The sequence below is a fragment of the Halodesulfovibrio spirochaetisodalis genome, assembly GCF_001672295.1.
Lineage (GTDB): Bacteria > Desulfobacterota > Desulfovibrionia > Desulfovibrionales > Desulfovibrionaceae > Halodesulfovibrio > Halodesulfovibrio spirochaetisodalis.
Genome location: NZ_JXMS01000007.1, coordinates 1 through 57,671, shown reverse-complemented (window position 1 = coordinate 57,671; position 57,671 = coordinate 1). Strand labels below are relative to the sequence as shown.

Below are 57,671 nucleotides of genomic sequence, written 5' to 3'. Positions count from 1 at the left end.
AAGAATCGTTGGTTCAAAGTGCTTAAGCTTGTGAATTAGGTCGGTTATCATGTCTTAAATATCAGACAGCTATAACATCGTTGCTCCTTCTACAACAAAATGAGTACACAAACAATGGTTCTTTGCCGAAAGTTAACGGTTATTTTGTTCGTTTTATCAATCTTGTTTTATAAGGTGATATTATACTTTTTGAGCAGCGCATACAGGTGGGAGCGCGATAGCCCCGAAGTTTCCAGCATTTCTTGGATGTTGGAACCATGATGTTCGATGAGCTGCAAAAGATACTTTTTTTCCATATCAGATTTAAATTGGCGCAGCGTCGGAAGTTTATCAAAGGAAAATGAAATCGGCGCTGCAGTGCCGGTGTCTGATTTTTCAGACGGCAATGGGTTGCCTGCTGAAACTGTCTGATTTTCCGCACCGCGTTGAAGGTTTGCCTGCGCAATCTTGATGCGAATATCCGACGGAAGGTGGCGTGCGTACAGAATAGATTCTGAACCGGATGCCACGAGTGCCTGTTCAAGTGCGTTGAACAACTCTCTCACGTTCCCCGGCCAGTTGTATTTCTCCAGCATCTGGAAAAAATCTGCTGAGAAATGTTTGACCGGTATTCCGTACTGCTTACAGAGTTTTTCTATTTTAAACTTCGCGAGTAGCTGAATGTCATCTCTGCGCAGGCGAAGGGCAGGCAGTTCGATATGGACTGTTTTAAGTCTGAAAAGCAGGTCGCGGCGAAATTCACCCTTTTCGACCATTTTTTCTAAATTTCTGTTCGTTGCTGAAATGAGGCGGAAGTTACTTTTCTCTTCCACAGTGCCGCCCACAGGACGAAAGACTCGTTCTTGCAGGAAGCGCAGAAAGGCTTTTTGAATGGTAAGCGGCATTTCTCCCACTTCGTCCAGAAACAATGTACCAGTGTCTGCGAGTTTAACCAGTCCGTCTTTATCGTTCTGTGCGCCGGTAAAGGCACCTTTTTTATGACCGAACAAGGTGGACTCGAGCAGCGTTTCCGTTAATGCGGCGCAGTCCACCACAACAAACTCGCCCTCAGTGCGTTTGCTGTTTGCGTGGATGGTACGGGCGGTGAGTTCCTTACCTGTACCGGTTTCACCGGTGATGAGAACATTGGCGTCTGTGGAAGCTGCTTGCGCCATCAGGCTGAAACAGTTTTTGATAACAGAGCTGGAGCCTACCATGTGCGCTATTTCCAGCGGCTTGGCATCACTGCTTTTATCCAGTTTTTCCTGACGGTATTTCAGAACACGCTTCAGCGTCTGGGTGATCTCTTTAATGGAGGCAGGCTTGACTAAATAGTCCCATACGCCTCGTTGGATAGCAGTTTCAGCTCCGGCAGGATCGCCGTCACCAGTGAGAATGATGACTTCCGGCGGGTTGTCAAAGTGCGCTATGTCCGAAAGGTAGTCCAGCCCGTTTCCGTCAGGCAGGCGGACATCAAGGAAGAGCACGTCAAATTCATGTTCACGCAGCAGATCAAAGCCCTGTGCAATAGTCTGCGCGGTAGCGCAGTCATATTGAAGGCGCGAAAGGAGACTTTCAAAAGTCTCACAGATTGTTTTGTCATCATCTATAATAAGAATATTGGGCATGCTCATTTTTCCGCAACGTTGAAATGTCAACGCCCCCCCGGGGCGGTATTGATGTCTATTGCACCGGATGAAGAACAGACGTAATTGCTTTTGCTATGATGGAACTGTTGTACGGCTTGCTGATAAGTGTTTTGACAGAAGGAATTTCTTCTGCACCTTTGGCAGCTATATTACGTCCAGAGACCATGATGACCGGAAGCTCCGGTGCGGAATCGCTTATGTGCTGCGCCAGCTCAAGGCCGTTCAGCTCTGGCATGTCAAAATCTGTGATGACAAGATCCCACGTATCAGGTCGTTCGCTGACCATATCTGCTGCTAACGCAGCATCCCCTATAGGGTCAACCTCATATCCTAAGTTTCTGAGAACTCTGGGGATTGTTGCAAGCTGGTCAAGATCGTCCTCTACAAAAAGAATGCGTCCTTCACCCTGCAGAATATGGTCATGGTGTTGCTCTTCAACCATCTCTGCCGGACGGTCAATGTGCGGGAGATAGATTGTGAAAGCAGTCCGCACAAACGGAATACTGCTTACCTCAACGCCGCCGCCATGACCTTTAATAATACCAAGCACAACAGAAAGTCCCAGTCCGGTACCTTCTGTCTTACCTTTGGTCGTGAAGAACGGGTCAAAGATCTTGTCCTGAATTTCAGACGTGATTCCCGGGCCGTTATCCTCAATAACCAGTTTGAAGTAGTCACCCTCAGGAATGTTGAACTGGCTTGCTTTTTCTTTGCTCAAGTATTCCTGATCCACTTCCAACCGCAAGGTGCCGCCGTGCTGGCGCAATGCCTGGAATGAGTTGGTGCACATGTTCATGATGACCTGATTCATCTGTGTCGGGTCACCGAACGTATGTGCATGGTCAACATGGTATTCCGTTTCAATTGTAATGTTTCGTGGAAGAGATGCTGAAACAAGTCCCACGGATTCGTTCATTACCTCTAAAATATCTGTTGCCCTGAAACCTGCCACGGACGGTTTGCTGAACGTGAGGATCTTTTTGACCAGACTGCTGCCGTGCTGGGCAGCACGAAGCGCTCGTGCAAGGTCGTTGCAGGTAAGGGTTTCTTCATCAACATCAATAAGTGCAAGCTCAATTGAGTTGATGATCGACGTAAGAATATTGTTGAAGTCGTGTGCAATGCCACCGGCTAGTGTACCGATAGCTTCCATTTTCTGAGACTGAAGCAACTGGCGCTCAAGGTTGATGCGCTGTGTAATATCCTCAGCAGTAGTTAGCATACCGACAATTTCGCCTTTGTCCCCATGCAGAGGCAGGCGGTTGATCTCAAGCCAGACAAGATTACCGTCTTTGTCTGTAATACGTTCTTTGGACTTCAACTGCGGAATATTATGGGTAAGCACCATATGTTCTGCATGCTGCATGGTAGCCGCATCCTGCTTGTTGAACAAGAATTCGGAGTCAGTTTTACCGATAAGGTCGCGAGCGTGTTCCACACCGAAGAACTTGTCAAAGGAACGGTTGCTACCCATGTACCGGAAGCTGTTACTCTTCCATGATACGAGCTGTGGAATGTTATCCATGACAGACTGCAACATGCGTTCGGAATTACGCAATGCTTTTTCCGCCCGTTTACGGGTGGTGATGTTTTCCGAGAAGCCTTCGAGCAATTCAATGTTGTTCAACCTGTCACGCACAACGCGAACAGAGAGGTTGGCTGCAATGGTTGTATTATCCGGACGCAGCAGGGTGCGTTCAAATGTCAAAATTTCGTTAGCGCGTGCTTTATGGAAGTCAACATCCTTCAGGAGATCTGTTAACGCATCATCTTCATGCGCCATGAATTCTTCAGGAGTACTGTATCCGTTCATGCGCGCAAAGGCAGGGTTAACATCAACAAACTCGCCGGTAGGGCGGACACGGAAAATTCCAAGCGGTGAATTTTCAAAGATGGAGCGGTATTTTTCTTCCGCAAAACGCAGGCTGTCTTCAGCTTTTTTGCGGTCGGTGAAGTCAAAAATAACACCCACCATGCCTGCAATTTCACCACGGGCATTCACGTTGGTTGCCTTATGCAGCAGAATATTATGCACGCTGCCTTCGCGGGATGAAATGGTCTGTTCGTAGACAGACTCACCCTGCTTGTTCAGCAGCTGATGGTCAACAGGATGCTGCAATTGTGAGAGGCCAAATTCCTGAAGTTCCCATTCATTGCAATTCAAAATGTCGTCGCGCTCAATGCCGAAGAATTTTTCAAAGGCAGTGTTGCATTGCTGATAACGCCCATACTTATCTTTAGAATAGATAGGGATGGGAATGGTATCCATAAGCAATCGCAGGAAGGAGAGCTGGTCTTTAATTCGTTGTTCAACGGATTTTTTTTCTAGAATATTCATGACCAGCAGCACCAGTGTAATGGTGAGCAGAATAAGGCTGACAATAATTGTCCAGAAAACCTGCTTGTTCAGTTCATAGAATCTGCTCGGAGCGTTAATCATATCTGCCGGTTCCGGCAGGGCGCGCTCGCTGAGGTGCAGGCGTTTAAGCTCATTGTAATCAAAGGCCCACGGAGAGACGCTTTGAGAGATGACCGGAATATCACTGGCTGGTGTGCCGCTGAGGATTTTCAGCCCTAAATCTGCAGCCTGTTTGCCATCGGTAATACCAGAAATGAGTCTGCCACCAAGAATACCGTGCCCTAGAAGGAAGCGCCAGTTGGAGTAGAGCGGTGCAGGGGTGTTGTCATGCACCTTCTTGAGTAGTTCCTGCGCGGAGTAAAATTGTCCGTCAATTTCACGGTACATCGGGATGAAGTAGAAAAAGGTGTCACGCGGAACTTGCTTAACTCGGCGGATAATCTCTTTGTGGGGCAGGTCAGTCCAGAATTGAACTTTCAACCCCTTGTCGATATGCGGCAAGCCTTCAATAACCTGCTTGCGGATAGCTTTACCCGTGACAGATTCGTCACCGATAACAATCAATTGCTTGAGGTTGGGGTGCATTTCTAATGCAAGACGGATGTTTGAAGCAACGTCAAATGTTTCAGTTACCCCCGTTATTTGCTTACCAGCAATCTGGGAGGGCTTAAAGTCGTTTACACCCACAAAGACAACCGGAACTCCGGGGAACAGTTCGTCCCCGTATTGGATGATAAAGTTAAAGGCGTCGTTGTCGGAAACGGTAATCAGGTCAAACTTGGTGTCTTCAAATTTGCGGCGGAACAAATCCATTACGTGATGGACAGCCTGATTGTAGGGAAATTTTTTAGAGTCAAGGTACTCAACCTGCAACATGATAGAGTACGGGCTTTCTTCAATTCGCTCTTTAAAACCTTCGAGCAGATTGTCAGACCACTCGTATCCGTTGTGGTATGAGTTCAGGTAAAGAATGTTTTTGCGTTCTTTCTGAGCAGCGGCAGGTGCGGCAAAAGCGCTTGAAGCTGTCAAGGTAACAGTCAAAAGCGTTAGAAATATGAAGTGAAAAAAGCGTGCACTCATAAAAAATGTTCCCCGCAGCGGTTGGTTGGAGGCTGAACCAATTATATTTTGCAGCACTCCTCTTGTCCCCCTGTACCGTTTATTCGCTCAATTGTCATCTCTATGTCAGTGGCGATTTTTTGACGAGCAAGTGTGAAAAGTATGTAAAAACAGTGTGATGCAAAAATGGCAAGCTCCTTGCTATATGTCTTCGCAAAGACAATTACGTGGCGTTCCACATAGATAGGGTGCCAATTCAGGAGGACTACAATGTTATTTTTGCTTGGTGGAAATGATAAAAAGCCGACACAGGCTGAACAGGCTCGTACCGAGAACATGGAACGTGTGAAGGATTTATTTCTTGCCGGTCGATTCCCTGTAGTGACTACTGAGGCACTTGAGGGACGTGACATCGGTAAAGTACTCGGGCTGGTTGCCTGTCGCGGGTATGACTCTGATGATGCATTTTTTGGTATGACAGCACGTGCAGTCAACAAAGGTGCTCAAGCCATTATCGGATATCAGGAAAATGTCGCTTTCCATCCGGATGGCAGCAAATATTTCTCTTGTTACGGTACTGCTGTGCAGTTTGACCGTTCCAAACGTGCGTAAATAGCGTGCGCTTCCAGCTGGTTGCTTCACTGCTGGCAGCGTCGTTTACCCTTGCGGCTTGTTGTGTATTCTTCCCCCTCCGAGAACTAGCCTAGGTTCTATGCAGCAGGCCGTAAGGTAATATTTTGGTAATGACAGGCAACAGATTGCCTCGTCGTTATGAAAAAAGTCAGACAAGATATCTTGTTTGACTTTTTTTGTGTGTTTCACAGACTGACGCATGTACATAAAAAAAACAGCCCGATCTGTATACGCAGATCGGGCTGTTTTGATGGTATTGGTACTACTCGGAATCTTCTTCAAGACTGCGTGTGTAGCGACATGTTTTTTCAGGACATGCAATGTGCTTTCCGCGAGCCTTTGTAGTTTTGATGGTGAGCAGCTTAGACTCACACTGTGGGCATTCTTCTTCTACAGGGTAGTTCCACAATGCATAGTCACACTGAGGGTATCTGCTGCATGAGTAGAAAATTTTACCGGAGCGGGAGGATTTTTCTACAATCTCGCCTTCATTACAACGAGGGCATTTGATTCCGGTAGAGAACGGTTTTGCATGCTTACACTCAGGGTAGCCGGTGCAGGCAATAAATCGACCGCCTGTACGGGTACGCTTGAGTACAAGATCCTTGCCGCAATCAGGGCATTCACCCATTTTCTGTAATTCTTCTTTCGGGCGCTCTACAAGTACCACTTTTCCGTTTTCATCACGGGTAAAGTTCGAAGTATTCTTACAGTCAGGGTAGCCTGAACAGGCAAGGAAGGTTCCGGCTTTACCGAATTTGATCATCATCGGCTTGCCACATTCTGAACAGGTAAGGTCTGTTTCAAGGCCTTGTTTTACGGACTCCATTTCCTCAGCAGCTTTCTCAAGTGTAGGATTGAAGTCGTTCATGAAGTCAGTCATGAGCTGTGTCCAGTTCAGTGTACCTTCCGCAACGTTATCAAGCAGGGTTTCCATCTGAGCAGTAAAGCGTACATCCATTAATGTGGAGAAGTGCTTAACAAGCTGCTGACAGACAACACGCCCAAGGTCGGTCGGCACAAAGTTCTTTTCTTCAAGCTGTGCGTAGCCGCGGTCGAGCAGTGTCGAAATAATGGCTGCATATGTGGAAGGACGGCCGATGCCGAGTTCTTCCATCTCGCGTACAAGAGACGCCTCTGAGAATCGTGCCGGAGGCTGGGTAAATTTCTGTTCTTTATCAAGCTTCAGCAGGCGGATATCCTGACCGGCTTCCAGCTTTGGCAGTTCAACAGAATCTTCCTTGGTTTTTTGCGGAGAAACTGCAAGGAAGCCCGGGAAGAGCATGCGCTCGCCTTTTACGCGCCATGTGCTTGCAAGTGAGTCCGCGTCCTTGATGGTAGCGGCACTTGGGTTGGCGGCAATGGTGACGGTAGTGTCATGGAATTGAGCAGCTGCCATCTGGGAAGCCATAAAGCGTGACCAGATAAGGCTGTATAGAGCGTGCTGTTCACGCGGCAGTAAATTTTTGACAGAATCCGGTGTAATGGAAGCGTCAACAGGGCGGATTGCTTCGTGAGCGTCCTGAGCACTGGATTTTGTTTTAAAAAAGCGCGGCTTGGCAGGAACGTATTCTTCCCCATACATGGAAAGGATGAGTTCTTTGGCTGCATCGCGTGCATCATCAGCAATGCGTACAGAGTCAGTACGCATATATGTGATAAGCGCTGTGGTACCTTTATCTCCAAGCTCTACACCTTCGTAGAGGCGCTGTGCAATGGACATGGTACGTTTTGCTGAATAGCCATGGCGCTGACTTGCTGCCTGCTGGAGAGTAGACGTGATAAACGGCGGCAGCGGCTGGCGGCTGCGTTTTTTCTCTTCTACTTTTTCTACCTGCAGTTTGGAGGCAAGGACTGCTTCCTGAAGCGCAATAGCTGCTTCTTCATTAGGAACAACAGCTTTTTTACCGGCAATCTGGTGAAGAGTCGCTTTGAACGGTGGCGGTAATTCGCCTTCCATTTCTGCTTTGAACAACCAGTATTCTTCCGGTGTAAATGCGTAGCGCTCTTCTTCACGCTCTACAATAAGGCGCAGTGCAACAGACTGAACACGTCCGGCAGAGATACCGCGTTTCACTTTATTCCAGAGCAGGGGAGAAAGTTTGTAGCCTACAAGACGGTCGAGAATTCTTCGAGCCTGCTGGGCATCAAAGAGGTTTTCGTTCAATTCTTTCGGGTGCTCGAGTGCCTCACGAACAGCACGGGCTGTAATTTCGTTGAACTGGATACGCTTAGCATTCGGATTTTCTTTTTTGATAATCTCGGCAATATGCCATGCGATTGCTTCTCCCTCGCGATCGGGGTCGGGAGCAAGAAAGACATGGTCTGCTTTAGCAGCTGCCTCTTTCAGTGTGGAAACAACTTTCTGTTTACCCTGAATGATCTGATACTTTGGCTTGTAGTTTTTTTCTTCGTCCACGCCGAGATCTTTTTTGGGCAAATCTCGGACATGACCTACACTGGCGTGAACCATGTAGTTACGGCCAAGGAACTTTTTAATTGTTTTCACCTTTGCGGGTGATTCCACAATGATCAGGTCTTTTCCCATTGAATGTCCTGTTTCCGATGTTAGTTAGAGAGCAGCAACTGGCATCACTAAAAAACAATAGGTGCACCAGATGCTAAGCGTTTTCCGTTAGGGGAAGATACGGCAAATGCTGTCAGCGTCAAGTGCCGATTTTCTAAAATATGAATACGACAGTATATCTTCCTGAAGATCAATATAAAATTACAACAAAGCGTCTCTCTGTTTTTATCCTACAATAAGAACGTAACATGTGAATGATACAGGAGCAGTTTCATGGCTATTTGCGTGATACTGCATATATCAGGTTTCAAGTATCTTCAAATTACTGACAATTTTTTGAAATACAAAAGTGAGTGGTTACTCTAACTCTCTGCCAGCCCTTGCAATCTAACGAGTCTAACAAGTTGGCACTGTAATTGCTCAATAACGGGAGTACGTTGTTACGCTCGGGGGAGCTTTTAGGAGGAATACTATGTCTGTGACCCAAATCTCGATGACGCAAGTGCAGGGAGCCCTGCAGCAGTCAAAAAGACGCACTGGCGCAGCTAACACATACGGTAGTGCGCAAAATAACGGCGTAAGCCGCTTCGAAGCTTTGCTTAGAGAACCGCAGCAGATTGCAGAAGCAATGCAATCTACACAACCTTCACAGGTTGCTGCTTTGCCTACTCAGTACCCGTACTATGGGTTGCTCGGGGCAGAACAGTCTGCACGCTCAGGTATGAACCTGAGAAATGTCTCTTCTCTTGCGACATTAATCAATATTTCGACAGTTGAGCCAAATGTATTAGGCAATACGCTCAAAATGCTGACAGATGCTGCTGCCAAGAATCAGCTCGAAACTGCTGAGGCTTCCGGTGCTCCTGTAAACTTACAGGGCATGATGAGCCGTGAAATTGCTCTTGAAGCGGTTGAAGCAGGTGTTCAGTCTTCTGGTAACACCTTTGGCGGCAATGCAGATAAAGAAGAAGCAAAAGATATTGAATCTATTGTAAACAATGACGTTCGTGGATCATTGGCTACAATGTTTGAGTCTGGAGCAACCGGAAATATTGCTGCTATTGGGTACGATACCACCGGGGGAACTTCGTACGGTAAATATCAGTTCTCATCCGCTCGCGGAACTATGGACGATTTTTTGACGTATCTTGATACGCACGCTTCTGACATTTCCTTGCACCTGCGGGCAGCTGGTGAAGTGAATACAGGCTCCAAACTTGGCGAAATGCCGACAGCCTGGAAAGAAGTAGCTAATATTGATCCTGTTCGTTTTGAAAAAATGCAGGATGCGTTTATGCATTCCCGCTACTTCGCACCAGTAGCACGCGTTGTTCAGGATAAAATGAATATTGGTACTATGAGTTCTGCTATGGAAGAGGTATTACTTTCTACTTCCTTGCAGCACGGCCCGCGTGGCGCTGTAAAGATTTTTGCTAAAGCTTTCAGCGAGACAGGCGGTTTTTCACAGGAAATGCAAGAAGCATTTATTAAAAACGTATATGCACAGCGTCGTGACGAATTCACATCATCTGCTCCGGCTGTTCGTTCCGGTGTACATAACAGATTAGACGCTGAACTTAACGCTGCGTTATCAATGCTCGCTTAATATACTGTCAGGTGGTCGTGCTAACGCACCGGTACGAACCTTCTGGTTGTAAGCGATTTACAATCAAGCGTAACCTGTTCTTGTCAATAATCAGACGGAGGGTTGCTATGATTATAGCTAGCAAAAAGGACATCATTTTTGATGTCCTTTTTTTATTTATTTTCAGAATGTTAGTTGTGCAATTGGGACAATTTCGATTCTCTGCTTGACCGTGAGGAGCTTCTGTCTTACTTACGTATGAACACATATTCATACGTAATTTTAATTTTCAGAGGTAACTTATGGAAATTGCTATACAATACATTACAGAAGTATGGGAGATTCTGCTCGAAGCTGCTCCATACGTACTGTTCGGGTTCTTCGTTGCTGGACTTCTTAAGGGGTTTCTGCCGGAAGATTTCGTTGCTCGACATCTTGGTAGCGATAAAAAAGGTGCTGTGCTTAAGGCGTCCATGTTCGGCGTACCGTTGCCGCTCTGTTCTTGCGGGGTAATTCCTGCTGCTGCCGGTTTGCGACAGCAGGGTGCAAGTAAGGGAGCCACAACATCCTTTATGATTTCCACACCGGAAACAGGTGTGGACTCCATTGCTATTACATACGCGCTGCTTGACCCGATTATGACCATTGTCCGTCCTGTAGCAGCGTTTATTTCTGCTCTTACGGCTGGTACTCTAGTGGATATGTTCCCTGAGAAGCCTAAGCCGGGTAAGACAGAGTTTACACCATTAAACTTTGCCCCGACTACATTGAAGAAAGAAGAGGAATGTACCTCAGGCTGCTGTTCTTCTTCAGCAGGCAAACGCTTTAAAGACAAATTTATGACCGGTATGAAGTTTGCCTTTGGTGAACTTGTGGCGGATATCGGAAAGTGGCTGTTTATCGGCATTCTCATTGCGGCGGTGGTATCCACCTTCCTGCCGGTAACGTTCTTTCAGGATTACGTTGGGGACGGCTTGCTCAGTATGATTCTGATGGTGGTTATTGGTGTGCCAATGTACGTCTGTGCAACTGCGTCTACGCCGATTGCCGCAGCGCTTGCACTTAAAGGACTTTCTCCTGGTGGTGCTTTAGTTTTCCTGCTTGTAGGGCCGGCAACCAACGCTGCAACTATTACAGTTGTAGCCCAGACTCTTGGGAAGCGAGTAGCGTTCATTTACGTAAGTTCCATCGCCGTGACCTCAGTCATTCTTGGCCTTGCCGTAAACTGGCTGTATGCAAAACTCGGTCTGTCCGTTTTTGAATGGATTAATAATGTGGAGACACATCAACACGGCATTATTGCTTATGCATCCGCTATCGCCCTGATTATTCTTGTTGGGAAGCAATTTGTCGGCCGAGGTGGACAGAAGCATGGTGCATCTTGCGGATGTCATTAATCTGTCTGTCTTTATTGAAAGTAAAAAGTCACGCTTTTGGGCGTGGCTTTTTTTTTGGAGTTTGCGCTAGTTGTTTTTTATGCCTCCGGCGGGCGGGGCTCTGCCCCTGCACCCCGCAAGGGGGACGCCCCCTTGACCGCGAGGTTGGTTTGTCTGTTAACTATTATTGGCTAATAATATCGCTTGTTCTTTCACATAGTAACTTACATGCGTAGGCTTATTAAGTATCATGATTACTGATGGTTACTGATTAAAAATAATCCTAAATGGAGTAGAGAGGGATTCCCTCTCGCGGGGTGCAGGGGCAGAGCCCCGCCCGCCGGAGGCCTTATTTCTTTCATCCCAAAGACTTTTATTCACTAACTGCCGCAGCAAGTGCCGCATCAACATGCGCTTGTACGGTATCAATCAGCGGAAGAGTATAGTCGGTTGGTTTGACAAGCAGCGCTATCTCGGTGCAGCCGAGGATAATTGCTTCCGCTCCGTTGTTTTCAAGTTCCTGAATGATTTCGATGAAGGCTTGGCGAGTTGTATCCAGAAGCTTACCGCAGCACAGTTCGGTAAAAATGCTGGTGTGAATAAGTTTTCGGGATTGTTCATCTGGAATAATGACTTCGAGGTCGTATTTTTCAGAAAGCGGCTTGCTGATAAAATTGTGTTCCATGGTGAAGGCGGTTCCGAGCAGTCCTAGCTTACGTACGTTGAGTTCTTTTGCTTTGCTCGCCACGGCGTCAGCAATATGAATGAGAGGAATTTCAAGGGCGCTCTGGATGTTGTCTGCCACCATATGCATTGTGTTTGTGCCGATGAGGAGTATATCAGCTCCACCAGCTTCAGTGTTGAGTGCTGCTTGTGTCAGCTCGGTGCTGATTGTTTCCCAATCACCTTTTCTCATCATTTTTTCCAGCGGGGCAAAGTCTACACTTTCCATGAGGATTTTGCATGAGTGGAGACCGCCTAAGCGGGTACGAATACCTTCGTTGAGCAATCTGTAATATACGATGGAAGATTCCCAGCTCATTCCACCTATCAACCCTATCTTTTTCATGAAACATCCTTTGTTTTTTTATGTGCAGTGCCTGCTGCGCGGGATAGCGATTTTATGTGTATAAATTTAGTAGTTTTTTGCTAAATTTTGAATAAAATAGAGTCTATTTACGTAGCATACTATGTTTGTATCTTTGTTTTTTAGTGAGTTGAAGGTACAGAATATACGAAAAGTAATCAGTACAGAATGTTGGTGCGGTTGCTTGGGATGCCAGTTGCGGGCACTGGTGATCTGTAGGGCTTGACATAATTGTAAGAGCCTATCAAGCTTCCGGTATCTATATGTTTGGAGTGCAAAATATGAAAAAGGTAGTTGTATCATTTCTCGGCAAAGATGGTCCGGGAGTCGTACATGCGGTCTCCAGCCTACTTACAGGGTTGGAGTGCAACATTAATGAGGTAAGTCAAACTATTCTGCATAGTGAATTTGCTGCAATCGTTATTGCTGAAATGCCAGACGGTTGTACAATTGAAGCATTGCAAGAATCACTGGTGAAGGGACTTGCCGAACGACAGATTGATCTCAGTGTTACAGCACGCCTTTATGACGGTAGAAGCTGGTCTGCTGAAGATCCACAATCCTTTGTTGTCAGCGTTGATGGTCCTGATCAAAGAGGGCTTGTCGCTGCGATTTCAGGTATTCTTGGTGAGCACAATGTAAACATTGCTAACTTGAAAGCTATTGTTCCTGATGACCAGCCTGATGGTCATGCTCTTATTGTATTTGAGGTTATAGTTCCTGGTGCTGTAGAGCTTTCTGCTCTTCGCAACGCGCTGAATGCCAAGGCTGAAGAGCTTTCGGTACGGGTCAGTGTGCAGCACAGTGATATCTTCGAAGCGGTGCACAGGGTTCAACCCGTGTAGCTGCAATACGTGACAATCAGTTGAGGATTGTCATGTCTGCATACAATACGGTTTAGCAAATTATTTTATAAGGATAAAAGATGCTTTCAGATCGCGAAGTGCTCAGTACTTTAGCTATGCTCAGAAACGAGCATTTGGATGTTCGTACCGTTACACTTGGTGTCAGCCTCTTCGATTGCGCAAGTCACGACTTTGACGTGTTTGCTGATAGAGTCCGCACCAAAATTAGACATTATTCACAAAAACTTGTGTCTACTTGTAATGAGGTAGGCGACAAGTACGGCATTCCTATCGTGAACAAGCGCATCAGCGTTAGTCCGATGGGGGTTGTATGTGCCTCATATACGCCTGAGCAGATGGTGAAGGCGTGTAAGATTCTTGACGAAGCTGCTCAAGAAGCAGGTGTTGATTTCCTCGGCGGATTCGGTGCGTTGGTTGAAAAAGGAATGACTAAGGGCGATCGAGCTCTCATTGATTCTTTGCCAGAGGCTTTGGCAGTAACGCAGCGAGTATGTTCTTCTATTAACGTTGCATCATCCAGAAGCGGCATTAATATGGATGCGGTGGCTCTTATGGGGCAGCGTATTAAGGACATTGCTGCGCGTACAGCAGATAAAGATGGCCTGGGGTGCGCCAAGCTGGTTGTGTTTGCCAATATTCCTCAAGATGTACCGTTTATGGCGGGAGCGTATCTTGGAGTTGGTGAGCCTGAAGCTGTTATTAACGTAGGTGTTTCCGGCCCCGGAGTTGTGAAAAAAGCTATCGATAGGGCTGTACAGAGCGGAAGTGCCAAGAGTCTTGGTGATATTGCTGAGGTAATTAAGCGTACTGCGTTTAAAGTGACCCGTGTCGGTGAAATTATCGGTACAGAGGTTGCGGAACGCCTTGGTCTACCGTTTGGTGTGGCTGATCTGTCATTGGCACCGACACCGGAGGTAGGAGATTCCGTGGGTGAAATCTTTGAAGCCATTGGCCTTTCATCCATTGGTGCCCCAGGTTCAACAGCTGTTTTGGCTATGTTGAATGATGCTGTGAAAAAGGGTGGTGCATTTGCGTCGTCCCACGTTGGCGGATTATCCGGTGCATTTATTCCGGTATCAGAAGATTCAAGCATTGCAGCAGCCGCAGCGTCTGGCGCATTGACCATGGAAAAACTTGAGGCCATGACCAGTGTTTGTTCAGTAGGCCTTGATATGGTGGCTGTGCCTGGTGATACATCGGCTGCAACATTATCCGGCATCATTGCTGATGAAATGGCAATCGGTATGATCAATAGTAAGACAACAGCTGTACGTATTATTCCTGTTCCTGATAAGGGCGTGGGAGATACTGTTTCTTTTGGTGGTTTGCTTGGTGAAGCACAGATTATGGCCGTTCCTGGTGGTAATGCAGAATCCTTCATTAATCTTGGTGGACGTATTCCTGCACCGATTCATAGCTTAAAAAACTAGCCTTTTCTTTTCCCATAATGACAAAAGCCGTTCTGCTTACGCAGAACGGCTTTTCTTACTAATAAAGGGGCTGCAAACGGACTAGCTTCCGCAGCAGCAGTCAGTGAGCGCGCTAAGTGCGTATTCCTGACGTTGGCGATATTCTTCTTGTTTACCTTTGTTCCAGCGTTTTACTGGACGGTAGTAGCCAACTACACGGGTGTACACTTCTGCTTCGCTGCCACAAGTCGGACAATTGAAGTGTTCACCATTAATGTAGCCGTGCTCCTTACAAATGGAGAAGGTAGGGGTCACGGAAATGTAAGGAATTTTTGTGTTGCTCATTGCTTTGATGAGGAAGTTCTTTACGCTTTCCGGTTCCGGTACAGCTTCGCCGAGGAAGGAATGGAATACGGTACCGCCGTTGTACAAGGTCTGGAGTTCGTTCTGGTGCTCAAGAGCGTAGAATACGTCCCCTGTAAGACCTACTGGAAGCAGAGTCGAGTTGGTGTAGTACGGTACTTCATTACCAGCGGAAACGATGTCTGCGTAGAGGTCTTTGTCTGTTTTGGCAAGACGGTAGCAGGTACCTTCACCCGGAGTTGCTTCAAGGTTGTACAGGTTGCCAGTTTCTTCTTGGAAACGAACAGTAAGTGCGCGCAGGTGGTTGAGAACACGGCGCATAAGGCGCAGGCCGCTTTCAGTTTCAATACCTTTGCCGAGCAGGTTGAGGCATGCTTCATGGCCACCGATAAGACCGATGGTGGAGAAGTGACCTTTGTAGCCGTTTTTGAGGTAGCGGCGTGAGAACGGGAACATGCCCGCTTCAAGGTTCTGCTGGCAGAGCTTGCGCTTGAATTCCAGAGATTCTTTAGCCATTTCTGCGTATTCTTCAACAAGATCAAGGAAGTCTTCTTCGTTGTGAGCAAGGTACGCAAGTTTCGGCAAGTTCAGAGTTACAACGCCGATGGAACCAGTGAGGTCGCCAGCGCCGAACAGGCCACCGGTCTTTTTACGGATTTCGCGAAGATCCATCTGCAAACGGCAGCACATGGAACGAACATCTTCCGGATTAAGATCGGAGTTGATGAAGTTCTGGAAGTACGGAACACCATACTTGGCTGTAAGTTCCATTAAGAGCTGGGCTGGAACAGAATCCCAATCAAAATCTTTGGTAACGTTGTATGTCGGGATCGGGAAAGAGAAGATACGGCCATCAGCGTCGCCTTCGAGCATAACCTCGAGGAATGCGCGGTTAATCATATCCATTTCTTTCTGGTAATCACCGTAGGTTGTATCCTGGAATGCACCACCAATGATGATAGGTTCATTAGCAATGTGTGCCGGAACAACCATATCAAACGTAAAGTTGGTGAACGGGCTTTGGCCGCCCCAGCGGGAGGTAGTGTTCAGGTTGTATACAAGCTTCTGGATCTGCTGACGTACAGTCGGGTAGTCGAGATTATCGTTGCGGATAAACGGAGCAAGGTAGGTATCAACGTTGTTGAATGCCTGAGCGCCGGACCATTCGTTCTGCAGTGTTCCAAGGAAGTTTACAATCTGTCCGCATGCGGAATCAAAATGTTTTGCAGGTGCAGAGCAGCAACGGCCTTCGAGGTTGAAACCTTCAAGCAGGAGATCGCGAAGGCTCCAGCCTGAGCAGTAGCCTGCAAGACCGAAAGAAAGATCGTGAACATGGAAGTAACCGTGAGTGTGAGCCTGACGGATTTCTTCTGGATATTTTTCAAGCACGTAACGAGCCTGAACAGAGCCTGCCATATGCAGAATGAGACCCTGAAAAGAATGACCCATGTTGGAGTTTTCATTTACACGCCAGTCACTGCGGTCAAGGTAGCTTTCGATCATGCTGGATACGTCAAAGTAAGCCTGATCCTGTGTACGCATTTCACGACGTTTTTCACGGTAGATAATGTAACGTTCAGCAACGGCGTACAAGCGGGCTTCCATCAGTACCTGCTGTACTGTGTCTTGTACTTGCTCTTGCTCAGGTGCTTCAACATTTGCAAGTTTTTCTTCTACCTTACGAGCAAGGCGTTTGGAAAGAAGTGGGTCTTTGATGCCACTGCTTTTGAGTGCTTTGAGGATAGCTTGGGCAATTCGTTCGAGGGACCAAGTTTCGATGCAACCGTCTCGCTTGAGAATCTGTTTGGGCATTATAACTCCGGACGTCATAGAAAGTGCATGGCAAAAGAAGAGCACACGTAAAGAACGCATGCATCGCGCGATAGCAATTCGACATCTTGCAGCCTGGGATGTGTATATTGCGGCAGAACCCCAATATACGCAGGCACAGGTTATGGATTATTTGGATATATACCGGCAGTACGCTCTGTGCCGGTTGACTTCAGGAAGGGGCTGGCTTTCTTGCCGGTATACCGTGTGGGCGGTAGCTTGTGGGAAAGCAGGCAAGATTACAGCGGCAGGACCGCACCGGATTTTCGACCGGATTTCCTTTGCGCCTTTCGGCTCCTGAAGGGAGTCTTCTTTGGGTGGGAAAGAGCTAACAAAAAGCATGTTATGCATCAAGTAGGTTGATGCTTTTTGTGGATAGATTAACACGTAATCCACAGTGTAATTATCCGAATTAGCTGATGTATTTTTTTTACGCACAATTTGGATGTACCGTTTTTGCACTTGTGCGAATTAGCACGCTTGGTTACTCAAAAATAGGCTTCTCCTACGCATAAAAAAAATGTTAAAAGTACTGCAAACTGTGACTTGAGTTACGAAAAGTTGCGCGGAAATCGGTTATACTTAAGTGATGTATTATTCTAAATAATTGCAAAGATACTTCCAAATAATGAGTGTTCAGCGTAGAAAGTGTTGTTATCACTTTTGAGTGCAAGGCGAGCGGAAGAGTTTGTGTCATGTTGTTACCGCAAACCGTGCCCGAAAAGGTGTGCACAGCATACAATCATAATAAAAAGGAAGAGAAAATGAGAGCACTTGTACTGGCTCTGGGACTGATGCTTATTGCGCAGGTTGCAGTAGCGGCTCCTGAAGGAATGAAAGAAGCTCCTCTTACCGGTAACTACAAGAACAAAATCCAGTGTGGATATCTTGCTCTTGAGATGCGTAAAAATGAGATTGCCAAGCAATACTTCACTGAAGGTGAGAAAATATTCAAAGAGCAAAACCCGAAGGCTACAGAAATGGATTTAGCCAAGGTTTTCTCATACGAACGTGGTTTTCTACATGGATATCTTGCCGGGCAGATGAGAGGAATGTCTTCCATGGAAGATGTGAATAACGTTTTTTCTCACGCATATGACAATATGTGTAAGAACTCATCTGACAAGCCGCAGCTGAAAGAGAAAGAATAGCACTATGCCCCGCAATAGCGGGGCTTCTTTTTATTGCAAGGCACAGGACTGTTGGGAACTACGAAGATGGGAGTAATGACTAACCGTGCTCTGCAGCCAGCATGTCTTGAAATTGTTGCACGTTTTGGGTGTCTAAACCGAGGCATGTAAAAATTGCGGCTGTAAAGCTAACAGGTGCGGTTCCAGTTGCGGTTATTACTCGATCACCAGTTATCGCTACGGGACTTTGCTGAAAATGATTGGCACCGGAGTAGTCTTGCGCGTTTTGCATCAGAAATTCAAGATCATTTGAAGTGTGAGGTGTGTTGTTCAAGAGTCCTGCTCGCGCTAGAGCTAATGTACCTCCGCAGATTCCTGCAACAATACCACCACGGTTATAGTGCATAGTCAGGACGACTGTAAGATCCGGTGCTGCGTCTGTTACCCATATGGAACCTCCGATGATGACGATTACATCGGGCTGCCATGCGGTGATTTCGTAAACTTCATTTGAAACTGATGCCGTAAGACCACCTTGTGATTGAATCTCGCCAGCCTCAGGTGAAAAAAACTGTATATCTTGCCCGTAAAAGGAGCCGCCTGTTCCTGCCAGCAGGGCATATTCCCAATCTGCAAACCCTTGGGTGAGCAGAATTGCCACTTTTCCCATCTACTTCTTCCTTTTTTACAATGTGTTGTCTTCAGGTTCAGGTACATGGCATGTCCCGAGAATAGGACGTGCATGTCTTTATTCTGCTTTCTTCCAACCTTTTCCCCTATGGCGTTCAGGGATATTTCGCATCCCTTGAATGACGGGGCACGGGGCAAGCCGCTGGTTTCTGAGCAGTCTGTTGTCCAGCACAACAACAAGCCCTGTATCAGTTTCACGTCTGATGAGCCTTCCGGTACCTTGCCTGAATTTTATTGCAGTTTCATAACGATATCGTTCCCAGAAAACTCCATCTGGTAAGAACCGTTTTCTGGCATCCATAAGAGGTGAGTTGGGTGCTGGAAATGGGAGTCGGGTGATGACAACCTGCGTAAGCGTATTTCCTGGGAAATCCACGCCGTGCCAGAATGTTTCCACGCCGAATAAAACACTTTCTCTCGTTGTTCGAAATTCTTCGATGAGTGCTGTGGCAGGCTCACCCTTTCTTTGGAACAGTAACGGATAGTTACCGTCGTAGGATGTTTCAAGATTTTTCCTCAGTGCTTCTAAATCTTCGTAGCTTGCACAGAGAACAAGAGTGGCTCCGTAATTATATTCAATAAGTTTGGGCAGTACGGTGAGTGTGTAGTCGAGCCAGTGTTTTTTATGTTCGTACAGGCCGCTTGGTGCGTCAGAAGGAACCACAAGAGAGTAATCCGGAGTAAACGGTGGTGCAATTTTAGCAACGAAGCATGGCTTGGGTGAGGCTTCCTCATCTAGAAATGTAACCATGTCAGCCTTACCAAGTCCCAATGAACGCCTGTAGGGCGTGAAGCTGGACTGATGAGTCAGTGTGGCTGAGGTGAATACAATGGTATCACGTTGTTTAATGATGGTTTCGCGGATAAAGGCTCCCATGTAGACTTGCCCTCCGCAGAGTAACCAGTTGCGAGGGAAGACATGCACAGAGTTCCACGTACCGTCTTCATGCAAGCCTTTATGGATTTGGGAAAGGCTGACGCAGGCATCTTGAAGCAGGGTGCGCATGGTTCGGCAGCGGGAAATTGCTTTATATCCTAATGGGAGATCACCTGCTTTTTTACCAGCAAAAAAGGCTGAAAGTTCGTGAATGCGAACCAGATGCTTCAGGAGAATTTTCAAGTCGTTAACAGCATCACCATCCGTGAATGCGAGGTGCACAGGCGTTACAGGAACAGCGCCGTATGCTGCTGCCTGATTCATCTGCTTGAACTGCTCCCGCATAGCATCCATCTTGGTAATTGTGTATGCGATTTCACTTACGACGGCTTCCGCCTGATTTTCCACGATTTCGGTTGTCGAGGGTGCCAAAATTAGTTTGCGGCATTGCTCTCGTAGGTAACGGCAATAAAATGCAATATCAGATGTAGAAAATTCAGGGCTCAGGGTTGTGCGGACTGCGTCCTCAAAGTGGTTTGCTTCGTCAATAATACAATGTTTGAAGAGATTACTCAGTTGTGAGTCACTCTCCATGAGCACCAGCTTATTGTGGTTGGTAATGACAAGTCGTGATTGCGCTGCTTCTGCAGTGACAATATTTCCCGGGCAGCGCTTGTGTGTGCTGAAACAGCTGCTTCCTGCTGAAACTTCTTGCGCAATATTACTCAGAGTTCTGCCTTCGTCGAAATAGGCACGTATGCGGGGTGTTACGTCATCTAAATCTGCAATGCGGTAACGGTAGCAGATGTTGGCAAAATACAGCCACGAGAGTAATTCTATGCCGTCTAGGAGAGGGGAGAGAATGTCGTTGAGTTTGTGTGCGCAAACGTAATTTGATTTGCCTTTAATGAGCGAAACAGGAATATCCTGATATTGGCCGAACAGCTCGCGGCAGGCATCAAGTTCGTTTCCGTACAGTTGTTTTTGCAGGCTCTTGGTATAGGTGGCAATAGCCACGCGCTGTGTGGGATTTCGTTTGAGAAATTCCATAACTGGCAGCAAGTAGCCAAGGGTTTTCCCTGTGCCAGTACCGGCTTCAATGCACGCGACCGCGTTACTGTTGATGGCGTGAGCAATATTGGTGGCGTAGTCTACTTGCGGCTGACGTACACTGTAGCCTTTGCGTTTGTGAGAGAGCTGTTCAAATAGCTGCTGGATGTCGTCCTCAGGTAATTCCTGATAGGCTTCGTGCTCTGTGGTTGTCTTTTCTTTTTTGGGAACAGTATCCAGAAATTGTTCCCAGTCTGCCGTTTCCGGCTTGGTTACCGGCGTGATGAGAGAATTGCCGAAATAGTCTCCAAAATGTTCCAGCATGTGACAACAGAAGGTTCCAAAGAGCGTGTTGCTTGCCCGCAGATAGTAGCGCAGTGCGCTGGCAGCAGGATATGTGGTATCGTTGAGAACTGTGCCGAAGAGGTGCTTCATAAAGTCAACGCAGAGTTCGGCACCTTCCAGCGGAGAAAAGCTGATTTTTTGTCGTTCCTGTTGGTGCAGGTACTCCCATAAAGATTTTGCTGTGGCAGCTCCAGTCCACGGCATAAAATAGTCTGCAAGCAATGCAGCATCAATAATACGCTCGTTATTGCAGAGTGGTTCAAGTGAAATGATATGCCCATTGGGCACGTATCCCACGATATGATCCACACCTTCTAGAAAATCTTGTAGGTGCCCTGACACCGTAATTTCGTCAGGTGCACTTTTTAGCTTTGCTTCGCTGACTTGCGAATGGGCATATTCTCGTGCCCGCAGCTTACCGGAGCGAATATTCGATGTGAATTCGCTGATAGTTGCATCTTGAGAAATACGTAGGGCAGCAACGGAGTAAATTCGTTTTTCACCGTTGCTGAGGCTGCGTTCATGCCCGAAGATAATAGCAATATCTTCAATGGGAGTAGTAAAGGGACGAAACATACCTTTTGGCATATCAAAAGGTATTGAGGCTGTCAGTCTCGAACAGACTGCAGTTTGTCATTTGACAATAATTTGTGCTGCTTGTTCAAAAAAATACTAAAAATAACAAAAAAAAGCCAAAAATATAAAAAAAGCGGAAATCTTACTTCCATAAGATTTCCGCTAAAGGTCGTGATTGTGAAAAGATTATTTGCGGACAATAAGAGGCTTTGCCAAACTTTTAAAATGCGTTCCATGTTCATCCGGCGGGTTACGCCACTGGTGCCCGCTGCGCAGGAGTAAATCGTCAGAAGCTTGTGGTCCCCATGAGCCCGCTTCGTATGAATGGAGTGGTGCTTTATCTGGATGATCTCGCCAGAAATTGAGGATCGGATCAACAATTGTCCACGCTGCCTCAACCCCTTTGCGGGACAGGAACAGGGTGCGGTCGCCGAGCATGCAGTCCAGAAGAAGTCGTTCATAGGCATCCGGCGGAGTGATGCCGAATACTTCTTCATACTTGAAGGACAGGGATAAGCTGGCCATGCATGTTTTAGGCCCCGGTTGTTTTGTGTGGATGGTTAAGTCCACTCCTTCGTTCGGTTGAATCTTCATAACCAGAATATTGGCCGGCATTTCATGCTGGGAAGCAAAGCCGAACATGGAGTGCGGAACTCGTTTGAACGTGACCGCAACTTCGGACTCACGCATATGCAGGCGCTTGCCTGAGCGCATATAGATGGGGACTCCCTGCCAGCGCCAATTATCGATGTACAGTTTCATGCCCACAAATGTTTCAGTTGCGGAGTCTTTCGCGATGTTTGCTTCATCATGGTACCCGACTGCTTTTTCATTATGGACGGTACCTGCTGCGTATTGTCCGCGGACAATGTTGTCCTTGAGGGTGCGTTCAGACCACGGTCGGATTGCCCGTAACAGCTTTACCCGTTCAGCCTGTACAAATTCGGCTTCAAAGCGTGTGGGGGGCTCCATTGTCACAAGTGAAAGCATTTGGAGCATATGGTTCTGGAACATGTCCCGCAAACATCCTGCCGACTCATAATATCCGCCCCTGTGCTCTACACCTACTGATTCTGCTACTGTAATCTGGATGTTATCAATATACCGTTGGCTCCACAGGGGTTCGAACATAATGTTTGCAAAGCGGAGCATCAGAATAGATTGCACAGTCTCTTTACCGAGATAATGGTCTATGCGGAAAATCTGTGAGGGATCGAGCATGGAGGACAGATGCTTGTCCAACTCCAGTGCGGAGTTAAGATCGTGTCCGAACGGCTTTTCAAACACCACACGCGCCCAGGGGCTGGCATTTTCGCCTTCCGCGGTAAGGCCACATTCGGATAGACGGCTGACCACAGAAGGGTGCAGTTGAGGAGGAAGAGCAAGATAGAAGAGTTTGTTTTCTTTTTCCGAAAAATCACAGTCACAGGTGGCGGCTTTTGTTTGCAACCGCTTGTAGGCTGCTGGGTCCTTATAGTCACCGGAAACATACATACATTTGGAAAGGAATTTGGTGACAGTCTCAGGGGCATCCGGCTCATGTGCATCCACAAGTGCTTCGCGTGCCCGTTCCCGAAATGCATCATCAGTCATATCTGTTCGAGCGAATCCAAGAATGTAGAATTTTTCCGGCATCAGATTTCGGGCATAGAGATGATACAGGGCAGGAAGGAGCTTTCTGTAAACAAGGTCACCGGAGGCACCGAAGATGATAATCCCGCATCCGTCCGGTCTGCGCTCTTCACATGAGCCGGAGGTAGGAGAAAGAGTTGCTTCTACATTAGGCATCATGAGTGCACCTATCCTTTTTTCACGGCATGGCCGCCAAACTCGTTACGCAGTGCTGCCAGCACCTTGTTGGAGTACACATCTTCCTGACGGGATTCAAAGCGTTTGAACAGTGATTGTGCAAGGACAGGAGCAGATACGCCGTATTCTACGCTGTTAAGCACAGTCCAGCGGCCTTCACCGGAATCATCCACGTAGCCTCTGATTGAGGAAAGATCAGGGTCGCGCTCGTAGGCAAGAACCAGCAGTTCAAGCAGCCAGCATCGAACTACGCTGCCCTGACCCCACAGGTCTGCAATGCCGCCAAGATCGAGGTGTTCGAACGGGCCGTTGCGCATGAGATCAAACCCTTCACCAATGGCTTCCATCATGGCGTATTCAATACCGTTATGAACCATTTTCACGAAATGGCCAGCTCCGACAGGACCCACATGTTTCCAACCGCGCGGTGGTGCAAGAGAATCAAAGATTGGTTTTGCGCGGCGTACATAGCGGTCTTTACCGCCAACCATGGTGCAGTAGCCTATCTTCAGCCCCCACACTCCACCGGAAACTCCGGCATCAATGTATCCGCACCCTTTTTCGACAAACGGTTTTGCATTTTCCTGATCGTCTTTCCAGTAGGAGTTGCCTCCCTCAATGACGAGATCGTCCGGTTCCAGTGCGTCGAGAATCTCTTTAAGCGCGTGTTTGGTGACATTACCCGCAGGTAGCATGCTCCAAATAACACGAGGGCCAGTGAGTTTGTGTACGGCTTCTTCAATAGATTGCGCGCCGATGGCTCCTTCTGAAACCATTGCAGCTACCTTGTCCGGCGAGCGGTTCCAAACAACCACTTCATGTCCGTCCTTAAGGAGCCTGCGTGCCATATTCATTCCCATGCGGCCAAGGCCGATCATTGCAACTTGCATACTATTACCTCGGAAAAAGTAATTTGGTTTTGTAGGGAGGATTCCAGTTCCAAGGTACGTGAGCTACGAGTTTAGTGCAATCCGCAGTGATGATATATGCCGGTGGGAGCTGTTTGCATGGAATGCGTTATAGGTAAGAAGAGTAAGCGATCAGGAAACTCTATTTTTGATTTGTGTTTTTTTAAAGAAGCTTACGGTTCCCCCAAAGGCAAATTTCTCTTGTAGTACTATTTCGAGAATTGAGAACAATCGTTCTTTGCTTAAAAAAGAAATATTTCGCTCTATTTTTTTAGACACTTAATGCAACACATCTTTCTGACGAAGATAGCGAGATAAGGTCTGAATGATTCGGTAGCTGAATTGTCTATAATACGATTCAGCTCTCCGATATCATAGTTGATGGCAAATATCCTAAGGTCTGTATGAATCTTGTCGATAACACATGAGCAGGTGCGAGCATTTTACAGGAGCTGTAACAGCTGGAGTAATACTTAGGCGAAGTAGTTATTGCATATGATTTGCTATTACTACGTCCTTTTTGAAGCATCCAGTGTTACGTCTAGTTATGCTTACATTATGAATTGTAGTACATATTATACTACGGTGCTTTATCGTAAAACTTAATGTTTAGGAGAGAAATATGTTTCGCAATGCTCTTGTTTCAGCAGTGCTACTTTTTGTTCTGGTTTTGTCTGTCTCAACAGCACATGCACAAAAAAAGAAGAACCTTGTTTTTGGTGCTATTGCTGTAGGTAAAGTTTCGAAAGTGAAAAAATCGCTTCAGCCTCTACTCACCTATCTTGAACAGAAAACTGGTACAACAATTACCTTTGAAACAGGTAAAGATTACGCGGATACTATTGAAAAATTCCAGAACGGTTACTTTGATTTTGGATTCATTGGACCAAGCCCGTACGTACTTGCCACATCCGGTGCGGAAGGCGCAGGTGTATTTAATATCCTTGGTGGGATAGAAACCAAAGGGAAGCCATTTTTCCATGCCGCTATCATTGCCGCCAAAGATAACTCCGCCATCAATTCTCTCGAGGATCTGAAAGGTAAAAAATTTGCCTTTGGTTCACGACAGTCAACACTTTCTTTTTATGTTCCTTGCAAAATGCTCATGGATAGTGGCGTATTTGGCACATTGGAGAAATACGACTTTCTTGGCAAACACGATAAGGTTGCTAAGTATGTTGCTATGGGTGGCTATGATGCTGGTGGTATTAAAGAAGCTGTTGCTAACAAGAATCTGGATTCCATCAAAATCATCGCTAAGTCCTTACCAATTTACGACTTCCTGTTTGTAGCTCACAAGGGCATGGACGCCGCTCAGACAAAGCAATTACGTACTGCTCTGCTTGGACTGAAGGATCGTGCCATCCTCGGCTCTATCAAAAAAGGCGTTACTGCTATTACTCCAACAAAAGACAGTAATTATGACAGTCTGCGCACTGTTATGAAAAAAGTTGAAGCAGACTTTAAATAGCAACCTGTTATACACAAGCAGCAGGGCATGACCACGTTATAGACCGTCAATGGGAGTATTTTATTATGAAAAATTTGAGTATCCGCGTTAAACTCATTGGCGGATTTTCCGTTATTGCCCTGCTGCTTTTGGTTGCTGGCTGTGTCGGTTGGGTTGGGGTTTCTAATATTACCACATCATTTCGGTATATTACTGATGTGCGATTGCCGTCTGTACAAACATTGATGCAGATACAAAATACAAGCGGCCGTATTATGAGCATCCAGCGCATTCTGCTGACACCGAGGCTGGAAGCGGAGACTGTAGAAGACTTCCACAGTACTTTGGATACACTGGAAAACCGTTTTAATACGCTGTGGACTCAGTACGATGCTCAGGAGCACTCCGGCAGAGAAAAGAAACTGTGGCAGTTGCTACAAGAAAACAGAAGGCAGCGTGATGCAATCAATAGTCAGTTTATGGCTCTTTCACGGCAGCTGCTGGCTACTGATATTCTGGCGCCTGTCCGGTTTAAACGAGATTTGGAGATGCTGCGTAGCGAGTACTACAAGCTTATTGGTGATGTAGGAAATATGCTCCAGTCTGAGATAGAGTTTAAAGGCGGTGATGACTATGCGAACAGTAAACTGGGAACATGGATAGCCAGCCACAGTACAAAAAACACCGCAATCCAGAAAATTTTGGATGATATGGAATCACCGCTGAAGGCATTTTATTCCGCGATTGCTGAGGCTAAACAAGCTATTCGTCGTGGCGATGCCGACGCTGCTTCGTTTCTTTATGAAGTAAAAATTATTAAAGCCTCTACAGCACTACGAAAACAGTTAGACCTACTTATAGCAGAAGCTGACAAGGCCGAAGCTCTCTACCAGAACATGGCAACGCTTATTATGGTGGATGATAAAGAGTTGAGTGCAAAGTCGTCGCAGATTATTGCCGAAATGCTGGCACTGAATTCTCAATCCGTGGCTAGTCAAACCGAAGATGCAGTTGAATATGCACAAGTTTTGAACTCTGTATCACTATACGGTACCGGCGGTGGTTTCTTGTTGGCCTTGCTTATAGGCATAACCCTTACCAGAAATATTACCAGTCCGTTATTTAAGGGAATAGAGTTTGCCCACTCCGTTGCAGGGGGGGATCTTTCCGCAACTCTGGACATACGGCAGAAGGACGAATCCGGTGTGTTGGCAGATTCTCTGCGCACGATGGTAACAACATTGAAGGGGAAAATTCAGGAATCGGAAGAGCGCAGTGCTGAGGCAAAAGAGGAAACTCTCAAAGCTGAACATGCATTGGTGGAAGCCGAGCAGGCTCGCTCAGAGACAGAGGATGCCTTGTATCAAGGCAAGGTGCAGGCGGCAGAAGTGATACAGGAAATTGTACAGCATATTTCCAGCAGTACAGAACAGTTCTCCGAGCAAATCGACAGTATCCGTCACGGTGCTACACTACAGCGTGACCGCAGCGCGCATGTGGCACAGTACGTACAGGATGCTCACAGTATGATTCAGACTGTGGCGGAAAATGCTCAGCATGTTTCTGACCAGAGTATCGCCGCAGGGGAACAGGTACAGAAAAGTACAGAGCAAGTAATGGAAACAGTTTCCTCCATTACTGTACAGCAGCATAAAATTTTAGAACTAAGTGACTCAATGAGGACTCTTGAGGAACGTACAGGCAATATTACCTCGGTACTTTCAATAGTGCTCGATATTGCAGACCAGATTAACCTGCTTGCGTTGAATGCTGCCATTGAAGCAGCCCGCGCTGGCGAGGCTGGAAAAGGATTTTCTGTAGTAGCGGACGAAGTACGTAAGCTGGCAGCTAAAACCCTTACCGCCACTCAAAGTGTGCAGGATACCATTGAAGGCATTCAGCAGCATGTACTTAGTAATGTGCAGGCCACCAGACAAGTGGCGGAAGGAATGACTGCAAGCTCGCGTCTGGCAGAACATTCCGGCCAGCGCATGGAAGAAATTCTCAAGCTGGTGGAAGAAAACACACATCAGGTACAGAATATTGCCCTGCTCAGTAAAGAACAGGCCGCCGGTTCCGAAACTATCCGGCAGGCCATGGATGAGGTTCACAGCATTGCTGTCAGTACCTCGGACGGCGTTTCTATCTGCGCTTCATCCATTTCCGGCCTTGTGGGAAATGCAGGCGAACTGAAGAATTTGGTCAAATCAATGCAGCAAAGATAATTAAAAAGGGTAAATGCACTCTACAAGCATGTACCCTTTCAAACTGTTCCAAACCTCAGATTCGAAATGAAGCTGGGGTGTTTTTATATATAAAATATCTTAAACTGGCATCTGACCCTATAACAAAAAAAGTTTAATCTAACTTTCTGATCTTAAATCAAAAATGTTGTTTTCAAGTTAAGTGATAAGGCCATGCTGTTCATTGCGAGACTCAAAAATGGCAGGGTAAAACCAGCCATTGCTCGAATGCTGCTGTCTTCGATTGTAGTACGTCTCGATGTAGTTAACTAGCTTCGTTCGCTTCCATTCCCCCAAACAAACTATCTATAGACAAAAAAAGTCTCAGGGCATCTGAGACTTTTTGCTATCAATCGATGAGCTATATAGACAACCTCTTAAGCTTTGGCTGCCCCTTGAGCTGCTTTCATCTTTTGTGCCATAGCGGACTGCAGTTGCCCATTAAGAAGAGTCAACTCTTCTGTCTTTGCACTCAGCATGCTTTGTTTTGCTTTCTCGTGCATATTAGACCCCTTAAGGCTCTGAATTTCTTGCTCTACGACTTTAATTTTCTTTTTCAATGTCTCTATCAGCTTATCAAGCGCGCTCTTATTGCCACCTGACTCGCTAGCTCTTTCTTTTTTGACCTGTTTCGCGTCTTTTTTCGCAGTTTTTCCCGCTTGTTCGTCACTTTCTTCTAGTGAAGTAATTTTCTTAGCTAACGCACGCCCTTTTTCAGAAATGGTAACCGCATCCCCTTTCAACTCATTTTCTACCGAAGAAGCGTTTTCTGAAAATTTGTTTTCAAGTTCTTTTTTAAGAAGTTTTTCCGAAGCAACTCCTAACCGGTTATTGCCTATAGAATCTAATGATAAGGACATGGTGTCTCCGATATGAATAATGTTTATGATTTTCTTTATATAATCTTCGGATGTTCAAAATAAATCTTTACATAAAATTAGCTAGTTAAACTTTCAAACAAAATGATCCTGAAAGTTTTTTGAGAAAAAAATACGTCAGAATAGATTGTTAAGACATAGCGCAGTTAGGTAGTAACTATTAAGGAATTAAGAGTTATTGAAAGGTAAAGAAGACGGACTCTCAGTAGTGAAAGATAGTTGCAAATCTTCTCATGTTAAATTCATCAGCTATATATGGTTAAGGAAGTTTCAAAAAAATCTGTGTAAAATGGTTGACGATGGCAACTAATGTGCTTACTTTTCATTCCACAGCGAAATGGAGCAGCAACATGAAGAACATACAGGCATCATCTACATTGGTTGAAAGTATATTGGAAATAGCATGGCACTTTAGTTCCAAAGGGATTAACGGCGCGTGCTGTGACAATTTGTCTTTGTCGGAGTTTCAGGCTCTTAAGACTACTGCCATGACGCCTGACTGTTCTGTGCAGGAAATAGGTAAGCTGCTTGGGTTTACCAAGAGCGGAGCAACACGAATAGTGACTCGGCTGGAAAAGCAGGATCTGGTGACAAAGCATCGTTCTGCTGCTGATGGCAGAGTTTGCTGTGTCTCGCCGACTGAAGCTGGGTATGCGCTGTTGCAGACCGCAATGGAATGTACAAGTGATAGACTTGAAAAGGCGTTGGCCAATATAGATGCATCAGACCGTGAAAATGTAGCGAATGCATTGAATGTACTGGCAAACGCTGTGTCGTTAGCAGGTAAATAAAAGGGGTATCCCCTTTTTTTGAAATAATAGTTGACGATGTCAACCTTAGGAGGAAGCCATGAATAACCTACAAAAGACCTTAGAATATTTTGCATTTATTAGTGTTGAACTGACTATTTTGTTTTTGGGAATCAGTACTGCTGTTGCTTTGGCGCTCATGTACATCCCGCAGGAACGGCTGAAGGGTTGGATTTCCCGTAAAGGAATATGGGGGAATATCTTAGGGGCACTGGTCGGTGGACTTACTCCGTTTTGTGCGTGTTCCACCATTCCTATGACATTGGGCTTACTTAATGCCGGAACCCCGTTCGGGCCTGTTATGTCATTTGTCATTGCATCCCCGATTCTGAACCCGATCATTTTAAGCATGATCGCTACGTTAATGGGGGCAAAGGCTGCACTCATTTATGGTGTCGTGACCTTTGCGGCTTCTATTCTCTTCGGTTTGTTGCTGGATATGTTTGGTTTCGGAAATTACGTGCGCAACGTACGCCTTCAGCAGAGTTGTTGCGCAGGGAACGAAGAAGCTGTGCCTGCAACATTCTGGGGCAAAAGCAAAGCAGCATTCAGTTCTGCGCTTGGTGATTTCAGACGCGTATTTGTCTACCTCTTTATCGGTGTAGCCATTGGTGCCGGTATTTACGGGTACATGCCGCAGGAACTCATTGTTGACTGGGCAGGGCCGACTAATCCGTTTGCAATCCCTGTTGCAGCGCTCGTGGGTATCCCATTGTACATCCGTGCGGAAACAGCAATTCCTATCGGTCTTGCACTTGCCGGAAAAGGTATGGGACTCGGGGCAGTAATTGCTTTGATTATCGGCGGTGCCGGTATGGCTATTCCTGAAATGAGTATGCTGGCGTCTATTTTCAAAAAACGTCTGGTGGCTGCAATTGTTGTTGTCATTTTCTCAACAGCTGTTGTTTCAGGGATCACCTTCACTATGATGATGTAACAACCATATGATGTAATAAAAGGAGATTGTTATGGATAAAACAGAGAAAAAAAGCCTGTGGGCACGGTTAACTGGTGCTGGTTCTGACTGTGGATGCTGTTGCGGAAGCGTCATTGAAGAAGTGCCGGAAACAAATGAGCAGGAAGCTGAAGCAGAACAGCAGGAAACAAAAGAAGAAACTCAGCAGGACAAGTAGCGGCTGCAGATTGTGGCAATTCTCATACTACCAAATACGAACAGGAACTTGTTATGGATACAATTTTGAGTGAAATGGATTTTGAGGCTCTTGCCTGCGGTGAGTTTACTACATCTCCGGAAGCTGTTCAGCGTGTAATCGGTAATGGCAACGTCTTACTGCTGGATGTTCGAACCAGACAGGAAGCTGACATGTGCAGTTACCCGTTTGCGAAGAACATTCCGCTGGAAGAGTTGCCGGATCGTGTGGATGAGCTGTCCAGAGATGCAATGATCATCACGATTGCTTCATCCTCGTTTGAATCTACTGTTGGATTTTCCTTCTTACGGCAGGCTGGATTTGAAATGGTAAAGACAATGGTTGGCGGGTCTGAGCAACTGGCAACACTCCTGAAGCCTGCTCCTTTGTATGCCGCAAAGAAAAATGCCTGATCGACTGTCACCAACTTGCGCTACTAATCTACTTGTACGGAGATACCTATGAATTTCAATATCAGCCCGCTGAAAGAATTAAGTTTTGAAAACCTGGCTAAAGGAACACACTGCGTTACCCAGACTGAGTTTCACAGTCTGCTTGCTTCAGATGATGCGATCTTTTTAGATGTGCGGACAGACGAAGAACAAGAGTATTCAGTGTACCCTTGGGCAAAACATATTCCGCTACACGCACTTCCTGAAAGAATTGGCGAATTGCCTGACCACAAATTGATAATTCCGTTTTGCTCCTCTGTTTTCAGAGCCTCCATGGTATGGTTCTACTTGAAGTCAAAAGGCTTCACACAAGTGCGGACGCTTACCTTAAGTACTGAACAGATCGCTACGTTGATTAAGCCTACGCCTCTCTTCAACCAGAGGTAGCAGGTATGCTTCTCATTGCGGCTGTAGCAACGTTATTTTTGAGCTTTTTGTTTGCTCTTGGTGGTGTGGGTTCTGCCGCAGTTCTTGTGCCAGTGCTGCATAGTCTGGGAATGGCACTGAGCGTTGCCCGTCCTTTGGGGTTGTTGATAAATACCCTTACGCTTTCCAGTGCTTCCTTTGTTAACATCAGAAGTGGAAAGATCCGTGTCAGAGAATGGTTGCCGCTTCTCGGTGCATCACTGTGCAGTGCACCGGCAGGGGCATATGCCTCCACTGTGGTGCCAGAGGGTGTGTTGTTATACTTCTTTGCAGTATTTCTGACTCTCGCGGGACTGGTGATGCTTATAGGCATAAAGAAGACCGGTACAAAGGAAGCAATGGGAACTGGTACGCAACTCTTTTGGGGAGGTGTGTCCGGTTTCATATCAGGCTTGCTTGGTATCGGTAGCGGTGGGATCGTTGTGCCGATTCTGGGGCTGATGAACTTTGCTCCAAAACGTATTGCAGCCATAACATCGTTGATTGTGCCGGTGGCCTCCTTTTCCGGTTTTATGGCATATCTACAAATGGGCGATGTCTCGCTCTTTCTGGCTGTTGTTTGCGGTGGGCTTGCGGTTATCGGTGGATACGCCGGAACCAGCATTATGCACAGGTTCCTTTCGCAAAACAGTATCCGAACGTTTCTTGCGTGTACGATGCTGTTGATGGCTTGTAAAATAGTATACGACATGCTTTGAAAACATAGCAGATCCCTTTTCGGTGACGGAGAGGGATCTGCTTTTGTATTGCAGGCTGCGTATGAAAAGCTGGTGCCTATGTAAGTTCAATGCGGGGCAATTTGTCAGCAAAATCACTTCCTGCTATGCTTCGGCAATGCGAATAGTAGTTCTGTCAGATATCCATGCGAATTATGAAGCACTTGTCAGTGTCCTGAGCGATATTGAAAGGGAATTCCCTGATGTATCCGAGATTATTTCTCTCGGGGATATTGTCGGGTACGGGCCTGACCCTGAATTATGCGTCAAAACAGTTCAGGAACATGGAATAATTTCTGTTGCCGGAAATCATGAACTCGGTGTGGGGCGAAGTAAGTACCGCTCCTGTTTTAACAAGCAATCCATTGAGGTTGTAGATAAAACAGCATTGATGCTCTCTGAAGAATCTTTGAACTACCTTCGTTCACTTCCCCTTGTTATTCAGCGGCATGGTGCACTGTTTGTGCACGGCTTACCGCCGCGTTCTGCTTTTCAATATATTTGGGAGCTGGATGACGAGCGGGTTCTCCTCAAATTTTCCCGTTTTACCGAGCAGGTTGCGTTCCTTGGTCATACCCATGAGCTGGGGCTGGTACGGGCAGCTGATGGGCATGTGGAGCGGTCTGGCCTGCCGGAAGGGACACACAATCTCGATTTTTCCAGCCGATATATGGTGAATGCAGGGGCAGTGGGGCAGCCGCGTGATGGTGACCCGCGAGCCAAGTATCTTGCGTGGGATACAGATTCACATGAGCTAGTTGTGCGCTGTGTTCGCTACGATGCTGCTGAGACTGTCGCAAAAATGAAGGCACGCGGTCTGCCGGAACGCTACGCAAGACGTTTGCTGCCATAGTTACAGGAAGAGACATGAAAATTGGACGCTATACTGTGTGCGGCCTGTTGGGCAGAGGCGGCATGGGCGCTGTGTTTAAAGCACGCCAGCCGGTAACAGGACGCATTGTGGCACTTAAGGTGCTCAAGCCTTCAGACATGATGGAAATGCTGGTTGAGCAGGATGAACTTATTGCGCGCTTTGAATCGGAAGCACGAATAATGGGAAAACTTGATCATCCTAATATCGCAGCCATATGGGACTATGATATAGCAGACGGCACGCCGTTTTTCATTATGGAATATTTTTGCCGTAATCTTGGAATGGTTATCGGTGAAAGCTACCGTGTGGAAGCACCTACACGGAAACTTCCGCTTACCACGGCTGTTTCCTATGCTTCACAAACTCTGGATGCATTGTATCGGATGCATCAGGCAGGGATTGTACACAGAGACGTAAAGCCGTTTAACCTGATGATTACAGGGTTGGATGAGATTAAACTCATCGATTTCGGGTTGTCTCGTTTGCGCGGAGAAGTGCAGCCCACTTCTGCTGCAAAAGGGGAGCGGATCGGCTCTCCATACTATGCGGCACCTGAGCAGGAAGCAGCGCCGGACAGTGTTGACGGCAGAGCAGATATTTTTTCTGTAGGAGTGATGCTATACCGGATGCTTACCGGAGTGTTGCCTACGGACGAAGCTCTGTATACAAACAATGTTGTTCCGCGAGCCAGCCAGTACTCCCTTGATCTTGATAGTGAGTGGGATACTTTTTTTGATACGGCAATGGCATTTGACCCTGAAAAACGTTTTTCCACGGCTAAAGAAATGCGCACAGCCCTTAATGCGCTGGTGGAAATATGGCGGGAGAGGGTTGATAATGAATGCCGGTTTATTGACGAATTTGCGGAAACACCACCATGCCCGACGGATGCTTCGGTACTGAGAACCGAGCCAGTGAAAGCACGGCTTGATGAAGCACAGAGAATTTTTGGTCTGGATTCGCTATGGCGCCCCGACTGTGTGGGCATGGCAGATCTGGTTGAAAATGGAGATGGAACTGTAACGGATGCTGCGACCGGTAAAATGTGGCAGCAGTCCGGCAGTGAGTTTGCCTGCACATGGGACGAGGCGCATGCGTATGTAGCGTCGTTGAATGAGCAAAAATTTGCAGGCTATGATAATTGGCGATTGCCGACAGTAGATGAATTATCGTCTCTGGTTCAGGAACCACCTGAGCTGGGAGCGTTTTGCATACCTCAGCTTCTGGATAGTGCGCAAGATACACTCTGGACGTGCGATACAAAGTCGTATATGGCGGCATGGTTTGTGAGTGCATCAATGGGCTTTGTCGGCTGGCAGGATATGACATGCCAGTTTGCCGTCAGAGCGGTGCGGGGGTAGACGCACTTTCCTATAGATAAAATAAGGAGACCTAACATGGGTCAGGAAATACAAAAAGAATGTACCCGCTGTGGTACATGCTGTGCCAAGGGCGGTCCTGCTCTGCACAAAGCAGATTTGGAACTGTTCGAAAAAGGGGTTTTTCAGCGTAAAGACCTTATGACATTCCGTCGCGGAGAGCTGGTACGTAACAACGTAACCGGTCAGCTTGAGCCGTTGCAGCAGGAAATCGTCAAGATTACCCGTCGTAATGCAAGTACCTGGACATGCTGCTTCTTTAACGTAGTAGATCGTCTTTGCTTTATTTATAATGACCGTCCGGCAGAATGTAGAACGCTGGACTGTTGGAATCCCGATGCACTTCAGGAGATGTACGAAGAAAACCGTATCACCCGTCTGGACGTGCTCGGCGATAATAACGGCTATGCAGAGCTTGTACGCATGCATGAAGAAAAATGCGGCTATGAGTATCTCGGAACTATTTTTGAGCGCATGAAAGAAGATCCTTCTGCTAAAGAAGAGTTTCTTGAAGCTGTGCGTTTTGATATGGCTTTCCGCAAAGTTGTTATGGAAAAAGCCGGCGTGCCTGCAACAGAAATGGAATTTCTTTTCGGTCGCACCCTTGGTGAAACAGTGCATATGTTCGGCCTGCGCGTTGTTGAAACTGAACACGGCCCTGAACTTGAGAATCTTACCGAGAAAAAAGCTAGCTAGCTCCTGCTAGGAGGACAGTATGTACATTGTTACTGGTGGCGCCGGAATGATCGGCAGCGCTATGATCTGGAAGCTCAACGAAATGGGCATTACAGATATTATTGTGGTGGATAACCTTGCTTCTACCGAAAAATGGAAGAACCTTGTTAACCGTACTTACGAAGAATATGTCCATCGCGATACATTTCTCGAAATGGTAATGCATGACCAGCTTCCTTGGGAAGTTGACGCAATTATCCACATGGGTGCCTGTTCTTCCACCACCGAGAAAGATGCAGACTTCCTCATGGAAAACAATCTGCAGTACACTAAAGCAATGTGCGAACTGGCGCTTATGAACGATGCGCGTTTTATCAACGCAAGTTCTGCAGCGACGTACGGTGACGGTCAGTTCGGTTTTGAGGATTCTCTCGAAACCATGCATAAGCTGAAGCCGTTGAACATGTACGGATACTCTAAACAGCTTTTTGATCTCTGGGCAGAGCGTACCGGACGTCTTGATAAAATTGCGTCCCTTAAATTTTTCAATGTGTACGGCCCTAACGAGTACCATAAAGGCAACATGATGAGTGTTGTGTGCAAAGCGTTTTCTCAGATTGGTGAGACTAAAGAGATGAAGCTCTTTAAGTCCTACCATCCGGATTACCCGCACGGTGGACAAAAACGTGACTTTGTATACGTAAAAGACTGCGTGGATGCTATGTGGTGGCTCCTTGAGAACCCGCAGGCAAACGGTATTTTTAACTTCGGTACCGGCACAGCACGCACATGGAACGACCTTGCGAACTCTGTATTTGCTGCAATGGATATTGAGCCGAACATCAGCTACATTGAGATGCCGGAAATCCTGCGTGGTAAGTACCAGTACTTTACTGAAGCACCAATGAAACGCCTTCAGGATGCAGGATGTCCTGTAAAATTCCGTTCTCTTGAAGAGGGTGCAAAAGATTACGTGCAGAACTACCTTGCACAGGAAGACCCGTACCTGTAAGCAACAGGCTTCCTGTTTGGGAGTAAAAACTGCCCGTTGCAGAAGAAATCATAAAGGGTGAAGACCAATGGTCTTCACCCTTTTTTGTTGTGCTGTTGCTGGAGCATTATGAAAAGGCAGGTGTGTACTGCCATCAAAAAGCATCGCGCCTGAATTGCAGACACGTTGTTTGTTGCTGATTTTTTTTGGCAACGAAGTGGTGTTTGCGAATATCTGTCGCTTATTCTTTGATTGTTTCTCCGCCACAACGTACCAGACACATGTGAACAGGCTCACGCAGGATGATACCCTGTTCTACCATTTCGCAGAGATCTTTTGAAAATACATCGAGTTTGTCTTTCTCATCTACGATTCTGATGACTATCGGCAAGTCGGAGTTACGACCAAGCGGACGGTCACGGTGTATGCGTTTTCCGGCACCAAACCCCATAATGCCTCGTGTTACTGTTGCGCCGCCGATTCCATTTTCTTGAGCGGCGTTAACAATAGCGCGATATAATGGTTCGCCGTTGTGTGTTCTATCTTCGTCAACAATACATGTAAGTCGTTCAACTTTTGTGCATTCCTTCATTACTGCCTCCGTCGGAGCTGACCTGAGCGTTACGGTGTCCTGAAATTGTGTGCGTATTCTTTGCTGGTCAAAATATATTGAATACCATCACACAATAGCGTTTCCGTGGTGTTGTATCTGCTATTTTAAACAGAGTAACAGGCAGTTAAGAGTAGAGAAGAGGCTGGAGAGATGTGATTTGATTAACGAGTTCGGCTAACATTCTGTAAAGTAAAAGCTAATTTTGTGATGCGTATAGCATGTTGCTTGATGATTATTTTTGGGGGGTCAATGGTAGGCAAACAAAAAGGCCAGTATGAAACAGACTGGCCTTACGTTATCGGGAGTGGAGTTACCCTTTGCGTTTAAACATCTTTTCCAGATCATCAATGGTGAACTGCAATACAGCAGGGCGGCCGTGCGGGCAGTACGTTCTGTCCGGTGTTTTCAACCATTGGGCAATGAGACCGGCAGCCTCGTCCGAGGTCAGTTTCTGTCCGGCTTTGATGGCGCTTTTGCAGGACATCATGGCCCACAACTCTTCCATTGAGCTCACCTGACCAGAGAGTATCTCGCGCAGAAAATCTTTTGCCTCTGCTGTGTCCAGTGCAGTAGGAATACCCTTTACGCGAACGGCTGCTTCGCCAGCAGTATCCAGCGAGAAGCCGATGGTTTCGAGGTCGCCCCACATTTCTTGCAGTCTGCTTGCTTCTGAAGGATGAAGAGCAAGGTTGATGGGAAGGGCGAGGAGTTGTGAGTGGCCTTGGGAAGCATCACGTTTGATTCGCTCAAATAAAATTCGTTCGTGCACAGCATGTTGATCCAGCAGGACAAGCTTCTGATCCCGCTGGCGGATGATGAGATAGGTGTCTGCCAGCTGACCGAGGTAGGTGAGGTCCCCTACAGTGACTTGCTGCTGGTCATGCGATGGACTGAACGCAGGCTCCTGTGCTGCGTATTCAACATCGGTTTCCGGCTCATCGTGTGCAGCATGGGAAGGTCTGATGGACAGATCGCCTTGCTCAGGTGTGTAGGGCGCAGGTTCTTCAAGCTCCATCACAGGTGCATATGGTGCATTGCTTTTGGATGGTGACGGAGTGAAATCAATGGCAACATTACTATCGTCCATAGCCGCATGGTCTGTTTCAGCCAGATAGGAAGAAGCGAGTACAGCAGAGTCCGTTGAAGCAGAGTCTGCTTCTGCATGGACTGTTGTAGCGTCGGTCGGCACGACTTCGGTTTCGTATCCGGTTGCTGTTGTGTTTGCTCTGCTGCCAATAACGCTGCTGTCGTCTGCTGCGCCCCAGAATCCTGCCGGTTTGGGCGGCGGAGTATCAAGGTTCATGGTTGCCTGCGTTGCCGCAGGTTGCGGTTTGGCAGGTTTTGCAGAAAACGGATCAGTTCCGGCTTCTACCTGTTCCAATACGGTCAGGTCATCCAGAGCACGTTCCACACCTTTGCGGATAGCGAGGTAGACGTTGTTTTCATCCTGAAAACGCACTTCGTTTTTGGCAGGGTGCACGTTGGCGTCCACAAGTGTTGGTTCCATATCAAGGAACAGGGCGATTTGCGGATATTCTTTGCTTAACAGTCTGCCTTTGTATCCATCTCTGACGGCGCGCATGATGAGCCTGTCATTTACAGAGCGATCATTTACCCAAAAAAGCATGCGGTCAGCGCGGGGCTGCGCTTTTTGCGGGTGCCCTGTAAGCCCGCGTACGGTGTAGCCGTCGCGTGAGTAATCAAGGGAAAGAAGTTCTTCTGTAATGGCTGGTGGCCATAAGATAGCCAGTCTGTCGCGCAAGGTCTGGTTTTTCGGGAACCGCCAGACTTCACGACCATTGTTGGTGAACGTAAAGCCCACATCCGGTCGGGCAAGTGCAAGACGCGACAGCATTTCCTGACAGCGTTTGGTTTCTGTATTTTTTGTTTTTAAAAATTTAAGACGTGCCGGGATATTGGCGAAAAGGTCTCTGATTTCAACCACAGTTCCCTGATGGAGCGCCGCAGGTCCCTGACTGACAATGTTGCCATGTTCAACTTTAATGAAAAAGGCGTCAGACGGAGTATTGGGTACTTCCGGCGCAGGGGCTGAAGTAATGGTGAATGTAGAGACAGAGGCAATAGAAGGAAGTGCTTCTCCACGGAAGCCATAGCTTCCGATACTCATCAGTTCCTTCAGGTTGCTTACTTTGCTTGTTGCATGACGGGTGACTGCCATTTCCAGTTCGTCCTGCGGAATACCGTGCCCGTTATCCCGTACCGAAATAAGTGTCTGTCCGCCTTCTTCTATGGTGATGTCTACATGGGTAGCACCTGCGTCAATGCTGTTTTCCACAAGTTCTTTCACGACGGAAGCAGGGCGTTCAACAACCTCGCCTGCTGCAATCTGGTTGCGCAGGTCGGACGGCAGTACTTTAATATGGCGTCTGGTATTGCTATTATGAGTCATACAAAATCCATTTAACAGGACGGTTAGATTTCAGAACTGGCAGTTCAATAATTCATGTACTGAATTAGTTATGGTTTGGCAATTTTCAAGCTGGAAAATAATTTTTCATAGTGGGACAGATAATCAAAGAAGCGTATTGAAAATTGTAAGATCGCAATGAAATCATCCTGTATATGTAATTGTAAAAGCGGTTTACAATATTGCCCTGTACAGTTAGTTGAGTAATAGAATATTATGAAAGAATGGATTGAACTGAATTGAAGTGCATTTTGTTGTAATTAAGAGGCGTGGTTGCAGCAATGTGTAAAAAAAGGGACTCTTATTTGAGTCCCTTTTTTTGTTAATGACCAAGATCTGCATCCATGAATTTAACAAGTTCAAACAGTTTTTTTTGCTGGGTCGAGATGATGTGGAACAAAGAGTTCTGTGGAACAAGGATGTAGGGAACATCCTCCTGCCTTCTGAAAAGAAAGTGAGAGAGGATCATTCTGTTGATAGCCTGATGTCCCACAATAAGGACGCGCTCCGCGTTACCGGAAAGGAAGAGTGCTTTTTTTAACCCTCTGTCCACGCGTTCTTTAAGCGTTACATATCCTTCCCCTTCAGGGTAAATATAGCCGTATTTATCGTATGAACGGTCACGAGCAATTTCCGGATATTTTTCTTTAATCTCCGAATACATCATGTCTTCACATACACCGGCGTTGATTTCATCAAATTCGGGAAGCGGAATAACCGTGCAGTTTTCCATCTGATCGACAACATACTGTGCTGTTTGTTTTGACCTGCGCTTCTTGCTGGTGAACACATAGTTGATGTCGTAGTTTTTTAAATATTCACCAAGACAGCTTGCTTGCCGATGCCCGAGTTCGGTTAATGACGAGTCGCCCCCGATTCTGTCCATTACGTTGTATTCAGTCTGTCCGTGGCGGGCGAGATACAGGTTACGTACCCAGTCTGATACGAGGATGTCTCTGATGTTCGCATAGAATGGAACACCGCTCGGTACGTTTTCGTTCAAAATCAGGTTATGGAGCGAGTCCACAACGACCCACATTTTTTCATCCAGCAACGGAGAGTAAATATGCTCGTAGTATTTGATGCGCTCTTTAAAGCTCATGCAGGCGTCTTTTTCTGAGAGCTTGGAAAATTCGGGAAGTTTGGTTTTGCGCAGGATAGATGCATCAACCAGTTCTTCATCATTATTGACGCATTCAATCCAGAGGATAGGGTAGATTGCCATGCGTTCAATGGTGAGCCTGCGGTGTCTGCTGACGTTGGTAGCGTCAAGGATAGCGACATTACCGCCATTTTGCAGGAACTCTGTGGCGCGGTTCATATTGGTTACAGCAATCCCCTCGCGGGCGGCTCGGCCTGCCTGATTTGTCGGACAATAGAATTCCGGCTCGGAAGATTTCACTCCGAGTTGTTCACGGCGGATATCACCGTTATTGAAAATGGCTGTACGGATTCCTTCTTTGGAAAGGCCATCCAAAATTTTGGCGGCAACAGTAGTTTTTCCGCGAGCAGGTAGACCTACCATACCAATGTAAAGCTTATGCATTCTTCCTCCGGCATGCGCAGCACCGGCACATTGCCGGTTTGAGTATCGCGGTCAGTTTCTCCTTTCCTTGCGGTTATGTCCAGCGTCCAAATAGGCCAGTAAGCTGTGAGAGACGGGTGAACATGGGGTGCTGGAGATGTTCTTTTGTCATGCGCCACTCCCAGTTGCCGTTTGCTGTGGAAGGAGTGTTCATTCGGGCAGAATTGTCCAGCCCGATAATATCCTGCACAGGAAAGATTGCTGTATTGGCAACACTCTGCATTGCGAGGCGCATAAAGGTAAGGTGCACATTATCCATGTCAGTGCATTGCCCCACAAATTCATGCAGGTTATTTCTTCCCTGATCACCGGCTTCGGTTACGTACCATCCTTTGACAGTAGAGTTGTCATGGGTACCGGTGTACAGCACGCAGTGATGCTCGTGATGGAACGGAGTATCAGGGTTCCGTGTAAGGTCACCGCCGAATCCGAATTGAAGAATCTTCATTCCCGGCAGGTTGAACTGCTGTTTCAGTTCACGTACATCCGCTGTTATGACTCCGAGATCCTCTGCGATAATCGGGAGCACCCCGAAGCGCAGAGTAAAAATCCTGAACAACTCCATTCCCGGAGCATCAATCCATTTTCCGTTGATGGCGGTTGTTTCTGATGCAGGGATCTCCCAGTATCCTGCAAAACCGCGGAAATGATCCAGCCGTATCTTATCCACTAGCGCAATGTTATGGCGCATGCGGCGTACCCACCACTCAAAATTATCCTGCCGCATGGCGTCCCAGTTGAAGACAGGGTTTCCCCAGCGTTGTCCTGTGGAACTGAAGTAGTCAGGTGGAACACCACCAACGTGGGTCGGTTCCCCATTACTATCCAGTTTAAAAAGGTGCGGGGATGTCCACACATCGGCACTGTGATGGGTCACATAAATAGGAATGTCGCCAATAAGGTTCAATCCGTTTCTATTGCAATACGCACGTAGCCTGCGCCACTGGGAAAAGAACAGATATTGGACATATTCTTCATACTCAATGGCATCTCGGTGTTCGGCATCCCACTGCAGCAGTGCATCGTCATGTCTGTGCTTAAGCGGCTCCGGCCACTGGCTCCAGATCATGTTCGGATGTTCATCCATGATGGTTACAAAGCGTGCATAGTCATGCAGCCAGTGCGCATGGTTTTCCCTAAAAACAGAAAACCGCGGGCAGGTGCTGAGTGACTTTTTTTTGCGGGCGTAGGCGGCGCGGAGCAGGTGAGCTTTATAGATTTCCACAGCGCCGTAGTTAACGTGTGCTGCATGGCCTTGGGGAGCGTCGCGGACATCTTCCCATGTAATGATGCCGTCTTCGACCATCATCTCAGGACTGATAAGCAGCGGGTTACCGGCAAAGGCAGACCAGCTTGCATAGGGAGAGTTTCCCATGATTCCTGTTGTGGGAGTAGTAGGGAGAAATTGCCAGTACAGCTGGCCGTGTGAGCGCAGAAAATCAGCAAAGTCATAGGCGGCAGGGCCTAAGTCTCCAATGCCGAATCGTGAAGGAAGTGAAGTTATGTGAAGTAATACGCCGCTGGAGCGGATGTTCATAGGAAGCCTCCAAGAGTCTGTCTGACTCTCTTTTATAGCATGGAGGCTGTGGCAGAGACCAGCGCGGAGGCTTAATTATACAGAAGCTGGATAGAGTTCTGTTCCCGCACGGTGTTAACCGGTGAAAGCTCCAGAACAGAGGAAAGGACTTCCTTGAGGAAGCTTGTTTCTTTTTTAGGGCCTTCTTCAAGAGGGAGAGGCGCATCAAGCTTACAGAGCTTGGCAAGTTCCATATAGGCGGTTTCTCTGTCACCGAGCATATCCACCAGACCGGCGTCGAGAGCTTGCTGGCCTGTCATGGCGCGGCCGTCCGCGTATGGAAGAATCTTTTCGCGTTTCATGTGGCGGCCTTCTACAATTACGTCGATGAACTGGTTGTACATGTCCATAATGATAGCCTGAAAGTAGTCGCGTTCTTCTTTCGTCATGGACTGGAAAGGACTGCCTGCTGCTTTCAGTTTGCCACTTGTAAGGGATAGGTAGGATACGCCGATTTTTTTCATCAGCCCCTGAAAATTGGGAAGTTCCATCTTCACACCGATGGAACCGGTGAGTGTGGCAGGGTTGGCCACAATTTTGTGTCCAGCCGCTGCAATATAGTATCCGCCTGAAGCGGCTACAGTGCCCATTGAAACAACAACAGGCTTCACCTCGGCAAGGCGTTTAATCGCGTAGTACATTTCCTGTGATGCAGCTACACCGCCACCGGGGGAGTTGATGCGGACGATGACGCCTTTGATGGAGTCATCCTTACGCAGTTTGTATGCCCAGTCGGAAACTTTTCGGGAATCACCGATAAAGCCGGTTACGTTGATTACACCGAACTTTTCCTGCGTAAAGTACGGCATGTGACTGCCGTTCGAAACGCGTAAAGCCGCAGTAGCGCCTGCGAACAGGGCTACTGCGGCAATAATTAGCATTATGCCAAACAGAAACGGATGTTTCTGCGAGAATTTAAGCTTACTCGCCTGCATCCTCAAGCTGCTTGAAGATATCGCCGAGGGTCTGCTGAGCGCCTTCGGAGCCACCGGAACGGAATTCACGAGGTTTTTTGCGATCTTCTTGTTCTTGGAGCTGTTTGATGGAAAGTCCGAGACGACGTTCTTCAGCGCTAACGTGGATAACTTTAGCTTTGATAGTTACGCCTTCTTTGAACATTTCGGAAGGAGACTTCACTTTCTTCTGAGAGATTTCAGAAACGTGAACGAGACCTTCGATGCCTTCTTCTACTTCAACGAAGAGACCAAAGTCAGTGATGTTAGTTACAACACCTTCAACGATGGTACCGTTAGGGTAGTTGGAAGGAACTTTAGACCATGGATCTTCAGAAAGCTGTTTAACACCAAGGGTGAACTTCTCGCTGTCCTGATCAACTGTAAGAACTTTAGCCTGTACAGTGTCGCCAACCTGGAAGAGTTCATTAGGGTGACGGATCTTTTTGGTCCAGGAAATGTCAGATACGTGAATCAGGCCGTCAATGCCGTCTTCGATACCGATGAACATACCGAACTCAGTGATGTTCTTGATAACACCTTCGAGGATAGTACCTTCTGGGTATTTTTCAGCAACGATTTCCCATGGGTTTGGCTTAACTTGCTTCATGCCGAGGGAGATGCGTTTTTTATCTTCGTCTACGCCGAGGATAACAACTTCAACTTCGTCGCCTACGCGTACCATCTGGGATGGGTGACGGAGTTTGCGGGTCCAGGACATTTCGGAAATGTGTACGAGACCTTCAACACCTGGCTCGAGTTCCACGAATGCACCGTAATCAACGAGGTTAGTAACCTTGCCGCTGAGACGCTGGCCTTCAGGGAATTTAGCAGTGATGTCCTGCCATGGATCTTCAACAAGCTGTTTGAGACCGAGGGAAACCTTCTGGTTCTCTTTGTCGAAGCTGAGAATTTTAAGCTCGAGTTCCTGACCAAGCTGTACCAGTTCTTTTGGATGACGGATACGCTTCCAGGACATGTCGGTGATGTGCAGGAGACCGTCAAGGCCGCCGAGGTCAACGAATACACCGTATTCGGTGATGTTTTTCGCTTTACCGGTAACGATCTGGCCTTCCTCGAGAGTGAGGAGAAGATCAGAACGTTTGGAATCGCGTTCTTCTTCGAGAAGTACACGACGGGAAACGATAACGTTGCTACGACGACGATTGATCTTCAGTACACGGAATTCAAACTCTTCGTTCACGAGTGCGTCCATGTCTGGCACTGGGCGCAGATCAACGTGGGAGCCAGGAAGGAATGCTTCAATACCACCGAGATCGACAGTGTAGCCGCCTTTGATGCGGCGAACGATGCGGCCAGTAACGACGGAGTTCTTTTCCTGAACTTCTTCGAGCTGGTCGAACATCTGCATGCGTTTTGCTTTTTCAAAGGACAGGGTGATGGTGCCTTCCATTTCGTTTTTACGAACAACAAAAACATCCACCTTGTCCCCTACGCCAACGCTTACCGCGCCGTCTGCGTCTGCAAACTCGGAAGCAGGGATCTGACCTTCTGACTTAAAGTTTACGTCAACGAGAACGTAGTCATTGTCCACGCGAACGATTTCGCCCTTAACGATTGAACCTTCATCAAGCTCACCAAAATCAGAGCTAAGGTAATCTTCAAGAGCAGCCTCAAAGCTCATTTCAGCTTCGAGTGAGTTATTTTCCATGGTTTCCATAAAGAATCCTCCAACCAACAAAAAAATTTTTCCCACTTGGAAAGTGAGATGCGAACTGTTAGCAAATTACTGTTGTAAACTCAACAGAAAATGCTGTGAATATCAGGATTTTACCCCTAGGAAAAAGCGCTCATCCTGTTTTCTGTATGTTTTTCGTATCCTAGCTTCTGTTCTGCGAAAAACGATACGACAAAAATGCGTTTGCACTCTACGCAAGAGCTACTAAATCGTAGTCGCGCGTTTCCACAATTTCTGCTTCCACCATTGCCCCCGGCTCGACTCCCGGACCGCTCACGTATGTGATGCCATCCACTTCCGGTGCCTGAAACCATGTGCGTCCCACATGCAGACCTGGCCACTCGTCATGCTCATTATCAACAAGCACTTTCATGCGTTGGCCTTCATACTGTTCCAGAATGTCTTCACTGATGTCCCCTTGAATTTCCATAAGGGCATCGCGACGCCATTCTTTATCAATATCATCAATCTGGTTGTCCATGGCAGCAGCAGGCGTTCCTTCTTCTGCCTGATACGCAAAGACACCAAGGTGATGGAAGCGAGTCTCGATAATGAAATCACGCAGGTATTCCCATTGCTCTTCTGTTTCACCCGGGTAGCCGACAATAATACTGGTACGTATTGCCGCTTCAGGGAACACGTTACGGATTCTGTCGATTACTTCGCGCGGGTTCCGTGCAAATGGACGACCCATACGGGAAAGTACATCAGGGTGCGCATGCTGAATCGGCACATCAAAATATGGTACAAACGGCTCACCTGCATCCCGCAAATATTTCAGGAAGTCATTGGAAAGACCAGCAGGGTACAGATACATGAGGCGTAACCGCTCAAGGCCGTCCAATGGAAGTATTTTATCTAAAAGTTCTCGCAATCCATGTTTTAATCCCAGTTCGCGACCATACGCAGTCACATCCTGCGCCACAAAGATGAGTTCTTTCACTCCCTGCGCAAGTGCATGCTTTGCATCCCGCACTACTGTTTCAGCAGGTGTGGTGCGCAAGTCCCCTCGAATGGAGGGAATAGTACAGAATGCACAGTTGTGGTTACAACCGTCACTTATTTTTAAATATGCATATGACGGACCGGTAGAAATGAGACGAAGCGGTTCTTTAATGAGTGGAAGCTTCATGGCTTTGGCGATCATTTCCGGCCATTCTTCCATCTGGGTGTTGGTCAGCCACAGATCAACTTCAGGAATTTCAGAAGCAAGATCATTTTCACCAAATCGGCCAACAAGGCAGCCCACAACAGCGATGAGCGGACGCTTTCCCGTACCCATACCTTCTACATCAGCAACAGCCTGAAGGATTGTCTGCACGGATTCTTCAATGGCAGGCTGGATAAAGCCGCATGTGTTGATGAGTACAAGGTCTGCATCTTCAGGGGCTTCAACAGGGGTAATCTGTTCACTGACGGCTCCAAGAAGCCATTCTGTATCAACTCTGTTTTTTGGACAGCCGAGGCTGATGGAATAAATATTAATCATGGGGTTGTTTCCGGTATATATACTATTTTGACTGATATGATTGCGTGTACAGCACTGTCATAGGAGCCATACGTGAAAATTAAACAATATGTAGAAACAGGCAAAGATATTTTCACAACGCTGAATGTTGCGACTATCGGGTATCGGGATACGTATCGTGAATTATTGATGCACCTGTTTTCCACGGACGTGCCGGACGGTGTTGTGCGGATAAAAGTTCTTGCAATTGCCTGCGCACCGCACGAAAAATTGCCCGGCCTCATGTCCCTTGACGGCGTGGATTTCTATGACAGTGTAGAGGAGCTATGCGAGAATATAGATGATGTCAACATCGTCTTCGATCTTTCCAGAGAAGGTGAGTATATTGAAAAGGTTAAGAGGTGTGCTCCCGCTGGAGCCTCAGTTGTGGGTGGCGAATCCTTACTCCTTTTCAGAAGAACTGCTGTAGACCCTGAGCCATTGGAGATTACAGCATGCAATCTGGACAGAGGGTTAGGACTGTTCAGCACATTTGTCGATCAGGCAGAAGAAGAATTCTGGTTGCTGGATAGAAATGGAGTTGTGCTTGATGCCAACAGCGCGGTGCTTAATAGACCACGTGATGAAGAATTTGAAGGTACGCAGGGAACTCTTATTAACAATGTCCTCCCTTATGCCAAGCAGCCGGGTAATGCGGTGCTTGAGTCAATAAATACTGCTCGCCGGACAGATCAGGTTATCACCAAAGTAACAAGTGACGGCGAGCTGCAATATTTCGGACTGTCTGCCTACCCCGTTGTAAAACGAGACGGGACAGTCCGTTCTGTTATTTTGACCCGTCGAGATATAACCGAAAATTATTTCATGGTTCGCAAGCTTCAGCAGACAGAAAAACTCGCCGCCATTGGTGAATTGTCCGCATTTGTGGCGCATGAGATACGGAACCCGCTGTTTGCCATTGGCGGCTTTGCTAACGCACTGCTTAAACAGAATAGTCTGGATGAGAGTGATAAGAAAAAAATTGAGATTATTCTTAATGAATCAGAGCGGCTTGAAAACATACTTAAAATTATTTTGAATTTTGCACGCCCTGCTCAGGATTCTGACGGTGAAGTGGACGTTAATGCGGTGGTTACGGAAGCATTGGGGCTGCTTCGATTAAAGTTTGAGTCACAGGGAGGAGTGGTCATTGTGAACCTGATGGAGGATATCGCAAAAGTCAGGGGAAATGCGGATCAGGTAAAGCAGTGTGTCATTAATGGAATCAAGAACGGATTTGAGGCCATGCCGGAAGGGGGAACTCTAAAGGTTGAAACAAATCTCAGTGCGGATAACTGGGTCATCATACGCATTGTGGATACCGGTCATGGCATTCCGGATGACATTCGTGACCAGATATTTAATCCGTTTTTCAGTACCAAAAGCGGAGGCACTGGACTGGGACTGGCTATGACAAAAAAAATTATCGAAGACATGGGGGGGAAGGTGAAGCTGCGCAGCAAGTCGGATAAAGGCACCATGCTGGCCTTCTATTTGCCGCCTGTTTCTCTTGCTTCTCCTCATGTAGATAAAAAGGACACTCAGGGGGGTGAGGACGAAACAGGTAATGTAGGGTTTTTCGGGGGAACGCCGGAGTATATTCCATAGGATAGTAACGGGGAACGTGCCTGTTTTTCTGCTTGATGACCGCATGGATATGTTACTAGGATAAGCGTCCGAGAGAGCATACCAATCAATTCAGATGAATCAGTTGTAGCATCTGGATGATCTAGTCATACGCAGCACGTGCGGAAAATAAGGATTGTGTAATGGAAAAAATTGTTGTGCTTGCAACCCGTAATGCAGGTAAAATTGCTGAGCTTGAGAAAACACTCAGCGAATATGGTCTCACAGTAAAAGGGCTGGATGCATATCCGGAAATTGGTGAGATTGTAGAAGACGGAGAGACTTTCGAAGAAAACTCCCTCATTAAAGCCCGCACAGTAGCGCAGCTTACCGGTCTTGTTGCCGTTGCTGATGACTCCGGCCTTGAGGTGGATGCACTGGATAAAGCGCCGGGCGTCTATTCTGCCCGTTATAGCGATGATACCCCGAACTTGCAGGCAGAAACCCGCGACAAGCGTAATAATGAAAAATTACTGCTGGAGCTTGCAGGTGTGCCGCATGAAAAAAGAACCGCTCGTTTCCGCTGTGTAATGTCAGCCTGTTCTCCTTCCGGAAACTGCATAACTGCATCTGGTGCATGGGAAGGGTTTATCGGTGCAGAAGAGGTCGGGGATAACGGCTTTGGATATGACCCGCTCTTTATTGATGCCAATGACGGCTCAGTTTCTGCTTTGCTCAGCAGAGAGGAAAAGAATAAACGCTCCCATCGGGGGAATGCTCTTGCAGCGTTGCTGTCTCAGTGGGATGAATTCTGGAAAGAGCACGGCCGATAGGAACGTGTAAGTAAATATATTTTTTGAAAGCGCCCGTTATAACTGGGCGCCCAGGTTGATGACAACCCCGCGCATTGCTGTGTTGCTTCGAAAAAGTCAACAACTCACATAGGGTTACTATGCTTCGCCCTTGAGTTTTTCTTGCGCCTTGCACTGCACAGACTTGTCTCAGTCTGGTTGAAAAGCTTTGGTAAAAGCCTTGGCGCCCGTTATGAACGGGCGCCTTTTTTTATGCGTATTGTGGGGGCTAAATGTACGCAGCAACAATAATAAAAATGCCGCAGGCAGAAGCAAAAGCAATGCTTAATTTTCCTCCGGCAACTTCATACGGTGCATCAATGTTATTTTTGCTGCGCTCGTTTCGTAGCTTCCAGCTCATTGCGCATGGCAGGCACAGGCAGAGCACGGCAAATCCGACTCCAGCATGAGCAAGCGCGGCAATAAAGCTATCAGGGGAAAGATAGGAAGCAAGAATTGGTGGTGCAAAGACCACGATGGTTGCAAAAATACGATGCAGCTGAGTTTCCTTGAGAGAAAACGTCTCGCTGGCAAGGTCATAGAGTGACAGGGAGACACCGAAGAATGAAGTAACAAGTGCAAATGACGCAAAAATGGACAGCACAGCTTTCACAAAAACTGAGCCTTGGGAAATTGCAGCAATAAGAGAGTCTACATTGCCAGCCATTTGATCGATTTGTGTCATAGGCACGCTGCCAAGCGCTAGGAACAACCATAATGCGTAGCATGCAAGGGGAACAATGGTGCCGGCGATGATTGCCCAGTAAAGAGTGGTTCTGTTTCCTTCTACAATTTTGCAGCTGCTCGGAATGCAAAAATGGTAGCCATACGCAGCAAATAAAATAGGAAGGCTCGCCAGCAGGTAATCATAATTCGGGGCAACACTCAGCAGGTTGTCAATGTTGACAGAGGTACGCAGTGAGAAGAACGCAAATGCCATGGCCAAAACCATGGTCAAAAAGAATGTGTTATTAAAACGTAGAATGGTTTTGGTTCCACAAAAGACGATGAACGCCATGGTGAACGCAAAGATCATGGAACAGGCGGAGGTGCTGATATTGTGTTCAGCAACTTGCGGGATGTTTGAAAGAATGCTGCCCATGCCCGTGATATACGCAACAAGTAGGGCGTAGAGTAAAAATGCAAGACTGAGTACAGCGATAATCTGCCCCGGCCAGCCTAAGACTTTTTTGACCATCTTGTTGAAATTTAATCCGGGGCCAACCTGCATATCTACCTCAACAAGCAGAAGACCGGAATACAGGGCAAGTGCCCACATGAACACAAGTAGTACGCAGCTCATTGTAAAGCCAAGATTACCCACCGCCATGGGCAGTCCCAACATGCCGGCACCAATGGTAGAGCCGGCAACAATACAGACGGCACTTAATGCCTTCTTGTTCATAACTAAACCTCCCAGTTTGTATATTGTTCTATGTGGTTGTGGTTTCCACAGAAAAAGCAGAACAGTGTTACAAGGCTTATGTATAAAAAAATTCTACAATGGAAAAAATAATCATCTCCTGATGCGAAAAGAAAAATCAAAGCGAAATGTGCCTGAACAAAGTATATGGATGTTGGTATAATGATTAAAGTTTAATTAAATTGATCTTTTACTCATTTTGATTGTGATATTTAGCAAAAAAAAGAAGTTTTAGGTGCCTAAAGCGATTAGAAATTTGTAGCATGAGTTGCATTTTTTAGCGTATCCATTTACTTGCCTTCAACTGTTCACAACAATTAACAATAATGTTTTTTTAAAAAGTATTATGTGTATTGGTTGGCTGATGCTGAATAGTACAGTGCAGAAGCAGAAGATCTGTGGTAATGGATAAGCAAAAATAAGCATGTTGCCTGAGAGTTCGGTACCGTGCATTCTAATACGATACCAAAATACAATGGCTGAATCTGAGGATGAAATACTAGATTTTTGTAGTGTATCCAAAAGGTTCAGAAGTTATAGGGCTGTCAGGCATGGAGGAAGGGCGCCATGAAACAATATTGGATATGTTCACTACTGGTTGTGCTGGCTTTGTTGGCGCCTGTCTCTCATGTGTTTGCAGAGACAAATGTACTTTCCTATGAATTTGAAGATCCTGATACCGATCTGCAGCAAAAAGCAAAGGATGCGATTATTGCCTCAGGGGTTGTTGAGCAAATAACATCCTATGTGAATACCAACCTCCAATTACCTGAGCCTGTACGAATCTTATTTACCGACAGTAATGTTTCATTTCCGCATTATGACAGTAAAACAAAGACTGTTGATATCCCGTATGAATTCTGGGTGGAGTGCAATAAGCGTTTCGATAAGGAGTATCCCGGACATCTGGTAGGGAACGTACTAGATGAACTGTGCGGATCTGTGTTGGCATATACTATTTTGAGAGAATTGGGCGTCGCGTTGGTTGATGTGTTTAATTACAAAACCAATAATGATTTGCAGACTGCGGTAACTGACTTTGCTGTACTGACTTTGCTGGATAGTTTTCAGGAAGGCAGGGATATGGCGCTTGTTGCCGGAGACTATTACCTGCTTGAAGATAAAGAATTACAGCTGGCCGCAGATGAGGTGCTTCTGGGAAATATCGTTGTAAACAGCAACAGAGCATTGGACACATACTGCATGGCGTACGGGGTACTGCCTGATGAAGATTTGGAAAAAGAAATGCTTGAGCATTACTTTACCAAAGAGCGTCTTGACGAATGTGTTCGCGAAGCTGAAATTAAAGTTGAAATCTGGGCTGGGTTGTTACGACAGTTTGGGCGCCCTGAGGCTGCATATTAGCGCAACTTTTTTTGCCTCCGGCGGCTTAAGAACCTCTTGCAAGAGGTTCTTAAGAATCTCTAGAAACTTTTATATGCGATACTAGCTCGTTATTAGAGTAACCTCGCGGCTTTTGCATTACTATCTTTCTCTAACGATAAAAGGGTTGGTCTCAATTTGAAGACCAACCCTTTAGTTTATTCTCAGAAAGGTGGCGTATTGGCGGCTTCCAACGAAAAAAGAAACGGAAGGAGTCGCGTATACTTGGGGTCAAGGGGACGTGTCCCCTTGTGGGGGTGCAGGGGGCAACGCCCGCCTGCCCGTCGGAGACAACAAAAGAGAAAACATTCTCAACAGCCTTCTACGTCTTCTACCCAGATCGCTACGGCATTAGCGGTGCAAGCTGTAAGCCTTCGTTCATATTGATTCCGCACATGAGGTTTGCGTTCGCAAGAGCCTGACCAGATGCACCGCGACAGAGGTTGTCGATGGCACTTACAATAATGAGGCGGTTGGTACGCTTGTCTATAACAAGACCGATGTCGCAGAACATGGTGCCGCGTACATGCTTGGTTTCAGGAAGCTTGCCTGTTGGGAGTACACGAACCCACGGATGCAGGCGATAGGCTTCTTCATAGATTGCATGTACGTCATCCAGCGTCATGTCTTTTGACAGGGTCGTGTAGATTGTGGACAGGATGCCGCGGTTGATCGGCAGTAAATGCGTATTGAAAGAAACCGTGATGTCGTCCTGCGCGATAACGGAAAGTTCCTGTTCAATTTCAGGAGTATGACGGTGTGTAGTCAGGCCGTATGCTTTGAAATTGTCAGAGACTTCGCAGAACAGGGTTCCCACGCTTGCCTTTCTGCCTGCGCCTGTGGAGCCGGACTTGGAGTCTACAACAATACCGCTTTTGAGGATGAAATCTTCGTTAAGCGCCGGATACAGGCCGAGGATTGCGGATGTAGGGTAGCATCCCGGGTTTGCAATAAGCTGTGCCTGCGTGATGGACTCTGCATACAGTTCCGGCAGTCCGTAGACGGCCTGACTGAGCAGCTCGCACTGGGTGTGTTCACACGCGTACCAGTGTTCGTATTCATCTTTGCTTCGCAGACGAAAATCTGCGGACAGGTCAACAACTTTGAGACCTTTTTCCAGCAGAACCGCAGCGATTTCCATAGCGGTACGGTGCGGTACGGCAAGGAAAACAAGGTCGCATGCCTGCGCAAGGTCATCTGCATCCGGTTCGGTGATGGGAAGTTCACCATTGTCCATGCCTTGCATGAACGGGTAAATTTCGGAAAGTTTTTTTCCGGCTTCTGCGCGTGAGGTAACACGCACAAGTTCGAAGTGGTCATGATTCTGCAAAAGGCGCATCAGTTCCATGCCGGTGTATCCGGTAACCCCTACTAAGCCTACTTTTGTCTGTGCCATTTGCATCACACCTTTCGTTGGTGGTTATTTTGTTTTCATTACGTATTTCATACGTAAGTCATAGAGCAGGGTATCGAGCAGCTGCTTCTCGTCTGCTTCAAGGCAGGACTTTGTTTTTTCCTGAAGCATGGAGAGAATGTCGATGGAGTGCTTTGCTGCAAGCAGGTTTTCCACCATCTGTCCGCTTTCAGGGTCAGCTACTTCGCCAAGTTGAACCAGCGCGGAAGAACCGATTGAAAGAATAAATGTCGAGAACGTTACTTCCGGCATGCCGGTATGTTCAGCGTTTTGATCAGCCATGGTGCGCTCCTTTTATGATAAGTCAGAGGCATTCAATGCACTGTGATATGCTTGCAACCCTTTTTCCAGATATCCGGAATTGATGTTGCCGCCACATGCTTTACAGCCTTCAGCTAAAGCATGCAGGCCGGCAGCAAGGTCTGCCCAGTCAACCCAGCCCATGTGCCCGATGCGGATAAGTCGCCCTTTCATGTGTGCCTGACCTCCGGCAAGGATGACTCCGAAATTCTCCTTGGCGTATTCAAGCACTTCGCCTGCATCTACGTTTTCCGGTACCAGTACGCTTGTAAGACCCCATGTGAAGTGATCTTTAGCAAGCAGTTCCAGCCCCATTTCCGTAGCAGCGGTACGTGCCATCATGGTCAAAGCCCATTGCTTTCTAAAAATGGTATCAAATCCTGTTTCTTCAAACATTGCAAGGCTTTCGTTGAGTCCGACGATAAGGCTTACAGGGGTGGTAAACAGGGTCTGATCCTGTGAAATTTTTTGTTTTTCTGCACGCAGATTAAAATAGAAGCAGGAAGGCGTTACGGATTCAGCCTTTTTCCATGCGCGCTCACTGCATGCGATAAGTCCGAGTCCCGGAGGAAGCATAAGGCCTTTCTGGGAGCCGGTAAGCAGGCAGTCAATGCCCCATTCGTCCATTTTGCACGGGGAAATGGAAACAGCAGAAATGCCATCCACCACCAGCAGAACATCGTGGTCTTTTGTTACTCTGGCGATTTCGTCAACAGGGTGGAGCACTCCGGTGGAAGTTTCGGATAGCTGGATGAGCACACCGGTACAATCTGGATGCATGTCCAGCATGTTTGCAACAGCTTCCGCACTAGCGGCTTTGCCCCAGTCGAGGGTAAGCTTTTCAACGCGAATGTTGCTGGCTTCACAAATTTCGCCCCAGCGTTCGCCAAATTTACCCGCTTCAATAACTAAGACTTTTTCACCTGCTGTAAACAAGTTGGTTACAGCTGCTGTCATCACGCCGGTGCCGGAACAGGCAAGCGGCATAACAGGTTGAGTCGTGCCGAACAGTTTTTTTAACCGCTGTTGAACCTGCGCCATAATGGCTTTGAACTCAGGCTTGCGGTGATGGATCATGTCTTGCGCTAATGCGAGACGGACACGTTCTGGAACCGGGGTAGGGCCCGGTGCTAACAATCTTTTTTTGTTAAGCATGATCTTCTCCGCAATTGGTAGTAAATGCTGAAACTTTCTTGCAGACAACAGGATATAGGCTGCGCAAAGCTGCCTGTACGCGGACAGATAATTAGCATGACGCCGTAATGTACGGGGGGGTCATCTATCTGATGATTGCCTGCACTATATCATCCAGATGACTTTACCTTGCCGAAGCAAAAAACAAAAGCAGGGAGAGTGCGTTTTTTTTGGGAAACAGTTGGGCAGGAGGGGAGAGCAGAGGAGTATGTTAGCTGTACCAGCTCCATTGACAAACGAATGCAGAAGTAGGAATTTCACGTAAGAAAGAAAAGCAGTTGCAGTGATGATGCGTGCGTAACAGCTGTAGAATTACGTTGTAAATGCAATTGCACAACAGACATAATGGAAGTCGTATGAAGCAGAATAGATGGGATACCTTACGATACATTACAGTTGGTTTCTTAGTCTTTTTTATACTAAGCGGCTGTAAAGTGGTGGATAGTGATCTGCTTGGGCAGCGAAACGTAGTTACTGATGAAAAAACGACATGTCCGGAAGAGCAGTTTTATGGGGAGTTCACCGATGTAGAAGTATCTGCTTTAGTTGAGCAGCGTATTTTTGCGCCGGAGAAGCTTTCCATGCCGACAGAACGTACTCCATATAAATACGGGCAGGCTGATATAAACGGAGACGGGGAATCTGAGCTGATGGTATTGATTCGCGATCAATATTTCTGCGGCACTGGCGGCTGCTCGGCATATCTTTTCTCCAGTGGCGGACAGATACTATCCAGATTTACTGTGTCGGATACGCCTGTTTTTGTCTCAGAGAAAAAAACACATGGTTGGAACGACCTGATTATCACAAGCAGGGGCGTGCAGCACGTAATGCGCTTTGATGGAAAAAAATATCCGCTAAACCCTTCTGTTCAGCCTACAATAACTCGTGATGATGTCATTAACAAAGCACGTGCAGCCGCAGTGCAGGAAGAAATTTATGTGCAGGACGGGCATAATTTGCGCCTGACCGATGGTGAAGACGTTCCTATTCTCTCACCGTACAACAAGGTGATGTTCTCATTTGATCACTACGGCGACCCAATGGTTACGTACCGTATTGATGTTCTTGTACAGGATGGAAAGGCGGAAGTATTGCCAGACACCACGTTTGAATAGCACAGGCTATAAAGAGCCAGCTTGGTGTGGTCTAAAAAAATGAAAACTGGCGGGCCCTACACCCGCCAGTTATAAAGATTGAGGCGTTCAATCTTGTACAAGTAATGCCTTTCAATTGTGTAAGGAGAGGTTATATACACGAAATTGGCGGCAGGTTACTTGGAAAAAATATGACAGTTACGTTCTTAGTGATTCAACCAGTGTGTTCAGATGGACAGACTGCTCAGCAAGTTTTGTTATTGCCTTTGTAGACTGGGCAATCTCTTCGGCTGTATTGGTTGAGATTGAATTAATCTCTTCAACGGCCTTATTGATATGCTCTGTTGCTTCTGACTGTTCTTCACTTGCCGTGGCGATTTGCCGTACTTGATCAGAACTGTCGGTAACAAGCTTCACAATGTCCTGCAGAGTCCCGCCTGCGTTACGGGCAAGTTTTGTGGTACGAGCTACCACCTCGTTTGTCTCATCCATGTGGTCAATATTGTTGTCAGTAAGTTTTTGGATAGAGCTGACAGCAGCTTCCACTTCTTTTGTTGCAGCAACGGTCTTTTCGGCCAATTTTCGCACCTCATCAGCAACCACTGAGAATCCTCGACCAGCTTCGCCTGCACGGGCAGCTTCAATTGCAGCGTTCAATGCAAGCAAGTTTGTCTGGTCTGCAATGTCATTAATCACATCAATAACAACGCTGATTCCTTGTGCTTCATCTCCTAGTGCGTGAAGACTGAAACGCATATCCTTTGCATGCTCAGACACTGTCCCTACAGACGAAATGACCTCTTCAACAATGGTCAGGCCGGATTGAGCAACAGCCTGAGCGTGCTCTGTTTTTTCTGCTGTTGCTGAAGCGTTGGAAGATACTTCCAGAACCGCTGCTGTCATCTGTTCCATAGAAGTGGCTGTTTCTAAGGTTCGTAGTCTTTGAGTTTCAGCGCCATGTGCCACGTGTTCAACTTGAGTGACGAGGTTGTTGCTCGTTTCAGAAATATGTTTTGAAGATATTTCAAGCGTATTTGCTACATTATTTTTAGTTGTTATTTCAGCTTGTTTTGCTTGCAGCTGTGCTTCTTCTGCTTTTTGCTTTGCCTGCAATGCTTGTGCTTCGTTGCGTTTGGCTGCATCCATTTTATCCATCAGTTGCGTGTTCAGGTCGTTAATCTCCGCCATTCCTTCATCAATTTTTTTCTGAAGATTTTTCTTCTCGTCTTTTGAAAGGCAGGAGAGCGCCCATAGGATAGGAGTGATCAAAAGCAGCAGAATCGCACCCTTAGCAAGGCCGATAAAGATAATGTTGTTTAGCTGCTTGTTGATAAGGTTCATTCTGATATCAGCGCCGCAAACAAAACGGGTTCCATCAGGTGCTGTGAAGGGGATAAAGACAGACCGGAAACTACCGTCGCCATCCTGATAATTTTCATATGTAATTTTCATTGTAGAAAATGCCTGTCGCAAAACAGGACTGGCATCGTTATACACAGAAAGGTGTTCCTCGTACTTTTTGTTCACGATATCTTGTGGAGAAGCACTGGTGCTGGTGAACAGAACTTTTCCCTTTTTATTAACCATGGTGTACGTGTACGCCACATCTGTGTTTCGTATCGCATTGTATAATGATTTTGATTTGGCAAGGTAGGAAGCCGCATCAAGTTGTTTTTGTTTTATGCTTGTCTGGTATTCAGACCCAAGTATTGCATGAGTTGCATATGCAGCAAATTGAAGTTTTTCATCTGTAGTACTGAGTAGAATTGTTTTGCTGTTTACATAGTCGTATGTAGTGAAAGCAATAATTCCGAGCAAATATACAACTAGAGAGAATAGAATACGTATGCTGCTTTTTTTCATAGTGTATTACTTAATGCTGTAGTGTGAAAAAAATAGTAAGATGAAGCTTATTATTGAGAAAATATAAT

44 protein-coding genes are annotated in these 57,671 nt (G+C 46.9%); 22 read left to right on the top strand and 22 right to left on the bottom strand.

The features are described from left to right. Nucleotides 1–167 precede the first annotated feature (167 nt). Entirely contained in the window at nt 168–1,607 is a 1,440-nt protein-coding gene (locus SP90_RS05525) for a sigma-54-dependent transcriptional regulator (protein WP_157471195.1), read from the bottom strand. A 55-nt stretch (nt 1,608–1,662) separates the two neighbouring features. Next, a complete protein-coding gene (locus tag SP90_RS05520) occupies nt 1,663–5,067 on the bottom strand; it encodes an ABC transporter substrate binding protein (protein ID WP_082936314.1) in 3,405 nt (1,134 codons plus the stop codon). Nucleotides 5,068–5,316: 249 nt separating this feature from the next. Between SP90_RS05520 and SP90_RS05515 the strand changes: the two genes are divergently transcribed. Then, entirely contained in the window at nt 5,317–5,658 is a 342-nt protein-coding gene (locus tag SP90_RS05515; protein WP_066853425.1) for a hypothetical protein, read from the top strand. Nucleotides 5,659–5,941: 283 nt separating this feature from the next. On the opposite strand, the gene topA is transcribed toward SP90_RS05515, so the two are convergent. Then, nucleotides 5,942–8,227, bottom strand: a complete 2,286-nt coding sequence (gene topA, locus SP90_RS05510; protein ID WP_066853423.1) for a type I DNA topoisomerase — start codon at nt 8,225–8,227, stop codon at nt 5,942–5,944. Nucleotides 8,228–8,678: 451 nt separating this feature from the next. Here topA and SP90_RS05505 point away from each other — a divergent pair, with 451 nt between their 5' ends. Both SP90_RS05505 and SP90_RS05500 read left to right on the top strand, forming a co-directional pair. Next, nucleotides 8,679–9,812: a VgrG-related protein gene (locus SP90_RS05505; protein WP_066853421.1), complete on the top strand. Its 1,134-nt coding sequence runs from the start codon at nt 8,679–8,681 to the stop codon at nt 9,810–9,812. 281 nt (nt 9,813–10,093) lie between these two features. After that, nucleotides 10,094–11,188: an SO_0444 family Cu/Zn efflux transporter gene (locus SP90_RS05500; RefSeq protein ID WP_066853419.1), complete on the top strand. Its 1,095-nt coding sequence runs from the start codon at nt 10,094–10,096 to the stop codon at nt 11,186–11,188. A 352-nt stretch (nt 11,189–11,540) separates the two neighbouring features. On the opposite strand, the gene SP90_RS05495 is transcribed toward SP90_RS05500, so the two are convergent. Beyond that, complete coding sequence (locus SP90_RS05495) at nt 11,541–12,236, bottom strand: aspartate/glutamate racemase family protein (RefSeq protein WP_066853417.1); 696 nt, start codon at nt 12,234–12,236, stop codon at nt 11,541–11,543. Between the two features lie 299 nt (nt 12,237–12,535). On the opposite strand from SP90_RS05495, the gene SP90_RS05490 reads away from it, so the two are divergent. Both SP90_RS05490 and SP90_RS05485 read left to right on the top strand, forming a co-directional pair. After that, nucleotides 12,536–13,099: a glycine cleavage system protein R gene (locus tag SP90_RS05490; RefSeq protein ID WP_066853415.1), complete on the top strand. Its 564-nt coding sequence runs from the start codon at nt 12,536–12,538 to the stop codon at nt 13,097–13,099. 80 nt (nt 13,100–13,179) lie between these two features. Then, on the top strand, nt 13,180–14,550 hold the full coding sequence (locus SP90_RS05485) for a PFL family protein (RefSeq protein WP_066853412.1): 1,371 nt from the start codon (nt 13,180–13,182) through the stop codon (nt 14,548–14,550). Between the two features lie 81 nt (nt 14,551–14,631). Here SP90_RS05485 and SP90_RS05480 read toward each other — a convergent pair whose 3' ends face one another. Beyond that, nucleotides 14,632–16,704, bottom strand: coding sequence for a ribonucleoside triphosphate reductase (locus SP90_RS05480; RefSeq protein ID WP_066853410.1), 2,073 nt, complete (start codon nt 16,702–16,704; stop codon nt 14,632–14,634). 782 nt (nt 16,705–17,486) lie between these two features. Between SP90_RS05480 and SP90_RS05475 the strand changes: the two genes are divergently transcribed. After that, on the top strand, nt 17,487–17,873 hold the full coding sequence (locus SP90_RS05475) for a hypothetical protein (RefSeq protein ID WP_157471194.1): 387 nt from the start codon (nt 17,487–17,489) through the stop codon (nt 17,871–17,873). A gap of 79 nt (nt 17,874–17,952) precedes the next feature. Here SP90_RS05475 and SP90_RS05470 read toward each other — a convergent pair whose 3' ends face one another. The 4 genes from SP90_RS05470 to gnd form a co-directional block, all read right to left on the bottom strand. Further along, nucleotides 17,953–18,522, bottom strand: a complete 570-nt coding sequence (locus tag SP90_RS05470; protein ID WP_066853406.1) for a DJ-1/PfpI family protein — start codon at nt 18,520–18,522, stop codon at nt 17,953–17,955. Between the two features lie 78 nt (nt 18,523–18,600). After that, a complete protein-coding gene (locus SP90_RS05465; RefSeq protein WP_197498764.1) occupies nt 18,601–21,390 on the bottom strand; it encodes an ATP-dependent DNA helicase in 2,790 nt (929 codons plus the stop codon). A gap of 186 nt (nt 21,391–21,576) precedes the next feature. Continuing rightward, nucleotides 21,577–23,181: a glucose-6-phosphate dehydrogenase gene (gene zwf / locus SP90_RS05460; RefSeq protein ID WP_231895533.1), complete on the bottom strand. Its 1,605-nt coding sequence runs from the start codon at nt 23,179–23,181 to the stop codon at nt 21,577–21,579. Nucleotides 23,182–23,189: 8 nt separating this feature from the next. Beyond that, nucleotides 23,190–24,089, bottom strand: a complete 900-nt coding sequence (gene gnd / locus SP90_RS05455; RefSeq protein WP_066853402.1) for a phosphogluconate dehydrogenase (NAD(+)-dependent, decarboxylating) — start codon at nt 24,087–24,089, stop codon at nt 23,190–23,192. A gap of 640 nt (nt 24,090–24,729) precedes the next feature. Between gnd and phnD the strand changes: the two genes are divergently transcribed. Both phnD and SP90_RS05445 read left to right on the top strand, forming a co-directional pair. After that, nucleotides 24,730–25,578: a phosphate/phosphite/phosphonate ABC transporter substrate-binding protein gene (gene phnD, locus SP90_RS05450; RefSeq protein WP_066853400.1), complete on the top strand. Its 849-nt coding sequence runs from the start codon at nt 24,730–24,732 to the stop codon at nt 25,576–25,578. Nucleotides 25,579–25,643: 65 nt separating this feature from the next. Beyond that, nucleotides 25,644–27,782 (top strand): methyl-accepting chemotaxis protein, encoded by a 2,139-nt coding sequence (locus SP90_RS05445; protein WP_066853398.1) that lies wholly within the window; start codon nt 25,644–25,646, stop codon nt 27,780–27,782. 395 nt (nt 27,783–28,177) lie between these two features. On the opposite strand, the gene SP90_RS05440 is transcribed toward SP90_RS05445, so the two are convergent. Further along, nucleotides 28,178–28,660 carry a hypothetical protein gene (locus SP90_RS05440; protein ID WP_066853397.1) on the bottom strand — a complete coding sequence of 161 codons (483 nt, stop codon included), beginning with the start codon at nt 28,658–28,660 and terminating at the stop codon, nt 28,178–28,180. 368 nt (nt 28,661–29,028) lie between these two features. Between SP90_RS05440 and SP90_RS05435 the strand changes: the two genes are divergently transcribed. The 10 genes from SP90_RS05435 to rfaD all read left to right on the top strand — a co-directional run bounded on the left by SP90_RS05435 (nt 29,029) and on the right by rfaD (nt 36,172). Then, nucleotides 29,029–29,469 carry a MarR family winged helix-turn-helix transcriptional regulator gene (locus SP90_RS05435; RefSeq protein ID WP_066853528.1) on the top strand — a complete coding sequence of 147 codons (441 nt, stop codon included), beginning with the start codon at nt 29,029–29,031 and terminating at the stop codon, nt 29,467–29,469. A gap of 58 nt (nt 29,470–29,527) precedes the next feature. Then, on the top strand, nt 29,528–30,424 hold the full coding sequence (locus SP90_RS05430; protein ID WP_066853394.1) for a permease: 897 nt from the start codon (nt 29,528–29,530) through the stop codon (nt 30,422–30,424). Nucleotides 30,425–30,455: 31 nt separating this feature from the next. Continuing rightward, nucleotides 30,456–30,620: a hypothetical protein gene (locus tag SP90_RS16695; RefSeq protein WP_197498763.1), complete on the top strand. Its 165-nt coding sequence runs from the start codon at nt 30,456–30,458 to the stop codon at nt 30,618–30,620. A 53-nt stretch (nt 30,621–30,673) separates the two neighbouring features. After that, nucleotides 30,674–31,051 carry a rhodanese-like domain-containing protein gene (locus SP90_RS05425; RefSeq protein ID WP_066853392.1) on the top strand — a complete coding sequence of 126 codons (378 nt, stop codon included), beginning with the start codon at nt 30,674–30,676 and terminating at the stop codon, nt 31,049–31,051. Nucleotides 31,052–31,099: 48 nt separating this feature from the next. Then, on the top strand, nt 31,100–31,477 hold the full coding sequence (locus tag SP90_RS05420; protein ID WP_066853390.1) for a rhodanese-like domain-containing protein: 378 nt from the start codon (nt 31,100–31,102) through the stop codon (nt 31,475–31,477). Nucleotides 31,478–31,482: 5 nt separating this feature from the next. Then, nucleotides 31,483–32,214 (top strand): sulfite exporter TauE/SafE family protein, encoded by a 732-nt coding sequence (locus SP90_RS05415; RefSeq protein ID WP_066853388.1) that lies wholly within the window; start codon nt 31,483–31,485, stop codon nt 32,212–32,214. A 61-nt stretch (nt 32,215–32,275) separates the two neighbouring features. After that, entirely contained in the window at nt 32,276–33,085 is an 810-nt protein-coding gene (locus SP90_RS05410; RefSeq protein WP_082936310.1) for a metallophosphoesterase family protein, read from the top strand. A gap of 14 nt (nt 33,086–33,099) precedes the next feature. Next, a complete protein-coding gene (locus SP90_RS05405) occupies nt 33,100–34,467 on the top strand; it encodes a protein kinase domain-containing protein (RefSeq protein WP_066853386.1) in 1,368 nt (455 codons plus the stop codon). A 36-nt stretch (nt 34,468–34,503) separates the two neighbouring features. Continuing rightward, nucleotides 34,504–35,181, top strand: a complete 678-nt coding sequence (locus tag SP90_RS05400) for a YkgJ family cysteine cluster protein (RefSeq protein ID WP_066853384.1) — start codon at nt 34,504–34,506, stop codon at nt 35,179–35,181. A 19-nt stretch (nt 35,182–35,200) separates the two neighbouring features. Continuing rightward, on the top strand, nt 35,201–36,172 hold the full coding sequence (gene rfaD, locus SP90_RS05395; RefSeq protein WP_066853382.1) for an ADP-glyceromanno-heptose 6-epimerase: 972 nt from the start codon (nt 35,201–35,203) through the stop codon (nt 36,170–36,172). Nucleotides 36,173–36,392: 220 nt separating this feature from the next. Here rfaD and SP90_RS05390 read toward each other — a convergent pair whose 3' ends face one another. The 7 genes from SP90_RS05390 to rimO all read right to left on the bottom strand — a co-directional run bounded on the left by SP90_RS05390 (nt 36,393) and on the right by rimO (nt 46,494). Further along, nucleotides 36,393–36,743 (bottom strand): DUF190 domain-containing protein, encoded by a 351-nt coding sequence (locus tag SP90_RS05390; protein WP_066853381.1) that lies wholly within the window; start codon nt 36,741–36,743, stop codon nt 36,393–36,395. Nucleotides 36,744–37,074: 331 nt separating this feature from the next. Then, complete coding sequence (gene mutL / locus SP90_RS05385) at nt 37,075–39,174, bottom strand: DNA mismatch repair endonuclease MutL (RefSeq protein ID WP_066853379.1); 2,100 nt, start codon at nt 39,172–39,174, stop codon at nt 37,075–37,077. 340 nt (nt 39,175–39,514) lie between these two features. Next, nucleotides 39,515–40,738 (bottom strand): bifunctional nucleoside/nucleotide kinase/histidine phosphatase family protein, encoded by a 1,224-nt coding sequence (locus tag SP90_RS05380; protein ID WP_066853377.1) that lies wholly within the window; start codon nt 40,736–40,738, stop codon nt 39,515–39,517. Nucleotides 40,739–40,811: 73 nt separating this feature from the next. After that, nucleotides 40,812–42,314 (bottom strand): 4-alpha-glucanotransferase, encoded by a 1,503-nt coding sequence (malQ, locus tag SP90_RS05375; protein WP_066853375.1) that lies wholly within the window; start codon nt 42,312–42,314, stop codon nt 40,812–40,814. Nucleotides 42,315–42,385: 71 nt separating this feature from the next. Then, complete coding sequence (gene sppA / locus SP90_RS05370) at nt 42,386–43,288, bottom strand: signal peptide peptidase SppA (RefSeq protein WP_066853373.1); 903 nt, start codon at nt 43,286–43,288, stop codon at nt 42,386–42,388. Continuing rightward, nucleotides 43,275–44,987, bottom strand: coding sequence for a 30S ribosomal protein S1 (locus SP90_RS05365; protein ID WP_066853371.1), 1,713 nt, complete (start codon nt 44,985–44,987; stop codon nt 43,275–43,277). The genes sppA and SP90_RS05365 overlap by 14 nt, the downstream gene beginning before the upstream one ends. A gap of 208 nt (nt 44,988–45,195) precedes the next feature. After that, on the bottom strand, nt 45,196–46,494 hold the full coding sequence (gene rimO, locus SP90_RS05360; RefSeq protein WP_066853369.1) for a 30S ribosomal protein S12 methylthiotransferase RimO: 1,299 nt from the start codon (nt 46,492–46,494) through the stop codon (nt 45,196–45,198). 72 nt (nt 46,495–46,566) lie between these two features. On the opposite strand from rimO, the gene SP90_RS05355 reads away from it, so the two are divergent. Together SP90_RS05355 and rdgB are read left to right on the top strand one after the other, a co-directional pair. Then, on the top strand, nt 46,567–48,120 hold the full coding sequence (locus SP90_RS05355) for a two-component system sensor histidine kinase NtrB (RefSeq protein WP_066853367.1): 1,554 nt from the start codon (nt 46,567–46,569) through the stop codon (nt 48,118–48,120). A gap of 161 nt (nt 48,121–48,281) precedes the next feature. Beyond that, nucleotides 48,282–48,911 carry an RdgB/HAM1 family non-canonical purine NTP pyrophosphatase gene (rdgB, locus tag SP90_RS05350; protein WP_066853365.1) on the top strand — a complete coding sequence of 210 codons (630 nt, stop codon included), beginning with the start codon at nt 48,282–48,284 and terminating at the stop codon, nt 48,909–48,911. 247 nt (nt 48,912–49,158) lie between these two features. On the opposite strand, the gene SP90_RS05345 is transcribed toward rdgB, so the two are convergent. Next, nucleotides 49,159–50,334: an amino acid permease gene (locus SP90_RS05345; protein ID WP_066853363.1), complete on the bottom strand. Its 1,176-nt coding sequence runs from the start codon at nt 50,332–50,334 to the stop codon at nt 49,159–49,161. 585 nt (nt 50,335–50,919) lie between these two features. Between SP90_RS05345 and SP90_RS05340 the strand changes: the two genes are divergently transcribed. After that, on the top strand, nt 50,920–51,717 hold the full coding sequence (locus SP90_RS05340; RefSeq protein ID WP_066853361.1) for a DUF4344 domain-containing metallopeptidase: 798 nt from the start codon (nt 50,920–50,922) through the stop codon (nt 51,715–51,717). 361 nt (nt 51,718–52,078) lie between these two features. On the opposite strand, the gene argC is transcribed toward SP90_RS05340, so the two are convergent. Genes argC through SP90_RS05325 form a run of 3 tightly spaced genes read right to left on the bottom strand, consistent with a single transcriptional unit; the run spans nt 52,079 to nt 54,604 of the window. Beyond that, nucleotides 52,079–53,131, bottom strand: coding sequence for an N-acetyl-gamma-glutamyl-phosphate reductase (argC, locus tag SP90_RS05335; protein WP_066853360.1), 1,053 nt, complete (start codon nt 53,129–53,131; stop codon nt 52,079–52,081). A gap of 24 nt (nt 53,132–53,155) precedes the next feature. Then, nucleotides 53,156–53,431: a DUF1844 domain-containing protein gene (locus SP90_RS05330; RefSeq protein ID WP_066853358.1), complete on the bottom strand. Its 276-nt coding sequence runs from the start codon at nt 53,429–53,431 to the stop codon at nt 53,156–53,158. A 12-nt stretch (nt 53,432–53,443) separates the two neighbouring features. Then, complete coding sequence (locus tag SP90_RS05325; RefSeq protein ID WP_066853356.1) at nt 53,444–54,604, bottom strand: pyridoxal-phosphate-dependent aminotransferase family protein; 1,161 nt, start codon at nt 54,602–54,604, stop codon at nt 53,444–53,446. A gap of 395 nt (nt 54,605–54,999) precedes the next feature. Between SP90_RS05325 and SP90_RS05320 the strand changes: the two genes are divergently transcribed. Beyond that, on the top strand, nt 55,000–55,761 hold the full coding sequence (locus tag SP90_RS05320) for a hypothetical protein (RefSeq protein ID WP_082936309.1): 762 nt from the start codon (nt 55,000–55,002) through the stop codon (nt 55,759–55,761). 177 nt (nt 55,762–55,938) lie between these two features. On the opposite strand, the gene SP90_RS05315 is transcribed toward SP90_RS05320, so the two are convergent. Continuing rightward, complete coding sequence (locus SP90_RS05315) at nt 55,939–57,603, bottom strand: methyl-accepting chemotaxis protein (protein WP_066853354.1); 1,665 nt, start codon at nt 57,601–57,603, stop codon at nt 55,939–55,941. Nucleotides 57,604–57,671 lie beyond the last annotated feature (68 nt).

Bases quoted from the DNA above. Each gene is read 5' to 3' on its own strand.
- SP90_RS05525 (WP_157471195.1), bottom strand. From the start codon at position 1,607: ATGCCCAATATTCTTATTATAGATGATGACAAAACAATCTGTGAGACT.
- SP90_RS05520 (WP_082936314.1), bottom strand. From the start codon at position 5,067: ATGAGTGCACGCTTTTTTCACTTCATATTTCTAACGCTTTTGACTGTT.
- SP90_RS05515 (WP_066853425.1), top strand. From the start codon at position 5,317: ATGTTATTTTTGCTTGGTGGAAATGATAAAAAGCCGACACAGGCTGAA.
- topA (WP_066853423.1), bottom strand. From the start codon at position 8,227: ATGGGAAAAGACCTGATCATTGTGGAATCACCCGCAAAGGTGAAAACA.
- SP90_RS05505 (WP_066853421.1), top strand. From the start codon at position 8,679: ATGTCTGTGACCCAAATCTCGATGACGCAAGTGCAGGGAGCCCTGCAG.
- SP90_RS05500 (WP_066853419.1), top strand. From the start codon at position 10,094: ATGGAAATTGCTATACAATACATTACAGAAGTATGGGAGATTCTGCTC.
- SP90_RS05495 (WP_066853417.1), bottom strand. From the start codon at position 12,236: ATGAAAAAGATAGGGTTGATAGGTGGAATGAGCTGGGAATCTTCCATC.
- SP90_RS05490 (WP_066853415.1), top strand. From the start codon at position 12,536: ATGAAAAAGGTAGTTGTATCATTTCTCGGCAAAGATGGTCCGGGAGTC.
- SP90_RS05485 (WP_066853412.1), top strand. From the start codon at position 13,180: ATGCTTTCAGATCGCGAAGTGCTCAGTACTTTAGCTATGCTCAGAAAC.
- SP90_RS05480 (WP_066853410.1), bottom strand. From the start codon at position 16,704: ATGCCCAAACAGATTCTCAAGCGAGACGGTTGCATCGAAACTTGGTCC.
- SP90_RS05475 (WP_157471194.1), top strand. From the start codon at position 17,487: ATGAGAGCACTTGTACTGGCTCTGGGACTGATGCTTATTGCGCAGGTT.
- SP90_RS05470 (WP_066853406.1), bottom strand. From the start codon at position 18,522: ATGGGAAAAGTGGCAATTCTGCTCACCCAAGGGTTTGCAGATTGGGAA.
- SP90_RS05465 (WP_197498764.1), bottom strand. From the start codon at position 21,390: ATGTTTCGTCCCTTTACTACTCCCATTGAAGATATTGCTATTATCTTC.
- zwf (WP_231895533.1), bottom strand. From the start codon at position 23,181: ATGATGCCTAATGTAGAAGCAACTCTTTCTCCTACCTCCGGCTCATGT.
- gnd (WP_066853402.1), bottom strand. From the start codon at position 24,089: ATGCAAGTTGCAATGATCGGCCTTGGCCGCATGGGAATGAATATGGCA.
- phnD (WP_066853400.1), top strand. From the start codon at position 24,730: ATGTTTCGCAATGCTCTTGTTTCAGCAGTGCTACTTTTTGTTCTGGTT.
- SP90_RS05445 (WP_066853398.1), top strand. From the start codon at position 25,644: ATGAAAAATTTGAGTATCCGCGTTAAACTCATTGGCGGATTTTCCGTT.
- SP90_RS05440 (WP_066853397.1), bottom strand. From the start codon at position 28,660: ATGTCCTTATCATTAGATTCTATAGGCAATAACCGGTTAGGAGTTGCT.
- SP90_RS05435 (WP_066853528.1), top strand. From the start codon at position 29,029: ATGAAGAACATACAGGCATCATCTACATTGGTTGAAAGTATATTGGAA.
- SP90_RS05430 (WP_066853394.1), top strand. From the start codon at position 29,528: ATGAATAACCTACAAAAGACCTTAGAATATTTTGCATTTATTAGTGTT.
- SP90_RS16695 (WP_197498763.1), top strand. From the start codon at position 30,456: ATGGATAAAACAGAGAAAAAAAGCCTGTGGGCACGGTTAACTGGTGCT.
- SP90_RS05425 (WP_066853392.1), top strand. From the start codon at position 30,674: ATGGATACAATTTTGAGTGAAATGGATTTTGAGGCTCTTGCCTGCGGT.
- SP90_RS05420 (WP_066853390.1), top strand. From the start codon at position 31,100: ATGAATTTCAATATCAGCCCGCTGAAAGAATTAAGTTTTGAAAACCTG.
- SP90_RS05415 (WP_066853388.1), top strand. From the start codon at position 31,483: ATGCTTCTCATTGCGGCTGTAGCAACGTTATTTTTGAGCTTTTTGTTT.
- SP90_RS05410 (WP_082936310.1), top strand. From the start codon at position 32,276: ATGAAAAGCTGGTGCCTATGTAAGTTCAATGCGGGGCAATTTGTCAGC.
- SP90_RS05405 (WP_066853386.1), top strand. From the start codon at position 33,100: ATGAAAATTGGACGCTATACTGTGTGCGGCCTGTTGGGCAGAGGCGGC.
- SP90_RS05400 (WP_066853384.1), top strand. From the start codon at position 34,504: ATGGGTCAGGAAATACAAAAAGAATGTACCCGCTGTGGTACATGCTGT.
- rfaD (WP_066853382.1), top strand. From the start codon at position 35,201: ATGTACATTGTTACTGGTGGCGCCGGAATGATCGGCAGCGCTATGATC.
- SP90_RS05390 (WP_066853381.1), bottom strand. From the start codon at position 36,743: ATGAAGGAATGCACAAAAGTTGAACGACTTACATGTATTGTTGACGAA.
- mutL (WP_066853379.1), bottom strand. From the start codon at position 39,174: ATGACTCATAATAGCAATACCAGACGCCATATTAAAGTACTGCCGTCC.
- SP90_RS05380 (WP_066853377.1), bottom strand. From the start codon at position 40,738: ATGCATAAGCTTTACATTGGTATGGTAGGTCTACCTGCTCGCGGAAAA.
- malQ (WP_066853375.1), bottom strand. From the start codon at position 42,314: ATGAACATCCGCTCCAGCGGCGTATTACTTCACATAACTTCACTTCCT.
- sppA (WP_066853373.1), bottom strand. From the start codon at position 43,288: ATGCAGGCGAGTAAGCTTAAATTCTCGCAGAAACATCCGTTTCTGTTT.
- SP90_RS05365 (WP_066853371.1), bottom strand. From the start codon at position 44,987: ATGGAAACCATGGAAAATAACTCACTCGAAGCTGAAATGAGCTTTGAG.
- rimO (WP_066853369.1), bottom strand. From the start codon at position 46,494: ATGATTAATATTTATTCCATCAGCCTCGGCTGTCCAAAAAACAGAGTT.
- rdgB (WP_066853365.1), top strand. From the start codon at position 48,282: ATGGAAAAAATTGTTGTGCTTGCAACCCGTAATGCAGGTAAAATTGCT.
- SP90_RS05345 (WP_066853363.1), bottom strand. From the start codon at position 50,334: ATGAACAAGAAGGCATTAAGTGCCGTCTGTATTGTTGCCGGCTCTACC.
- SP90_RS05340 (WP_066853361.1), top strand. From the start codon at position 50,920: ATGAAACAATATTGGATATGTTCACTACTGGTTGTGCTGGCTTTGTTG.
- argC (WP_066853360.1), bottom strand. From the start codon at position 53,131: ATGGCACAGACAAAAGTAGGCTTAGTAGGGGTTACCGGATACACCGGC.
- SP90_RS05330 (WP_066853358.1), bottom strand. From the start codon at position 53,431: ATGGCTGATCAAAACGCTGAACATACCGGCATGCCGGAAGTAACGTTC.
- SP90_RS05325 (WP_066853356.1), bottom strand. From the start codon at position 54,604: ATGCTTAACAAAAAAAGATTGTTAGCACCGGGCCCTACCCCGGTTCCA.
- SP90_RS05320 (WP_082936309.1), top strand. From the start codon at position 55,000: ATGAAGCAGAATAGATGGGATACCTTACGATACATTACAGTTGGTTTC.
- SP90_RS05315 (WP_066853354.1), bottom strand. From the start codon at position 57,603: ATGAAAAAAAGCAGCATACGTATTCTATTCTCTCTAGTTGTATATTTG.